A 57671-nucleotide genomic window follows, 5' to 3' on the forward strand; every position below is an offset into this window, starting at 1 on the left:
TGATGTGACCACAACGATGATCAACTGTGCAAATGGGGAGACGGTTTTGTTAAGTCATGATACGCATTTGCCAAGGCCATATTCCATTGGGTTTAGAGTACAGGGAACTGGTGGGATCTGGATGGATGTAAACAAATCTATTTACATCGAAAAGCAGGCTAAAAACCATGATGCATGGGAACCGGTAAATGCATGGTTTGAAAAATATGATCACCCGCTATGGAAAAAATATGAAAAAGAAGCTGTTGGTGCCGGACATGGCGGTATGGACTGGTTCGTATTTAATGGTTTTATACAGGCGGTAAAACAGAAAAAACAAACGCCTATTGATGTATATGATTCGGTAACGATGAGCGTAATTACACCGCTATCTACTAAATCTTTAAAAGAAGGCAACATGCCTCAGCAATTTCCTGATTTTACCAAAGGGAAATGGAAGGACAGAAAAAATAATTTTGCATTGGATGATAATGGACTTTAATAGAGAAATGAAATTTTGTAGATTCATGCTTCCGACCTTAGTCGGTGCTTTCTTTCTAGCGACAAGTGCTACTGCACAAGTTCCATCAAAACCCTTAAGGGTAAGTGGGGTTTATCCTCATCTGGCAACTTTTAATGAGGGGTGGCCTAAAACTGAATCAATAAAAGGAGGTTTCGGTCAGGGATTTGAGAACGGAATAGGTGCCATAACACCCTGGGCTGGTAAGCTCTGGATCGTGACTTACTCTCCGCACGAACCCAAAGGTAGCGCTGATAAACTGTATAGCATTGATGAAGATCTGAATCTTATCATACATCCAGAAAGTATTGGTGGTACACCCGCAAACCGGATGATCCATAAAGAATCCCACCAGTTAATTACGAGTAATTACTTTATTGATGATAAAGGAAATGTAAGGGTTATTCCGTTTTCGAAAATGGAAGGAAGAATGACGGCAAATGCCCGTCATTTAAAAGACCCGGCCAATATGGTTTATTTTTATGATATGGAGGGTAAGGTATATGAAGTAAATGTAAACACGTTGGCAGTGAATAAACTTTTTGAAAAACCAGTTCCCGGATGGCACGGAAAAGGCGCTTATACCTCACAGGGTTTATTGGTGATTGCTAATAATGGTGAAGATGATGTTTTTAAATTGACTAAGGATATGCTAAAGGCAGGCGATTTGCCAAAATCTCCTGACGAAAAGGGTGTTTTGGCTGCCTGGGATGGTAAGACCTGGAAAATAATCGAACGCAAACAATTTACAGATGTTACAGGACCTGGTGGTATTTACGGAGCTCCAAACGATAAGAGCCCTTTGTGGTCTATTGGTTGGGACAAACGTTCAGTAATTTTAAAGTTGCTTGATGGGGGTGAATGGTATACTTATCGTTTACCTAAAGCAGCACATACTTATGATGGTATAGGTGGTTGGTATACAGAATGGCCCCGCATACGTGAAGTTGGCAACGGCAAAATGCTGATGGACATGCATGGCATGATGTACGATTTTCCTAAGACTTTTTCGAGAAGCAACAGTGCCGGCATTTCTCCTTTAAATACCCATTTACGTTATATCCCTGATTTCTGTAACTGGAACAACCAATTGGTTATTGCAACTGATGAAACAACGGTGTTACAAAATCCATTAGCAGGCCGTTCGCAATCTAACCTTTGGTTTGGGCAATTTGCAGATTTAAAAACCTGGGGTGCTCCAACAGGTTGGGGTGGCCCCTGGGAAAATGATGATGTAAAAGCTAATGTGTCATCAGACGCTTTTTTGATAAATGGTTTCGATCAAAAGGTACTGCACCTTAAAGCTGATAAATCGGTTTCTTTAACCTTGCAAATTGATAGGAAGGGAAATAATAACTGGAAGGATTATAAAACCATCAAGCTTGGTGCTAATGCGTACCAGTATTTTATATTTCCAGCTGATTTTAAAGCAACCTGGATACGTTTTAAAACCAATGCTGATTGTAAAGCTACTGCATTTATCCATTTTTCCGGAAAGCCACAAGTAAGGCAAGAAACATTGTTTAAAGCATTAGCCAGCATAACTGATAAAGATGTTATTCAAGCAAACATCATCCGCCCTGCGAATTTTAATAAGAACTTACAGGTATTGAATACGAACAGTAATAAGTACTCGGAAATTGATGAGCACCTTATTGTAGCAACGAATACAGCAGATAGTACGAATCAAATGCTTCGTTTAGGCATGTTTAAAAAAGGATATTCGATTGATGATGCCTCAATAATCGTTAAAGACAAAACCGGAACTTTTCGTTTGCCAAAAGGATCGGCTGAATATGAAAACATGGCATACCGTGATAGGCGTGAGATAGAATCAGAAAGATTTATGTTGAACATTTCTGGAACTTTTTACGAAGTTGGTAGAGAAAGTGGTTTCATTGCATTACGTCCAATAACGACACACAATAAAAAAATAGTTGATTTTTGTACCTGGCGCGGCTTGCTGGTGTTAAGCGGGACTAAAAAAGAGGCCGGCCCTGATGGAAATTATTTTGGCAACCAGGCAAATGGTTTGTGGTACGGTGGTGTAGATGACTTATGGAAAATGGGTAAAGCTGTTGGAGAAGGAGGGGTTTGGAAAAATACAATTGTAAAAGCCAAGGAGCCATCACTTCCTTATTTAATGACTGGTTACGATCAAAAGAAGGTAGCCATTACAGCAGATAAAGATGTAGATATTACATTAGAGGTTGATTTCGATTTAACAGGTTTTCATCAATATAAAACCTTCTCTGTAAAAGCTGGACAAACTATTAATTATGAATTTCCCAAAGGATTTAGTGCGCATTGGGTAAGGGGCATATCAAACAAGGATTGTTCAGCTACTATTTTGTTTCGTTATTTTTAACCTATGTTCAATTCTATCGTTTATATTCAAAGAAGAACGATCCTTCGTTCAAAGTTTCAGTCTGGTATTTTATTATTTCTGGGGAATGGGGAGAGCCCAATGAATTATGCGCATAATCCCTACCATTTCCGGCAGGATAGCAACTTTCTCTATTATTTTGGGATAAATGATCCCGACCTTGCCGCAATTGTTGATCTCGATGAAGATAAGGATGTTTTGTTTGGTTCCGAGCTGTCTATTGACGACCTGGTATGGATGGGCAGGAAGGAGCCCTTAAAAGATAAATGCGCAAAAGCAGGAGTAACGCATTTGGTCGCTCCGGATAAACTTGCTGAATATCTGAGGCAAGCGAGATTGAAAGGTCGCATGATACATTTTCTTCCACCTTATCGTGCAGAGAATAGGATCAGGCTCGCTGGATGGTTAGATCTGAATGTACATCAGGTTGCAGATTTTGCCTCCGTGGACTTTATTAAAGCAGTAGTGGCACAGCGGGCCGTTAAATCTGTAGAGGAAATTGTCGAATTGGACAAGGCAGCGTCAATATCTGCCGATATACATCTGATGGTGATGAAAACTACTAAACCAGGGATGTATGAACGTGAAATTGCGGCAGCAATTCATGCAGAGGCATTGAGCTCGGGAGGAAACCTGGCTTACCCGGTAATTCTAACTATAAATGGAGAAATTCTTCATAACTACTACCGGGGAAATATACTCGAAGAAGGTAAGCTTGTCCTAAACGATTCTGGTGTGGAAACGGCCATGGGCTATGCGAGCGACCTGACCAGGACCTTTCCCGTAGCGAAGAAGTTTACTGCTGAGCAAAAGGACGTTTATGATATTGTACTAAATGCTTATCACCATTCTTCAAATATGCTCAGTCCAGGTGTACGCTATCTGGATGTCCACCTGGAATCCTGTAAACAGCTTGTTCTTGGGTTGAAGGACATGGGTTTAATGAAAGGAGATGTAGAAGCCGCGGTTGCTGCTGGTGCCCATACCTTATTTTTTCAATGTGGCACGGGACATATGATGGGACTAGACGTGCATGACATGGAAGATCTTGGTGAACAATATGTTGGCTATACCGACACGTTAAAAAAGAATACCACCCAATTCGGGTTGAAATCTTTACGGATGGGTAAAGCACTTGAGGCTGGTTATGTGATGACCGTGGAGCCCGGGATTTATTTTAATAAAGAATTGCTGGATAGTTATCAGGTAGAGGCCAAGTTCCTGGATTTTATCAATTATAAAGCAGTTGAACGGTTCCGTGATTTCGGAGGTATACGCGTTGAAGACGATTTCCTTGTTTTAGAAAAAGGTTCCAGAATGCTGGGTAAATACCTGGCCAATACCACAGCAGAAATAGAACAAATCAGGGCAGGAGCTTATTAAGCTTTACTTTTCCAAAGGCTCAATACCCAGGTGATCACTGCGCCACCAATTGCACCGTTTACTGTCATGGCAACCAGATCTACCAACAGATAGTTTACTTTTAGCATGGTAGTGGTTGCGTACATAGATAAATTCATAAATAAAGCTACCAGTAGTGAAATCAATGCACCGCGCATGGCACCTTCGGCAATACTTAAACCTGTGCTCCATTCACCTAATATAATGGCAAAGAGAAAGCCCCAGGCCAGGTTCGCTACTGCAAGTGGAATCATGTCTGGCATCTTTTTTTGCAGTTCCACTGGTATTCCTGAATTGGCCATCATAAAATCCATCAGGATAATGCCGTAAACCAGCCAGCCGAGTAGGAAAAATACCAGCCCACCGGCTATGGCGGTAATTAAGATTTTGTTCACACTGTTTGTTTTAGTTTAAATGAATGTTTGCTTAGGTGTCATTGATACTAAGATACTTACATTATTTTTATTAATGGTATGGTGCATATAAATAATGAATTTTATCAGTTTAATCAATCAATCTAAGTAGTAAATTGATACCGCTAAAGTTTAAGTGGAATTGTTTTCCTTTCTGGCGGGCATCCATCGATTACACCAAGTTGAAAATGAACACTGGAAAGCAGAAATTTTATTTTCTGTACAGCGGGCTCCTTTTGAGTAAATATTCCAATGGGCTGCTATAGGAACCGTCTGTATTGCTCAGGAAAGCCTTATGTGTCTGGTTATAGATGCTTGCATTGTTATCCATGTAAATATGTAAGCTTACTGACACATCGTACCGCTGAACGGCATTGCTGTTGCTGGAACCATAAGAGGAAACACCTTTGATCTTTTCGTTATCGTCACGCTTTACTTTACTGTTGGAAACGTCGCTGGTAGAGCTGGTTTGATAACCTTTATTCTGTGTTACCACCCCGTCTATCACATATTCTACACCAACGATATCGCAGATCTCTTTCATGGTAAAATTCATCATCTTATCTTTGGTAACACCACCTTTGGCCAGAAGTGCGTTTGTTGTTCTTGGATCAAGTATCGTATACCCGGCTGAATGCTGGGAAAGATATCCGTAAGTATCTTCCTGAGCTTTATAGCCAATCGCGTCCGCTCCTGGCTGATTGTCCATCAGGTAAGTGAATGGTAAAATGGCAATTTTATTGTGATGATCTGCAGGTGATGCCGACATGGCTACCTGATCGTTTTGCCTGTTTTGAGCAGGAGTGTCCTGCTGACTGATGATTTCTACCCTGCCGCTGGCGTGAACAATCTTAGCAATCTCTGATTTTTTAATAACATATTGAGCGGTTTCTCCTGTATAAATAAAAGTGACCTCACTATCAGTGACCTTAACTACCAGCCCTTTCATTTCCTCGCCGTTGGTTTTTTGAACAATGTCTACACCTGTATTCTTTACGCCCTGGGCGTAAAGATTTATAGAAATCAGGCTTAAAATAAGGAGTGTATAAAGCTTTTTCATAACTACTAGATTGTTATAAGTAAATATAATGGTTTTGCGGGATTTAAAGTATCGTATTTAAAAACCTTTCTAACCCACGTTTACTGATTTATTCGAAATTTAATAAGCTGCATCAGTTGCGGTAAATTTAAACCTGAAAAAATAGAAAAGCCACTATGGCAGAAGAAATTATACTTTTATAATGATCTTTTTTAGATATAGCCAATACATCGGTAACCAGCAAAGCAACACAAAGAGCAGTGAACCAGCCAGCGAGGCATTGTAAGGAGAGGAAAACAGTGTCGATATCAGCCGTGTTTGAATAAACTCCATACCGCCCATGCCACCAACCGGTACCATATTGAAAACTGCACGGATGATGTCACTTAAAATGTAGGCCGCAAGCGCATTCCTGCCAAATACGACGAATGGCCAGGTAAACCGTTTCCGGCCTTGTATATCAACTAACCAATAGATTAGTGCTAATGCAGCTATTGCCATACCGCCGGTGTATAAAACAAAAGAACTTGTCCAGAGTTTCTTGTTAATTGGAAAAAAAATGTCCCAGAACAAGCCTAAAACGATGGCAGTTATTCCATAAACAAACATCCAGCTTACTTTTGCTCCGGTGTCGATATCCTTGCGTTTTAGCCAGCTACCTGCCTGTACGCCTAAAAGGCAGGTAGCAATAGATGGTAAAGTACTGAGTAAGCCCTCTGGGTCCCAGGTTACTTTATATAAATGGCCGGTTCCCAAAATCAATTGGTCAAGCCAGGCGCCCCAGTTTGTTTCAGGTTCCAGACTTGGATACGTTAGCCCCGGTGCAGGAATAAAACAAAGGATGATATAATAACCCAATAAGATGATGATGAGCAGGTAGCTGCGAAATCTCTGATCGGTTTTCAGGTAAAGCAAACTCACTATAAAAAACACAACTGCAATGCGTTGCAGCACTCCAGGAATACGCAGATGTGCCGCCAGATAACTTATTTTTGCCTGATACGACTCGATATCGGCCGGAATATCATGTTTCAGGAATAACAAAATAGCCCAGGATATCAGTATCAGTAGTGTCATACGCCGAAATGCGTCAGCAATAATTTTTTTATGGTCGGTCAGAATTGCTTTTTTCTTGTCCAGTGCGAAAACAACGGACACACCGACCATGAAAAGAAAACATGGAAAAACGAGATCTGTAAGTGTAAAACCATGCCATTTGGAATGGTTAAGTTGCGGATATTTATGTTTACTGTCACCCGCGTTATTAACCAATATCATTAAGGCAACAGTTGCCCCTCTAAAAATGTCTAATGAGAGCAAGCGTGGCGAACTTTCGGTATTCATATTATAAAGGCAGCTGGATAATTCTGATGTTGTCATGATAGGCAATGCGGGTTAACACATTGTCGCTGGTAATCACGTTGCCATTGGCATCTTTTCCTGCTTCCCGATAAACGCCCCATTTGATATAGCCATGTTGGCCCGGAAGGGTGTCAGGGGTTCCGGTGTAAGTGGCATAATTGGCCCTGTCTAAAACAAGATTGTAAGTAGTTTGCCCCGGCAGTTTGGTGTAAATTTTTAAGTAGCCCGTGTTGGTAGTTGCCCATTTCACATCAATTCTAAAGTGGATCCATTGATTGATATAAGGTCTGAAATCAGTCACTAAATTATCCTGATTGGTCGTGTTTCTGGTAACGATGGCATTGCGTTTGGTAAGAATTCTTACCGGTACCAGCGCACCACCAGAAACTTTAAGCTGGAAAATATTGTCGCCGTAAGCCGGGTTGGCAGGATTCCACTCTTCCCAGTCTTTCAATAACAGCATAAACTCATACCTGCGTTCATCGCCAGGAATAAAACGTGCATTTGCAGCATAATCCGCATCACTTTCACTCCGGTATGCTTCGTTAGAGTAATAACCTGGCTGGCCTAATGTTACTTTATGGGCAACGCGGTAAGTGCCTGGCGAACCGATCATATAAGCAGCATCAGTTGCGGTTGCATTGGTAGGGTTTACACCTGTAATATCCGAATTGGTTGTACCCGATTCGTAAGTTACATTTAGCAAGGTATCGCCATTGGCGGTTAAGCCCTGTACACCCGACAGTCCTTTTACCGTGTCGTGCGGTGTGTCATTTTGATCGGTTGCGATGGCTTCTTTCTTAGTGCAGGCTGTTGCGAACAGCAAGGTGCTAAAGGCCAGACACCAGCCCAGTTTCATGGTTTTCATACTTGGTTGTTTAGGTTAGGGATGATTGGTTACTTATTTAGGTCATTTTTATGGATTAAGGCTGTTTTGATTTGTTGCTGCTTTCCGTCAATATTCAGCGTAAGGTCGATATTCCCTTTTTCAAAATCATTACCAGGGTTTTCTTTGATAATGATTTCCGGTGCATTCTGGTTGCTGTAAGGATAAACGATACTTATAAATGTCTGTGTGCTGTTATCCTTTTTAGCCTTTTCAAAGGTAAAAGCCGGTCTTTTCATCTCTTGGTTGTACACATAAGATACTTTTCCTTCTTCTTCTTTAAGGCTTACTTTATCTTTGTTTAATGATTGGATCAGTAAGTTATTACCATCTGTGTAAGTGGTATATACCCGGTTCTTTGCCTGGTCAAAAAGCGCCTTGCTGTCTTCTTTTAGTTGCCAGTGCACGCCAAGGTTTCCGGTAGCTTTACCTATAGCCTTATCTATGAATAGAAAGTATTGATGATTGATGAACAGCACACTGCGTTGATGGTTAAGTTCAGGATAGCTTGGGTTGGTGTAAGTGAGCAGATCCAGGTTTTTACCTGTTTGCCATTTGTTTTGTTGGGCCTTGGTGATCACCATGTTTTGATCGTCAAGCGTAAGTGTGCTGTGTATCCTGGTTTGGCGGTACCAGTTGCGTTGTTTCATGATCGCTTCATCTCCGCTGTATACAAATACACCTGCATCGGGTGTAAAATTTCTGCCTTTGATAAAAAGTTCGAAGGTTCCGTTATCAGGCTGGGCATGAAATTCTCCCGGAGGGCTGGCTTTTAATACCATAACCGTCGCATTTTTATCCCATCCGCTTCTGAATGTATAAAAACCTGCATTGCTCAATGCTTTGGATAATAAGCCTGGCGCCTTACCTTCTTTGCCATCTGTAGCGAAATATCTGATCACCTCATTTTTTGGGAAAACTTTATTCCAGCTGGCAAACTGGTTCATCCTGAATTTTTTATCGGTAAGCCAGGAATCGCCAAACATGGGGGTATTGTAATCTGGCAGGGTAATGCTTACCAATGCCATGATCATATTTTCTACGGTTTGTACGTAGGATTGAGGAAATTCTTTTTCGAGGTTAACCCGCTGTGCAGAGCGATAAGCTTTTAAGAAGATATCGATAGCGGCTACGTGATAAATGGGCGAAAGCTCAAACTGCATTCCATCAGCATATACCTGTTTTTTGATTTCGGTGTTCAGCACGGTTATCCCGCTTTGCCTCCATTTTGGTGCGTTTTTAAACTCTGGAAAAGATACGCCCGCAAATAAGGTGCGTTGAGCTTCAAATAAACGGTGGTTTCCCTGTTTGGCATAATTTTCAGGTAAGTAATCTGCCTGCTGGTGATAGCTGTTTAAAAACTCCATTAAAAAGGCAGGACTGAAATTAGGGGAGTTTACAAACAAACTAAAGGTTGGGGGCAGGCTTTGTACCCTGTCCGAAACTTCAAGCGGGCGCCATACAAACTTATCGTTGTCTGCCGATAGTCCCAATGGGTTTTTTCTGGCCCAATCGCTGTATTGCAGTACCCATTCTTTAGCATATTTTTCATCACCAGTGGCGTGATAAACCATGGCCATTGGCTGCCACCATTTTACACGGTGCAATTGCCAGCGCACCTCATTGTCTTTTACCGGCCACATTTGCCAGTTGATGTCCTTGCCATAATCAAAATAGCCGTATCCTTTGTGAGGCTGAAACTGGTGGCTTAAAGCCTTGTCGGCCATTTCCTGAGTAACCTTGTCAATGGGCTGGTTTATATCAGCCGGTTTTTCAGAATTGCTGAAATCTGGTGCTGCAGTCTTACTTTTTTTCTGATAGTATTCCAGTAAGGCTTTGGCGGCATCATCGTATTTGCCGGCTGTATAAAGCTGATTTGTTTTTTCCAGGCCCGGATAGGAGAGGTTGATTGGATCGAAGCTCTTTTTGCTGATCTGGATATCCTGGGCCCTGCTCAATACTGCACAAATGAGCAGGCTGCAAAGACTTATGGTTTTTTTGAGTTGCATTGCTTGATAGGTTTTTACGGGTTTAAATCTTGCTTAATGTGGTTGGTTTTTCCATTTACCGTTATCGTTATATCAATTTTACCAACGGCAGGATCATGACCCGTGTTTTCGGTAATTTTAATATTGGGCACTGAACTGCCCTGGTAAGGGTACAATAAGGAAACGAAGCTTTGTGTATTGTTGTCTGTTTTAGACTTTTCAAACACAAAGGCTGGCCTTGCTGTTTCTTTTTGGTATTGATACGATACGAAGCTTTCCTCTTCTTTTAAAGTTACTTTATCCTTGTTCAGTAATTGGATCAGCAGGTTGTTGCCATCGGCATAGTTGGTAGTAATGCTATTATTGTCCGCATTGCCAGTAGCTTTGCTGTCTTCTTTTAACGCATAATGAATGCCTAAATTTCCTTTGGCTGTTCCAATAGCCCTGTCTACGATCAGAAAATAGCTTTGAGCAATGAATAAAAATGTCCGCTGATGGGTCAAATTATCATAGCTCGGATTGGTATAGGAAAGCATTTCTGGGTTTTTACCGGTCTCCCATTTTTGGACAGCTGCTTTTGTGATGACCATATTCTGGTTGTCCAAAGTAAGTGTCTGGTGGGCTTTGGTTGACCTGTACCAGTCTCTTTTTGCGTTTTCCTGGTTGCCAACATTGGCATATACAAAACTACCTGCATCTGGAGTAAAATCCCGCCCTTTTACCCAAATTACAAAATTGCCATTATCCGGATGGGCATGAAAGGATGCGGGCGGCCCGGCCTTTATCTGCATTACGGTTGCTTTTGCATCCCAACCGTTTCTAAATGCATAGAAACCAGCATCAGGTAAGCTGCTGGATTGATAGTCAGGCTGTTTGCCGGAAGCACCATCAGTGGCGTAATATTCAATTACCTTATTGCCGGGAAAAACCTTTGCCCAACTTTTATAGCTTTTAAGCATGGTAGCTTTATTGGTTAAAAACGAATTGCCATATAACGGGAAGGTATAGTCTGGAAAAGAATATTTGCCAATGGCCATCACCATTTTTTCGACCAGATTGCGGTAGCTTACAGGAAATTCCTTCTCGGCGCCGTTCATTTGGGCAATTTGTAAGGCATCCATAAATATTTTTATGCTGCCTATATGATAAGAAGGAGAAAGCTCAAACTGTACACCATCGGGCAATACCTGTTTCGCAATTTCTTCATTTAAAACAGCAATGCCGCTTTTGCGCCAGGCAGCTGCCGCTTTCATTTCAGGAAATGTGCTGCCTGCATACATCAGGTGCAGGGCCTCATATAAGCGGTGGTTGCCAATATCGGTATAATTGGCCATAACGTAACTGGCCTGCTCGTTATACGAGCTTAAAAACTCCATTAAAAAAGCAGGTGTAAAATTGGATGAATTCTGGAACAGGTTGAAATAGCCGCTCCAATGGTTTAGCCTGAAGGAAACGACAAAGGCTTTCCATGCATAGTCCTTGTCATCAGGATAAGCACCCTGTTTATTTTTTTTGATCCAGTCGCGCAGTTCAAAAACCCATTCCCGGGCATACTGCTCATCGCCTGTACTGCGGTATACAATGCCCAGGGATTCCCAAAAAGCGGTGCGGTGCAAAAAAGTAGTCAGCAACTGGTCTTGTACCGGGCGGTACTGCCAGTTGATGTCTTTGCCGTAATCAAAAGCGGGATAGCCCTTGTGGGGCTTAAATTTGTGCTGCAGGATATCATTGGCCAGATTTAGCGTGTTCTGGTCTACTTTTTTGCCGGCAAACTTCTGTGCATCACCTGCATTAAAATCAAGATGTTTTACCCCGCTGCGATTGCGATAATATTTCAACAGCTCATTTGCTGCGCTTTTATAATTGCCCGCTAAAAAAAACTGATTTGTTTTTTCCAGGCCAGGGTAGCTGAGGTTGATGGGCTCAAAGTCTTTTTTAGTAATGACCGGCTCCTGTGCAAATGCATTTCCCCCGCAAAGGGCTAATGCAACAAAAACAAGGCTCCTCTTTATCAGGTTAAACATTTTTTAGTTTTTTAAAAGGTTTATTTTTTTGATGCCGGCATATCTTTTTAAGGCTTCAAGGTAATAATAGTCGGCGTAATCTATGGGGGTATCGATTTCAGAATTGTACAAAAAGGCACCCACGCTGTGTTTCAGGATGAAGAACTTGTTTTCGCCTGGTTTAGCGAGGTAAGCATCGGAAGATAGTGATTTGAGTACATCTTCTGCATAATCAACATATTTTTTTCCATCTTTTACTTGTGTGCTCAGCTCCAGCAAGGCTGAGGCGATAACAGCTGCTGCGGAGGCATCTCTTGGTGCACGTTCATCTGTATCAAGGGCATTGTGCACATCAAAATCCCATACCGGAACTTTGTCTTTTGGCATGCGGGGATGGTTCATGATAAAGGAGGCAATGCGTTGGGCCTGGTCTAAGAAAGCCTGGTTTTTGGTATTGGCGTAACACATGGCAAAGCCGTAAAGCCCCCAGGCTTGCCCGCGAGACCAGGCTGATTCGTCGGTAAGCCCCTGATGGGTTACTTTGCGCAGCACTTTTCCTGTTGCCGGGTCATAGTCTACTACATGGTATGAACTGTTGTCCTTTCTGTAATGGTTCTTTAGGGTGGTGCTGGCATGGGTATTGGCTGCCTGGGCGTATGCGGGCTTGTTAAAGGCTGTTGCTGCCCAGTACAAATACTCCAGGTTCATCATGTTATCAATAATAACCGGGTATTTCCAGGTGCCAAAATCCCAGGAGCGGATCACGCCAACTTTAGGGTTAAATCTTGCGTAAAGATGCTGGGCACCTTCAGTCAACACAGGCATATAGGTTTTATCGCCGGTAATGCGGTAGGCGTTGCCATAAGAACAGTATAACATAAAGCCTAAATCATGAGTGCTTTTAATGTGGCGGATAGAGTCAAGTGCCAGGGTAAAGCGTTTTGCCTTTTCTGCCAGTTTTTGATCTCCGGTAAGTTCATATCCGTACCAAAGCGAGCCTGGAAAAAATCCGGTAGTCCAGTCGGTAAGACCGGCCAGTCTTACTTTGCCATCTGAATTTATAGACCGGGGGTTTTTGCCGGGTTTGTAAGTGCCTGCTGCTTTGTTTAACTGATAGTCAATTGTTTTTGTCGCATTTTTAAACCAGTTAAATTGTGGATTATCCTGGTTGGGCTGGGCAAAGCAGGTTATTGTTAACGCAGAGGCAGCTAAAAGCATGCTTAAGGTTTTTTTCATATTTCAATATTTTAGAATTTGACGTATTTGGTTGCAGGAGTGAAGGTAGCAGAGAATATCAAGACGCTATTTCAATTTTCTCCATAAATCTTTTGAAATCGGTTAGTTGTTCTCTGAAGCTATTGATGTGAGGCTGTTTATTGGACTTCAGATTGACCATTCATCAAATTCATAACTATTTCGGACGAATTTAAAACATTGCTAACTGCCTGATATTTAAATTCGTTCTATCAATTCGGACCAAATATTAATTAAACCTGCAATCATGAATCTTAAGGTGTCATGATTAATTTTTGGAAGAGCTAAACTTTATACTAAAACCAAAATTTATGAAAAGAGGGAATTCTCAAACGGAAACCGGAAAAGAGGCTTTTTTCGGAACTAACATGCAGCGAAGGCAATTTATTCAGCTTTCCGGAGCATCGGCCTTAACCATAGGTGTAATCAGCTGTAAAAAGGATGAGGATACAAATGATGGCAAGCCTTATGTTAATACCGATAATACCATTGATTTTAAGGATGATAATGGATTGTTTAATTACATCTATGCATTGGAACAGTTGGAAGCCGCTTTCTATATTAAAGTCGCAGAAAAATTTCCAGCTGCTTTTACTCCTGCACAGCAATTATTGTTTAATGAGATAAAACTACATGAAATTACGCACCGTGAGTTTTTTAAGCGATTTTTAAATACGATAGGGATTGCCAATCTGGAAGTTGATTTTTCTTCTATTGATTTTAATGATGCTACAGCGGTACTAACGGCAGCAAAAACTTTTGAAGATCTGGGCGTTGCCGCTTACAACGATGCACTAACAAGGGCCAGGGCAGAATATAGCCTAACTATTCTAAGTCAACTGGTTTCAATAGAAGCCAGACATGCTGCATTTGTGGGCAGTCAGCTAAATGCAGCAGGATTTGCCAATTTAAATGAACTTAGTGCTTTAGGTGCTGATGTGAGCAATGGTTTGGATGTTAGCCTGGCGCCTGCTCAGGTTTTAGTTCAGGCCACTAAATACATCAAAACTAAATTAAATGTAATTAACCTTTAAATTATTTAAAATGAACATCTTAAACATACTAAGTGAAATTGAGAAGGTTGATGAAACTATCTATGACAGATTGAATCCCCGCCGCAGGGCCATAAAGGATTTCTATAACATGGGTAAAAAGATATCGGTAGCAGCATTACCATTTGCTTTAAGTACTATGTTGCAAAAGGCTTATGGTCAAACTACAGCCAATACAGCTGTGATTGAATCGCTGAATTTTGCCCTGGCATTGGAATATATGGAATTTCAATTCTATAACAATGCACTTACAGCTACACCAAACCTTATTCCTGTAGCCGATAAGCCTATCATAATTACCATACGTGACCATGAACAGGCGCATATCAGTTTATTGATCAAAACCATTACTGATTTGGGCGGAACGCCAAGGCCTGCAATGCCTTACGACGTTTTTGATTATACCAAGGTAGCTACAAATGTAACTACCAACTATGGTACTTTTTTGAGAACAGGTGTAGTTTTGGAGGATCTTGGTGTAAGGGCATATAAAGGCCAGGCCATTTCACTACTAGGTAACAACACAGTACTTGCTGCGGCAACCAGGATACATTCTTTAGAAGCGCGCCATTCAGCCCAGTTGCGTCAGATGGTAAATAAATTACAAATCACAAACCTGAAGGCGATGCGTCCATGGGTAGGGGTTAGGCGGGGGGATGACGGAAATATCTTGGATCCAATAACCAATAACGACTCGATGATTGGAACTCTTTCCCCTATATACGACAGAGATACTACTGTAGCCAATAGCGAAGTTAAAACGGTGCAGGCTGGAATGGACTTGGTTAGCATTAGTGGATTTAATGAGATAACGGCTGCAGTGGCAGCAGAGTCTTTTGATGAACTTTTATTAAGGGCATCGGTAATCGTTGCGGCCAATTTATTTATAAAAGGTGATGCAAGTAATCCAAATAAGTTAAAATAGCTGTATAACAAGAGGCTAAATTTTACTAAACCAATACAGAAATTCAAACAATATGAAAAGAATATTACTTTTAATTCTATTGCTATCCTCCTGGACATTTATTTATGCGCAGGAAACGATCACCGTTACCGGGATAGTTAGAGATGGGGAGAATCTGCCCATGCCAGGGGCAACCGTAACAGAGAAAGGTACAAACAACCGGGTAATTACGGCAAATAACGGCAAATATCAGATTAAGGTAAAGTCTAGTTCGACCCTGGTTTTTACGTATCTGGGCACGAAACCGGTTGAGCAGCCGGTAAACAAAAGAACATCAATTGATGTGAAACTTTTGGACGATAACAATAATTTAAATGAAGTGGTAGTAACCGGATATGGCCAGGCGGTACAGCGAAAAGACCTTACCGGAGCGATTTCCTCGGTAAAGGGAGAAGAACTGGCTAAAGTGCCGGTTCAAAACGTTGCGCAGGCACTGCAGGGCAGGCTGGCGGGTGTTCAGGTTGCTATGCCGGATGGTACGCCTGGTTCTACACCTTCCATTGTAATCAGGGGGGGGTCATCCATTACCCAAAGTAATGAGCCACTTTATGTGGTAGATGGGGTGCCGCAAACTGATGGATTAAGCTTTTTGGATCCTATGGATATTGAATCTGTTGATGTGTTAAAAGATGCGTCTGCAACAGCCATATATGGAGCAAGAGGTGCTAATGGGGTAATATTGGTGACTACTAAACAAATTAAAGAGGGTAAGGTAAAGATCAACTATGATGGGTATGTAGGTGCCAAAAACATTACCAATACCATTGATGTATTGGATCCTTACCAATATGCGCTTTTACAATACGAAAAGGCATTACCCAATGCACCTAGATTAGCCGCTTTCCTGAAAAACTATGGTTCCTACGATTCCTTACAGATTCGCTATGGCAACAGGCCGGGGATTAACTGGCAGGATGAGGTTTTTGGACAAACTGCCATGAGCCAGTATCATAAGATCAGTGTTAACGGTGGAGGTAAGGAAACAAAGTTTAACATGTTCTATTCCCTTAACAATGATGAAGGGATCATGTTGAAAAGTGGATCTACCAAAAATATTTTTAAGCTTACCGTTAACCATAATGTAAGTCAGAAGTTTAGCATTAACGGAATCGTAAACTATTCTCATCAGAAAATAACAGGATTGGGAACCCAGGAAGGGGGTAATGCCCGCTTAAGCATGTTGCAAACATTGCTGCAGTACAGGCCTATAAACGGTATTGGGAATATTGACGACGCATTGATCGATCAGGAAGTAGACCCCCTGGATCCTAATCCAAATTCACCTGCTTTTCAAAGCCCGCTGGTGAGTATAAATACACGCCCCCGCGAAAACCTCGTTAAAACATTAAATGCAAGTGTTTCTGCCCAATATACGCTAAATAAATATTTTACTTACCGGGGTTTAGCCAGCTATACCGATAAGAGCGACAAATTAAAACAATTTAACGAAGCCAGCTCTATTACGTCAATTCGTAGCGGAGGGCCATTTGGTAGCGTTAGCCATAATGTGGCCACGCGTTTTAATTATAACAACTCCCTAACCTATGCAAATGTGTTTAAGAAAGACCATAAATTAGATGTTTCGGTTGGACAGGAATACATCTATAATTATTCAGAAGGATTGGGCGCTGCTGCTGCCGCTTTTCCTGGCGTAAACTTAGGATGGGACAGGTTACAGCTTGGCTCGGTACCGGGTTTCCCAACCTCTTTTGCTGAAGACGATAAATTACTTTCTTTTTTTGGAAGAGCAAATTATTCCTATAAAGGGAAATATCTATTTAGCGCAACGTTAAGGGCAGATGGTTCTTCAAAATTTGGATCGGAAAACTTATGGGGTATCTTCCCTTCGGCTGCCTTTGCCTGGCGTATTGTTGAAGAAGAGTTCATGAAACAGTTACCGGTAGTATCTGACTTAAAACTGCGTCTAAGTTATGGACAGGCTGGAAATAACCGGATTGCAAATTATGCGGCATTGGGTATTTTTACCACTGCCGACTACCCTTTAAATAATCAGCTTGTTGTTGCGGCTTACCAGGATAACCTCCCAAATGCAGCCTTAAAATGGGAGGCTGTAAAATCTACTAACATTGGATTAGATGTTGGTCTTTTTAAACAAAGATTGAGTTTGACAGCTGAATATTATGACAACAGGTCACAAGACTTACTGTTTTATACCCGCATACCTGCCAGTTCTGGTTTCACCAGGCAGTTCCAGAATATTGGTACCACATCAAGCCGTGGTATTGAGTTTACGCTGAATACCACAAATGTCAGAAGTCAGGATTTTACCTGGAGCACCAATTTTAATATTGCATTTGGTAAAACCGAGGTGCTAAGCTTAAGTGATGGCGAAAACTCTTTGTTAACGAATAGCTACACCGATAAGAACGATTACATTTTACAGGTTGGCCGTCCCGTTGGAATCATGTACGGACTTCAGCAGGAAGGATTATACCAGGTAGATGACTTTACATATAATGCTACTACAGCAACGTATACCCTAAAACCAGGTGTAGTAAGGGATGGGATAACAGTTCAGCCGGGCTATATCAAGTTTAAAGACATCAGCGGCCCCAACGGTTTGCCAGATGGATTTATTAATGATTTTGACAGAACCGAAGTTGGAAATGCCAATCCGAAATTTGCGGGTGGTATAAACAATACCTTCAGTTATAAAGGAATTGATTTAAGCGTGTTTTTAAACTTTACCTCTGGTAATGATATTTATAATGCCAACAGGTTGAACAATTCCAGGCTTGATCTGGATTACCAGAATACATTAAGCTATTTTCAAAACCGGTGGACCACTATAAATTCGGCCGGGCAGGCAATTGTAAACCCAATTGAACTGGCGGCATTAAATGAGGGCAAAACGATTCCTTCTTATATTGGTGCACAGGGGCAGCGATTATACGATAAGATGATAGAAGATGGCTCTTTTTTGCGGATCAGTAATGTGAGCATCGGTTACACTTTGCCGAAAAAATGGTTAAATGCTGTAAAAGTTGCCAATGCCAGGGTTTACGTAACTGGTTATAATTTGTATGTTTTCAGCAAATATTCCGGATACGATCCTGAGGTGAGTGTGATACGTAATGCACTAACGCCAGGGGTAGATTTTAGTGCTTATCCCCGTTCCAGATCCTTTATTGCAGGAATTAACATATCCTTATAAATAAAATATAATTATGAAACACCTCATATATTCTACTCAAAAAATACTCTTGGCTTGCTCCGTTTTTGCGGCTGTAAGCGTTGTTTCCTGTAAAAAGGGATTACAAACAGAACCATATTCTTATTTCACAAGCTCCAATTTTTTCGCCAATGAAAATGAAGCCTACCTGGCTACATTGGGGGTTTATGAGATCATGTCAAACCAACCTACCTATGGGTTTAACATGCCCTTAATTTTTGACAATGATACCGATGTTGGCCAAACCGAAGGTGTAGATTTAACTACCGATTTCAGGGTAATTGCCCACTATAATGGTGTTCCGGAATCAACTGCTTTTTATACTACCTGGAGTGCTTTTTATGCCGGGATCGACCGGGCGAATGTTGTCATTGAAAAAATTCCAGCAATGGAACTTTTTACCAATGGTACCACCAGTCAGAAAGATCAGCTGAACAGAATGCTTGCTGAAGCAAAATTCCTGAGAGGATTTTATTATGCTGAACTGGTGCGTTTTTGGGGTGATGTGCCCTTTAAACTGAAATCATCGCAAACCGGAGATAATTTTAAGGTTTCAAGAACCGATCGCTACGAAATTTATGCGCAGATTATTAAAGATATGCAGGAAGCAATATTAGTATTGCCAACTGCTTTGCCTGTAGATGAGCGGATCAATAAGTGGGCAGCCAAAGCGATGCTGGCAAAGATAGCCTTGTTTGCTGGTGGTTATTCTTTACGCCAAAACGAGCAAATGGAACGCCCTGCCAATTTTAAAGAGTATTACACTTTGGCAAAACAGCAGATTGACGATATTATGGCTGTAAACCCCTATAGACTTAACCCAAATTATGCGCAGGTATTCAAAAATCAATGTCAGCATGTGTTGGAGCCGACTGAAAATATTTTTCAGGTAGCATTTCTCAATGCATCAGGTAGTAGTAACGGTGGAAATGCGCAAGGTAATATCTTTGGCTCGCCTGTAACAGCAGTGGGCGTTTACGCTGCAGCAGCCAATAGCAGAATTATTACGCTTAAATCCTTTTATGATGGTTTCAGGGCAGCTGATGTTAGAAGGGATTTCTCGATAGCAAATTATACGATAAATGCTAAAGGGGAGAAACTGCCCCAGATTACTGCCCGGCAGGATGAAACCTGGAGAGCTGCAAAATGGAGTCGGGAATATCAAACGGGGAATATTCTGGAGAATTCTTCAACGCATATTAATGCGGTACTGATGCGTTATTCGGATTTGTTGCTGATGCGTGCGGAAGTGGAAAACGAACTTAGCGAAGGACCTAATGCCACTGCGTATGATGCGATTAACCAGGTAAGGAGAAGAGGATTTGGTATCGATGTGCCAGGGACGAGAATAACGATCGATATTACAGCTGCTGGAACAGGTTATACTGCCCCCCCTGTAATAACCATTACAGGCGGAGGCGGAACTGGTGCGGCGGCGGCTGTAACTACGCTGTTGACTGGCGGGATCAGAACAATTTTTATGATGAGCGAGGGCGATGGTTATACTTCTCTGCCGACGGTAACTGTGACCAGTGCCAATGGTGTTGGTACTGGTGCTGTAGCTGTAGCAAGGTTTTTGCCTAAGCCTGTTACCAGCGATATATACATCCCAGCTGGTTTAAATAAAGCAGACTTTCTGAAAGCGGTGCAACAGGAACGTGCCTGGGAATTGGCTTTTGAAGGTACCCGCAGAGCCGATTTAATTCGCTGGAATATTTTAGGAACAACCATAAAAGAAACGGATGTCAAGTTACGGGCAATTCGCAGTAACTATAACTATACTTCGGCGGCAAATTTTATTGCCGGAAAGCATGAATTGTATCCAATTCCTCAAAATGAAAAAGATGTCAATCCAAACGTTGGCCAAAATCCTAAATACTAAAAATAAGTAACTATGTTTAAAAAAATCATTTTAATCTTATTGCTGGCTTTTCCTTTATTGGTAGATGCACAGGAAGATATCTACAACCCTTCTAAAGAATACGAATACCCAAGCGACCCTCTCGTAAGAGATAAACTGGAGCAATGGCAGGACCTTAAGTTTGGTGTGATTTTGCACTGGGGAATATATACCGTTCCCGGAATTCAGGAATCCTGGTTAATATGTGGCGAATCCTGGCCAAAGCGCGATACCACTATGACTTATGAAGCCTATAAAAAGTGGTATTGGGGATTGGCAGATCAATTTAATCCAACTAAATTCAACCCTGAAAAGTGGGCGGAGATTTCCAAAAATACCGGAATGAAATACCTGGTTTTTACCACCAAGCACCATGATGGGTTTAATATGTTCGATACTAAGCAGAGCGATTATAAAATTACCAATGGGCCGTTCAAAAATAATCCAAAGGCTGATGTAACCAAATATATTTTTGAAGCTTACCGCAAACAGGGAATGATGATTGGCGCTTATTTTTCTAAGCCCGATTGGCATTCACAAGATTTCTGGTGGGACCGTTTTCCTACACCATCCCGTAATATCAACTACGATATGGCCAAATATCCGCAAAAATGGCAAAAATTTAAAGATTTTACTTATAACCAAATTGGCGAAGTTTTGGGCAACTATGGCAAGGTAGATATTTTATGGCTGGATGGTGGCTGGGTACGCCCGGCATTGAAAACTGAGCTGGCACGCGAAGAATGGGGAATGAACAAAAGAGGCAGGGCAAATTATCCCAACTTTAACCAGGAGGTAGATATGCCACGCATAGCCAAAATGGCCCGGGAAAAACAGCCCGGCATATTGGTAGTTGACAGAACGGTACATGGTCCTTATGAGAATTACCGCACCCCAGAGCAAAGCATACCAAAAGAGCAGATTAAAACCCCTTGGGAAACCAATATCACAATTACCTCATCCTGGAGTTACCGACAAAAAGAAAAAGTCAAATCTAGCTACTGGGTAATACATATTATGGCAGAAATAGTGGCTAAAGGTGGTAATTTACTTTTAGGCTGGGGCCCTACACCAGAAGGCGAATTTCCAAAAGAAATAGAGCAACCTTTAAAAGAAGTAGGCGCCTGGATGAAGGAAAATGGCGAGGCCATATATGGTACGCGTATTCTTGATTTTTATAATGATGGTACAACCTGGTTCACCAGGTCAAAAGATGGAAAAAAGAAATATGCCATCGCTTGTATTACAGAAGGAGAAAGCATACCTGCTACCCTGAAATGGAAAGGAAATTTACCTGCTAAAGGCGGTAAAATCAGATTAATATCAACAGGTAAAAATGTAGATTGGAAGCAAGAAGGAGATGAGGTTGTGGTATCTCTTCCTAAAGATTTGATAGGAAAGAAATCCCAGGCTTTGGCTTTTTCTTTTAACTAAATATCAACTAAATTATTAAAGCGATGCTCATTGAAAAACTACAGCAGATTGGTGTAGCTATACTTGCAATACTGCTATTTGCAGGGAGTTCGATAGAGAAGTTGAGTGCACAAGCTACGTCAGCATTAACTGATAAAAAAATAGCCTCTATTTTTGCACTGGAAAAGAAATACCTGGAAGATACTTTTAAAACAGTAAAGGCCACAGGAAAAATGCCCCGTTCAACCATGAAAGGCTTTCAGCCCATATCAGACTGGACCAGTGGTTTTTATCCAGGCAATTTATGGCTCGTGTATGAATTTACCGGGGATAATGATATCCTTAAAAAAGCCGAATACGCTACGGCCCTGGTAGAAGACAATAAGTACTATACCCATGACCATGATATTGGTTTTATGATTTATAGCAGTTATGGCAATGGGTACCGCATTACAAAAAATGAAAAGTATAAACAGGTGATCATTGAGGCGGCTAAAACTGCAATTAAGAGATATGATCCGAAAGTTAAATCCATCCTGTCCTGGGCACCTAATGTGGCCAGAGACTGGAAGTTTCCTGTAATTATTGACAACATGATCAACCTGGAACTGTTGTTGAAGGCAACGCGCTTTACCGGTGACAGTACTTATTACAACATAGCGATCAATCATGCCAATACGACCATGAAAAATCAGTACAGAGCGGATTATAGCTGTTCGCATGTGGTGGATTATGATCCGGCTACCGGTAAAATGCGCAAACGTGACTGGAATAACGGTGACAGTAACCCTGAAACGGCATCCTGGAGCCGCGGTCAGAGCTGGGGTTTGTATGGCTTTGGCTTTATGTATAAATATACCGAAAAGAAGGAGTACCTGGCGCAGGCTGAAAATGTAGCGGCATATATCCTTAACAATCCGAATATGCCTGAAGATATGGTCCCTTACTGGGACTACCGGGCCCCAAAATATCCTACGATGAGGGATGCCTCGGCAGCGGCGCTGCTTGCATCGGGCTTAATGCAACTGGCCGAAGTATCACGAGAAAATGGCAAAAAATATTTTAAGGCAGGGGAAAAAATTCTGGAAAGCCTTTCTTCTGGAACTTATCTTAATGAGAGCGGGAAAGGGGATTATTTGCTTAAACACGCAACGGGTAATTTTTTAAGGAACTCTGAACTGGATGCAGGGCTGATCTATGCCGACTACTATTTTTTGGAAGCGTTGCTAAGATATCAGAAATTGAAGAAAACTTTTGGACATTAAAAACATAAAATGAATTATCGCAGCGCCATATTTGTACTTACACTGGGATTAATTACCAGTACACAGAGCCTGAAAGCACAAAAGGAATCAACGCCAACTTTTGTGAAAGATATTGTGACCAATTATCTCACATTTGAAACAGCCAGCGATATTGATAACTGGAAAACAAAGAATGGAAGTCTTTCCTTTTCCGATGTGCATTACAAAGATGGCAGGCAGTCGTTATTGTGGGATTATCAAAATGGCGCTACTTTAGCAGTAACCAATTTAAAGGGCCTAAAAGAGGCCGGGGATCTTTACCCTGGCGGTCAACCTGAAGTTTACGAGCCGTCCTTCTACAAAAAATCGCATTACGGGGGCATAAAAATTTGGTTATACCAGGAAAAAGCTTCAACCGGCAAAATCACTTTTCAGGTGGGCAGCAATTTGCAGATGGCAAATGCGGCTCCAAAATATCGCTTTGCGATAAACCTTAATTTTACCGGCTGGCGGGCTGTTTGGGTAAATTTTGAAGAAGATGCCAAAGTTAAAAATTACAAGGGAAGCGATGAAATGACCAGTTTGGTCGCATTTCCATCATCGGGGCAAAGCGGTAAAATATTTATCGACCATTTCACGTTGCTAAGCTTTGTGTCCAATAAACGCCATTCCGATCTGCAATTCGAAAACCATAAACTCAACCTCCGCTCGGGTGATGGCTACGAAATACTGGCACCCTACCAAATATTTTTAGCCAAACAATTTAACCAGCAGGTTGATGTTAAAAAACTAAGCGAGGAAAGTAAGGCCATAGCAGACCGTTTAGAATTTTTAATACTTGGCGATAAAACCAGCGATTGGAAAAAGCGCAATACCGGCATCGAAAAAACAATGGCTGGAAAAATTAAAAGTGCTTCTGCAACATTTGATAAACTCGAAATACGTAAAACAAGCAACTTCGTAAACGGAAGGCCCTTATTTAGCATCCGTGACGAACATATTGCTAAAGAAGGTTTAATTTACGATGACGCTATCCTGCCGATTGCCTTTCCCTTAGCAATGGATTACAGGCTAAATGGCAATAAGGCATCCAAAGAAAAGCTGATGCTTACTTTTGATTATTTGCAGGACCAGGGCTGGGCAGCGGGGAGTGCATTTGGCACGGTAGACCATGTGATAAAGCTTAATCCCATTGCTACGGCCCTGTTTTTGGTAAGAGATGACCTGAAAGCGCAGAATAAACTAAAAGCTGAGACCGATATGCTGATCTGGCATACCCGTTTGGGCAGTATGCTAACCATTGATTACACAAGGGGAGAGAATTCTGATAAAATCCGCGGAGGGGCCTTAGCTAAACTCATTACCATTTTGTTAATGGAAAACGATAGCAGTAAGCAGGAACTATTGCAGGATTTTAAAAACTATATGGATTATGTGGCCAGCATTTCGCCTGGCTATAGTGATACTTTTAAACCCGATTTTTCTATTTATCACCACCGGGGAACTTATTTAAATACGTATGGCACCAATGCGCTAAACACGATGGCACTTATCCATTGGCTGCTTAGCGGCACGCCTTATCAGCTTTCGCCACAAACTACCAGCAACCTTAAACAGGCATTAAAGCGACAGGCAGAAATTGCCTATGGGGTAGATATCCATTATGGAGCCGGTGGCCGTTTTCCGCTGGGCAACAGCTCGCTTGATGGGTTTACCTTTCCGGCACTGGCCTATATGAGTATGAACGGTGATACCGTTGTTGATCAGGAAATAGCTGAACTGTTTAACTATATCTACGATATTGCCGAACCTGATGTGGTAGCCAAAATGCTTACCCCTGTGCTTACCTATTCTGGCACTTTTGGTACTTTGAACCTCATTGAGCGCCTGCACAAACAAATGGGCAGACAAAAACATCAACCTGCTGATGGTGCCATTTCAATGCCTTATTCAGGCTTAATGGCTTACCGCCAGGGCGATGCCTTTGCAACTGTAAAAGGATACAACAAATACGTTTGGGATTTTGAAAGTGGCGGTAAAGGGGAAAATAACCTGGGCAGGTATCTTAGCCACGGTATGTTGGTAACGGCACAGGGCGATGAAAAGATGGGCTTTAAAAGTTTGGGCATGGGTTTGAATGAAGGGTTCGATTGGTCTATGTTGCCCGGAGCCACTACTAAAATGTTGCCGGCTGATAAAGTATTGTATTATACAAAAGGCGACCAAAAATATATAGAAGGCAAACACCGTAATTTTTCTGAAAGTGTAGTGGCCAGTGGCCTGCAACAGGGATCCAACGGATTGTTTGCCTTAGACCTTCGTGATGATGTTTTTCCAGATGAAGACAAATCTTTGTTCGACAACAGTTTCAGGGCCAAAAAAACCTATTTCTTTATTGGTAATGAAATCATTTGTCTGGGTTCTTCCATCCAAAATAACGATGCCAGATACCCAACGGTAACCACGCTGTTTCAGTACCGAAGTGATGAAAAGCGAAAAAACAGTTTTAATGGAAAGGAGATCGGCACTTCTTCGGCCCTTAACCAAAAAGCCGATGGAGGTTATTTTACCGATCAGAATGGCTTGCAATACATCATTCCCAAAGGGCAGCCTATTGTGCTGGCCCAGGATAAGCAAATTTCTTACAGGGCTGCTAATGTAGGTGATCAAAAATCGATCGCTTTAAATACGTCGGAACCTTACGAGAAAACACAAAAGGTTTATACAAAAGCCTGGTTCAACCACGGTACAAACCCTAAAGATAAAGGGTACGAATACGAGATTGTGCTGAACACGCCAACAGCTGAACTGAAACCGTATCTGCAAAATAAAACTTACGAAGTGATCCAAAAAAATGCATCGGCCCACATCATCAGGCATTCATCTTCGGGCATTACCGCTTACGCCATTTATAGTGGTTCGCAACCCTTAAAAGGAACGCTTATCAATGCCGATAGGCCTATGCTGGCAATGGTAAAAGAACAGCTGGGCAATTTATTGCTTACCCTTGCTGATCCTGATATCAGACAACCAAAATGGAACCACAATATGAGCCATATGCCCGATAGCATTACCAATGGCTGGGGCATAGGAAGCATAGCAACGCTTACGCTAAAAGGAGCATGGCATATGGCCAAGCAGGTGCAAGAGGTGGCAACCGTAAGTTACATTAATGGCAATACCATCTTAAAAGTTTTTTGTAAGGAAGGTAAAAGTATAAATATTCCATTACAGTATCGTACTACGGGCAACATAGATTCAGAATAAAAAACAAACAGATGAAAAACCTAGTGTTCCTATTTTTTATCACGTTATCTGGTTATGCACAAATGCCGGGAAAACTCCTGTTTAAATCAGATTTTTCCAACCCATTGGATTGTAAAAAATGGATAGCAGAAATAGATCAGATTCCCGGACATACATCAACTGTGTATACGCACAATAACGCCCTGGTGCTGGATACCTGGGGAGGGGTAACGGTCTGGCTAAATCAAAAACTGAGTGGCAACTTACAAATTGAATACGACAGGGTAGTGCGAATGGGCAAGGGTTGTAACGACCGTATTGGCGACATGAATCAGTTCTGGATGGCAACAGATCCCAAAAAAGCAAATTTGTTTGCACGAGACGGTAAATTTGAAGCATATGACGATCTCAATTTGTATTATGTAGGTGTTGGTGGTCATTTTAATACTTTTACCCGTTTTAGAAAATACCTTACACCTTTGTCAAAACCGGTCATAAAGGAGTATGCAGATAAAAAGCATTTACTGGAGGCTGAAAAAGTTTACCACATCAAAATAATTGTAAAAGAAGGCACTTCAAGTTTCTGGATCAATGGAGAATGCTGGTTCAACTATACAGACCCAAGCCCGTTAACATCAGGTTATTTCGGTTTCAGGAGCCTTCAATCCAGACAGGAAATTAAGAACCTGCGCATATATACACTTGACTAACGCAGCTGTGCATGATGAACTACAATTTGTATCTCAATCTGACATATAGACAGCAGAATATAAAATGAAACCAACAGTATTATGAAAAAGATATTAACCATAACCTTTACTTTTCTGGCATTAACCGCATTTGCCCGGCAACAGCCTGGGGTAGGTAAATTAACAGCAGAAAAATTGCATGCCCGTGTACGGGAATGGCCCTATCCGGCCAAGGGCATTACGGTACCTACCAATGCTCCGGCTTTGCAATGGCCTGCCAGCAATGGGGCCACCACGGTATTACCTATGGAGAGTGATAGCGAAGTGCCGGAAGACCCTAATATTGGAAATGTACGGTACCAGATTGTGCTGGCAAGTGACAAAAATTTTTCGAAAGATGTGATTAAAAGCGGCATCCAGGACTGGGCGGTATATCCTCTGCACCAGGCATTGAGACCGGGAAAATGGTATTGGAAGTATGCTTATTCGTTGAAGGGGAGTAAACAATGGAAATGGTCCGAAGTATATGATTTTGCGGTGGATGCCCGGTATGCCCACGCCAAAGTATCTCCACCTGTTGCTGAAGTGCTGAAACGCAATGTAGGTCCGCATCCGCGCTTGTGGAATATGAATGGTATTCAAAAGGAGTTTTATCAGAAAAACCTGGACAATCCGGAGGCAAAAGCATTGATAGTACTGGCAAAGAAACTGATGCGTGCTCCTTTACCGGTCGAAAAGCCCAGACGCGCATTAGATACTACAGGAAAAACAGCAGTTCAAAAGAAAGTAATGATGACCCGCATGTACCATGGGTTTGGCGATCAGGAAGGAACGCCGGTACGTAATCTTTGCATTGCCTATCAGCTTACAAAGGACAAACAATTTATTGAAGATGCCAAAAGACGGGTAATGGTACTTGCCCGGATGAACCCTGATGGATATGCCACCCGGGATGATTTTAACAGTGGAGCCATTTTAGAAGCTCTGGCCTGGTTTTATGACACTGGTTATGATATTTTAAGCAAAGAAGAAAGAACATTTTTACGAGAAGTAATTACCTTGCGGGCCAAACGCATTTATGATCATTTACCAAACCGTTTTGAAGTACATGTAAGCGAAAATCATATCTGGCAGATCACCATGCGTAACCTGGCTATCGGAACAGTGGCAGTGATGAATGAAGTACCGGAGGCTGCTCAATGGTTAACTTATTTATACGAAGTATGGTCTGCACGTTTTCCGGTGCTAGGCACTACTGATGGCGGCTGGCATGAAGGAAATGGCTATTTTAAGGTGAATTTCAGGTCTATTATTTATCTCTCTCAGCTTTTTGGTTATTTTAGTGGTGTAGATTATTTCAGGTTACCCTGGATGCAAAATCTGCCTTACTACCTGTTGTATACCCATCCTCCTGCGTCAGCTTCAATTGCGACGGGCGATGCCTGGGAAAGCATGCCGGACGTAACAAAAGCGGAAGCCTGGTTTGCAGAAGCCCTGAGTTTAAAAATTGACAACCCTTATCTCAACTGGTATGTGAACCAGATTAAAACCAGTAACCCTGACTTTTTTAAGGGAACAGACGATTATCTTTTTTTTCGTTTGTTAAATTATAATCCTGCCAGAAAAAAGCCGATGACATCACCCGCCAGGCTACCAAAAACAAGGGAGTTTAAAGATGTGGGTGTAGTGGCTATGCATCAGGACCTGGAAAATGCAGGTAAAGGATTGAGCAGTTATTTGTTAAGCAGCCCGTTTGGCTCATCAGGCCATGGTCATGCCTCACAAAATGCATTCACCCTGAACTATAAGGGAAAGACTATTTTTGGTGCTACAGGGTACTATAGTAACTTCAGTGATAAACACAATTTATTGTATTATCGTACTTCAAAAGCTTATTGCACCATTCTGGCAGATAGTTTAAACCAGAAGATTGGCGAAGAAGGGTATGGATGGACAGCACGTTCGATCAGTGGAAATCATATTCAATATGCGTTAGGCGATGCCAGTAATGCCTATGGCGATATTAAAAGCGAGTTTTGGTTAAACAGATTTGATCAGATCAAACTTAAACCCACACCTGCCAATGGTTACGGAGAAGCGGGCGTAACCCTGTACCGCAGGCACATGCTGCAACTGGATGGTGGGTATATTCTTTTGTACGATGAACTGGAAGCTAAAAAGCCGGTGAAATGGACTACGCAGTTCCATACGCCTTATTATACCATTGAGGCACAGGCGACGGACAATGCAAAACGACAAAACTTCAGCGTGAAAACTGATATAGGTAATGTGAATGCCAGTGTATTTGCCAATGCGCAATTGGGCATGACGGTGCACAATCAATTTTTCGAAAAACCTTTGAACTGGAATGGAATAACTGACGAAAATGGGCAGCTGGCAAAATTTGAAGACCAATGGCATGCTGGTATCAACTCTCAGCCTGCTCAGAAATTTCGGTTTTTAACCATTATCCGGGTTAATGAAGGCAAAGCAGAAGTGATCAGATCAACAACTGGCGTTGATGGAGTATTAAAACTGCAGACTGGGAACTGGAATATTGAGGCCCAATTGGATGGTGATAAGCCAGGTTTTTTACAGGTAAACAATGCAATTTTAAAATCAGCCTTTAATTACGGTAGTTTAGGTGTGGCCTTTAACGGTAAAATGTATAAAAATGAAATTAAAGGTAGTTCCATGTTGCTGGAAATACAGGATGGCAAATTGGATAGAAAAGAAGTGGTAGATGAGTTACCAGATGTGGTAAAGTATGATTCTGAATAGAATTTGTTAAATTTGATTGTGGCTCGTAAAATTTATATCTTATCCTGCTATTTATGGTTGCTTACCAGTGCACATTTAGCAAATGCACAAACAGGTGGTAAACAATTCAGAAATATTTCTGTAGACAAAGGTTTGTCCCAGAGTACCGTGTTTGCGATCAGGCAGGATACCCTGGGTTTTATCTGGGTTGGAACACAGGATGGGTTGAACCGGTATGACAGTAAGCATTTTAAGGTTTATCGTCCCGTAAAAGGAAAGAGCCGTACTTTACAGTCTTCCTATATTCGCAGTCTTTTTATCGATCATGCCGGGAGTTTATGGGTAGGTGGCAACCAGGGGGTCAGCCGTTACGATTATAAAACGGATAGCTTTACCAATTATAAACTGCCTCGCAGCGTAGGGGAATGGTACATCTGTTCTATGACCGAGGACGCCGGACGTAACATCTGGGTAGTGTCTATTGCTGGCGATATTTTCCGGCTGAAACCTGGTGAAAAAGCGTTTGTTCCTATGAACCTGAATACCCTGACTAAGGGTGTTAAAAATATTTCTTATATCGGGGTTTGGAAAAACACGATGCTTTTGGGAACAGATGTGGGGCTTTTTAAAATAAATGACAAGAGAAATGATATTTCCCAGATCAACCTTGGTATTGATAAGCCGGGAATCAATGATGTTTTTATAGATGATAATGAGCTGTGGATTGGAACTGAAGGTCATGGCTTGCTGCGCTACGATAGTGAAACCCGGGAAAATACAGCCTTTGTGCATACTGCATTAAAAAATAGCATTGCAGACGATAACGTCAGAAGTATAAACAAAGACGCGGATGGTAACATCTGGCTGGGAACTTTTAAAGGGCTTTCTATTTTAAACCCGGGAAACCTTACTTTCGAAAATTATCGCCATCAGATTTCCCAGCCCTTTACCATAGGTCAGAATTCGGTGCGCGGTATTTACCGTGACAGGCAAAAAGGGATGTGGCTAGGTACCTATTATGGAGGGGTGAGCTATTACCACAAGGATGATATTAAATTTAACCTGCTTAGTCAAAATACGGGTAAACCCTCATTAAATGATGAAGTGATCAGTGTGATCAAACAGGATAAATCTGGTAACTTTTGGATAGGTACCAACAATAAAGGTGTAAACTATTGGGATCCTGGTAAAAATACCATCAGCTATTATTCTTCTGATGAAAATAATCCAAACGGCTTGAGCTCAAACAACATCAAGGCCATTGATTTTGATGATGCAGGAAATGTGCTGATCGGAACGCATAAAGGAGGTTTAAATCTGCTTAATCCTTTAACTGGCAAAATAACGCGATACCTGCACCGCACCAATGATCCAAACAGTATTGCCGGTGATTTGGTTTACAGTATATTGAAGGACTATAAAGGCCGGATCTGGATAGGTACACGCTCTGGGTTAGACCAATTTCAGCCGGAATCGCAAAAATTTATACACATCTCTTTAGACCGGGCTGGAAAACGTTTGATCTCTGACGACATTACCTGTCTGTTTGAAGACAGCAGTCATCGAATCTGGATCGGTACTACCAATGGTGTTTCCCAGTTTTATCCGGATAATTTGCTTTTTGGAAATATTGGCGATGGAAAATTGAGCGAGGATATTGTAAATTGTATTACCGAAGATAGCAAGAAGAGAATATGGATGGGTACCAGGGATGGTCTGAGCTTGTACAATGAAGCAAAACGTTCTTTTTTACCGTTTAAAAATGAAAGTGATTTTCTGAAGGGGACCATTTATGGTATACAACCGGATGATGAGGGTAATTTATGGATCTCGACAAATAGCGGTCTGGTAAAATTCAACCCCGATCATCAGTCTTCACTTCAGGCTTTTGATGAAAGTGATGGTTTACAGAACAATCAGTTTAATGAATATTCTTTTTATAAAGCTAAGGATGGCATGTTGCTTTTTGGGGGAATTAAGGGGATTTCTTATTTCTACCCCTCAGCACTGAAACAAAGGCCACTTCCATTGAAACTTCATTTTACAGGGTTGGACGTTTTTAACAAGACCGTAAGTGCCGATGATGGGACAAACATTTTAACCGATCATATTGACCAGACGGAGGCATTGGAGCTTAGCCCTGAGTATAAACAATTCAGTATCCTTTTTAATACCTTCAATTTTATATCGGCTAATCGTACCCATTATCAGTATAAGCTGGAGGGAATTGATAAGGAATGGCAGGATACTGAAGCACTTAAAATAAGCTATAGTAACCTGCCATATGGTGATTATGAACTGTACATTAAGGCAATAGGGCCTAATGGAGAAACCAGCCCAGTAAGGAGCTTGAAGATATCAGTTTTACCGCCATGGTACAAAACTACCTGGTTTTATTTGCTGATGAGTCTATTGACAGCAGCAGCCGGCTACTTTGTTTACCGGGAGGCTTCTGAACGGGTAAGGACCTTGCACCAGTTAAAACTGGAGCGTTTGGATAAAGAAAAGGTACGCTACATTAACCAGGTGAAAATGGATTTTTTTACCAACGTATCCCATGAGCTTCGAACGCCGTTAACATTGATTCTGGCGCCTTTGGAAGAATTGATTAAAAATCCAACAGCCCATAAAGTTTCTAAAAAGCTTGATTTAATGTTGATCAATGCCAAAAGGTTGTATAATCTGGTTGATCAGCTTTTTGAGTTCAGAAAAACAGAAATGGGTACCCGTCAGCTTAAGGTAGCTAAAAGTGACATTGTAAGTTTTGTATTTGAAATTTATGAATCTTTCAAACCACTTTCCGAAAAAAGCAATATCCGCTATACTTATCATTCTACTGAAGCGAAACTTGCCTTTTACTTTGATAAAGATGCAATGGAAAAGATTCTCTTTAATCTTTTGTCTAATGCTTTTAAATATACAAGTCCGGATCATCAGGTAAGTATCGAATTGCTTACAAAAAATGAGGCTGTATTGATAAGAGTTTCAGATACCGGTGTGGGGATTAATGAGCAGGATTTAGCAAAAGTATTTGACAGGTTTTATCAGGTTAATAACAGAGAAATGAATCTGGGCTCTGGTGTTGGGCTGTCTTTTACCAAAAGTTTGGTAGAATTGCATCACGGCCATATTGCCGTAGCAAGTGAGCCTGGTAAGGGAAGTACTTTCACGGTAAGCATACCAATGGATGACGCACTTTATGATAAGGACTTACATGTGGAAAGCCCGGTTTATGAACTGTCGATTGTTCCGGAAAATGAGGGTATAACATCAGACAGCTCCGTTTGGGATGACAATGAGCTTTTAGCCAATGATCCTAATGAAAAAGATAAGGAAACGAGATTGCTCATTGTGGATGACAATAAAGAGATTTTGGATTACCTCCAGGATTTTTTTGGCCAAAGTTATCAGGTAGCTGTGGCCTTTGATGGTAAAATGGCGCTCGAAATGTTAGATAACCAGCAATTTGATCTGATTATCAGTGATGTAATGATGCCTGAACTGGATGGCCTGCATTTTTGTAAACGTGTTAAACAGAACATCAATACTTCTCATATTCCTTTGATACTTTTAACTGCTAAAACGGAAACTAGTCAGCAGGTCAAAGGGCTGGAAATGGGTGCAGATGATTATGTGACCAAACCTTTTTCGACCAGTTTGCTGGCTACCAAAATAACCAATTTGCTGCGCTCCCGTAAACGTTTGAAGGAGTACTATTCTACCAGTAAAGAAATTGTCCCTGAAAACATAGCGTTTAATGCAGTTGATGAAGAGTTTTTAAAAGAAGCAATTGCAATTATAGAACTACATCTGTCTGATGCTGAATTTTCTGTTGATAAGTTCAGTAAAGAGATCGGCATGAGCAGGTCTAATCTTTATTTAAAATTGAGAGCGATAACCGGCGAATCTGTTAAAGATTTTGTAAAACGTATACGATTTAAAAGAGCTGTAGAACTGATGCTGTCTAAACAATTTACCATTGCGCAGATCGCTTATACCTGCGGGTTTAATACACCTTCTTATTTTTCTACGGCATTTAAACAATACTATGGGGTAATGCCGAGTGAATATCTGAAAAAAATGGAAGCGGGTAAATGATCATCGTTTATCCGGATACTCGCCGAGTAGTTGCAGTAAATGCTTTTGTTCCCTGGCATACTTTGGATCATTGTATAAGTTGTAACGTTCTGTAGGGTCCCAGCCCAGATGGAACATTTCTTCTACATTTTTATCATCTTGCTTAGTTATCCTTAGCTTCCAGTCTCCGTCTTTTACACCTTCCAGTACGTAGTTAAAGTAATAGATGGGTTTGTGTGGGATTTGATAGTCTTTCTGCGACAATAGCTTAACAACAGATTCTCCATCCAGTACCCGTTTAGGTAAGGCAGTTCCGGTCCAATCTGCAATAGTTGGTAAAATGTCCAGGTTGGATATAGGAGTCCGCACTACTTGGGCAGCCGTACGGTTTTTATAGTAGACGATAAAAGGTACCCGGTGTCCACCTTCGTAGGAAGTCGCTTTTGATCCTCGGAAAATACCTGCAGTGCCTACATGATAAGGTTTGGTAATTCCGTCGTCATACATGCGTTGGGGGGCATTTAACCAGGGGCCGTTGTCACTGGTAAATATAAAAATGGTGTTGTCTGCTTCCCCGTTATCTTCCAGGGTTTTCCAGAGCTTGGCCATTTCCGTGTCCATTTCTTCAATCACACTGCCCAGCTCGCCTCCGGCAGATTTACTGCTGTCTTTTCTAACTGCGCTGGCCACTGGCAAATGAGGCATATTGTAAGCCAGGTATAAAAAGAAAGGTTGTTTTTTTGCGCTCGATTCTTTCACAAATTTTATGGCTTCTCCCGTATAGGCCTTAGTGAGTATGGTATCATTGGGACGGTATATTTCCGGGCTTTGGTTCCGGAATATTTTGATAACCGTATCAGTTTTTACATAAGGTGCTCTGAAATCATGGCTGTACAGCATGCCGTAAAATAAGTCGAAACCTTGTTTGTTGGGCAATCCTGTACCATAATCGCCAATATGCCATTTACCTATACAAGCGGTACGGTAAGCTGAGGTTTTCAGCATTTCGGCAATGGTAATTTCTTCATCAGGAATTGCAGTCTTGGCTCCAGGCCCGATAACACGTGGCATGTTAGACCGGCTGCAATACCGCCCGGTAAGGGTTGATACCCTGGATGGGGAACAGGTAGGAGAGGTGGTTACAAAATTAGTGGCCAATACCCCCTTACTCGCCATTTTATCCAGAAAGGGTGTTTTGAAAAGGGGATTGCCGTAACAAGCCAGATCACCATAACCCATATCGTCTGTGAGTACAATAATTACATTGGGCTTTTTTTGCCCAAATGAAGATTGAACTGCCAGTAGGAATGCCACAAGTAGGAAAGCTGTTTTTTTCATCAAAATTAATTAAAAGCTTGTCTGGATTTCTTGTTTTTTCCCGTCAATGCTCAGTGTAAGGTTGAGGGTCCCCTTTTCAAAATCATTTCCGGCATTTTCTTTTAGGCTGATTTCCGGTGCATTCTGGCTGCTGTAAGGATAAATAATGCTCACAAATGTTTGCGTGCTGTTGTCTTTTTTAGCTTTTTCAAATGCAAATGCCGGCCGGTTTAGTTCTTTGTTGTACACATAAGATACCTTGCCTTCTTCTTCTTTAAGGCTTACCTTATCTTTGTTTAGGGATTGTATCAATAAGTTGTTGCCATCTCCGTAAGTGGTATAGACCTGGTTCTTTGCCTGGTTAAAAATGGCTTTACTGTCTTCTTTTAGTTGCCAGTGTACGCCAAGGTTTCCCGTAGCTTTACCTACGGCCTTATCAATGACCAGAAAGTACTGTTGATTGATGAACAGCACGCTGCGCTGATGGTTCAGCTCCGGATAGCTGGGGTTAGTGTAAGTAAGTACATCCAGGTTTTTACCCGTTTGCCATTTATCTTGCCGTGCATTGGTGATCACCATGTTTTGATTGTCAAGTGTCAATGTGCTGTGTATCCTGGTTTGACGGTACCAGTTGCGCAGTTTCATGATGGCTTCGTCTCCACTATAAACAAATACACCAGCATCCGGCGTAAAGTTTCTGCCTTTAATAAAAAGCTCAAAGGTTCCGTTATCTGGCTGGGCATGAAATTTTCCCGGAGGACTGGCCTTTAGTACCATAACGGTTGCGTTTTTATCCCATCCGCTTCTGAATGTGTAAAAACCTGCATTACTCAGTGCTTTTGATAAAAAGCCCGGCGCCTTACCTTCTTTACCATCTGTGGCAAAATATCTAATCACTTCATTTTTTGGGAAAATTTTATTCCAGCTGGCAAACTGTTTCATCCTGAAGCTTTTATCAGTAAGCCAGGAATCGCCAAACATAGGGGTGTTATAATCAGGCAGGGTAATACTGATTAGTGCCATGATCATATTTTCTATGGTTTGTACATAGGATTGCGGAAATTCTTTTTCCAGGTTAACCCGTTGTGCAGAACCATAAGCTTTTAAGAATATATCGATGGCGGCTACGTGGTAAACCGGCGAAAGCTCAAACTGCATCCCATCAGCGAATACTTGTTTTTTGATCTCAGTGTTTAACACGGTTATGCCACTTTGCCTCCATTTGGGGGAGTTTTTAAATTCGGGAAATGATACTCCGGCAAATAACGTGCGTTGTGCTTCAAATAAACGATGATTTCCCTCTTTGGCGTAGTTTGCTGGTAAATAATCTGCCTGCTGCTGATAGCTGTTTAAAAACTCCATTAAAAAAGCCGGACTGAAATTAGGTGAATTTACAAACAGGCTAAAGGTTGGGGGCAGGCTTTGTACCCTGTCAGAAACTTCGAGTGGACGCCAGACAAATTTATCATTATCCTGTGATAGTCCTAGTGGGTTTTTCCGGGCCCAGTCGCTGTATTGGTAAATCCATTCTTTAGCATATTTTTCATTGGCTGTGGCATGATAAACCAGGGCCATTGGCTGCCACCATTTTACACGGTGCAGCTGCCAGCGTACTTCGTTGTCTTTTACCGGCCACATTTGCCAGTTGATGTCCTTGCCATAATCAAAATAGCCGTATCCCTTATGAGGTTGAAACTGGTGGAGTAAAGCTTTGTCGGCCATTTCCTGTGTAACCTTGTCAATAGGTTGGTGGATATCCGCTGGTTTTTCGGCATTGCTGAAGTCTGGTTCTTTAACCTTGCTTTTTTTTCTATAATAGTCCAATAGTGCTTTAGCGGCATCGTCATATTTTCCTGCAGTAAAAAGCTGGTTTGTTTTTTTCAGACCAGGATAGCTGAGATTGATCGCTTCAAAGTCCTTTTTGTTGATGGACGTGCTTTGTGCGAGCGCATTTTCGCAGTAAACTACTAATGAAGCGAATACAATGATTCTTTTCAGGACCATCAGTTTGAATATGGGTCTAGATCTTAAAATCGGGTTAAAAATCTTGGTCGTCATACTTTTTTGGAATTGGTGTGCATGGTTTGTATTGGTGAAGGTAAGTACAAATGCGAAAACGGGCTTTCGATTTCTGCCAGAAATAATTCAGTTTTGTTGAATTTTCGTTAAGCTGATCTTTCTGATTCCTGGTATTTTGTAAAGTCGCAGGATGTAATTAACTTCAGACGCTATTATTAACAGAAAAAGAATTTGGAAGACGAGATAAAAGGTTTGGTACCCCATGTATTGAGTTTTATTGTAAGTGAATATTGCAAGTATGGTTTTTTATTGGCTTACGAAAAGGAATTGTCTGATCTGAAGGGTTTGATTGAGCCGGATTCCATTGCTGCAGAGGATTTTGAGCTGTTAGAGGCTGTGGATGATGAAGTGGTGCAATTGTTACTGAATTCGATAGATAGGGTGATCACCTGTTCAAAAACTTTTTTCATGATCAATAACCTGGACGAGTTTGAGGTGATGGATAATGAAGCGTATAACCAGCTCGCTTCTGACAATTATTACATTTACATTATCGATTGGGAAAATAAGGACTATGACGATGTGCTGGTGAATTTAAATGCAGTTTATTTTACCATAGCCCGCTTGTTGTACCATACTGCAAGTCAGTTAAGGCTCCAAAAAATTGAACTGCCTGATGAGTTTTATGATGATGAGTTTCTGGATAAGTATTCAGACCTGCTGGATCATAAGGTAGATACGGATGATAAAAATGTAGCGTTATTGTATGATCTGATTGCGGATTTGAATGCCGACCTGCTGGATATTGACCGTTTATCCTAATTTTTTTTCAATTGTATTCTTAAATGCTTGAGCATTTTATCTAAGTTTGAGGATTATAAATACCGAAGATAAATGTCAGATCAGAAAAAAGAAATATTCGACAGTGTAGCACAGCGTTTAAAAATTGAAGGTTTTAATGTTGTTAACCGTGATGAGACCCGTCCATGGGGTGGTTTTTTTGTAATCGATGAAGAACAGGCACAACAGTTTGCCAATGTGTACTTTGATAAACTTAATGTTGATGACTTAAAAATTTCAGGTAAGCTGAGCCCTAAAATATTAATCGTTGCCCCAAATACCAGGCTTTCCTGGCAGTACCATCACCGCCGTGCAGAAATATGGAGAGTGGTGAACGGAACGGTTGGGGTAAGTACCAGTGATACTGATGAGCAAGGTGAAGTGCAACAGCTTTCGCCGGGTCAAACCATTAAATTAAAGCAAGGCGAACGTCACCGTTTAATTGGATTGGACGACTGGGGCATTGTTTCGGAGATATGGCAGCATACCGATCTGGAAAATCCTTCGGATGAGAACGATATTGTCAGGGTTCAGGATGATTTTGGAAGGTAAGGCATCTGGGCGTCATTTTCACAGATATTTACAACTAAATAAACACCATATCCGTTAGAGTCTTATATGATCATCTTATTTTTTTTTCTTGCACACTGGTTTCTCTCCCTCTTTTCCCAAACTTTTTTCCTTCATCGCTATGCTTCGCATAAGATGTTTAAGATGAATACTTTCTGGGAGAAGTTTTTTTACCTCATTACTTTTTTATCGCAGGGTTCTTCTTTTTTGAATCCGCGTGCATATGCCATTTTGCACCGCATGCATCATGCCTTTAGTGATACCGAAAAAGATCCGCACTCCCCTCATTTTGTAAAAGATGTTTGGGGGATGATGATCCAGACCAAAAATATTTACCTGAATTATTCAAAGTATAATGTGGAACCGGAAGAGCAGTTCAGGGATAACTATCCTTCCTGGCCATTGATTGATAAGATCGGTGATTCCTGGATTACACGTATCCTCTTTATCAGTTTTTACATTTGGTTCTACGTAACTTTTGCGACTTACTGGTGGATGTTTTTATTGCTTCCTATCCATTTTTTAATGGGGCCGATACATGGGGCAATTGTAAACTGGTGCGGACATAAATATGGTTATGCTAACCATGATAATAATGACCATAGCAAGAACTCTTTACCACTTGATTTTTTAATGCTGGGGGAGTTGTTCCAGAATAATCATCATAAAAAGCCCAACAGCCCGAACTTTGCTTCGCGATGGTTTGAGTTTGATCCCACTTATCCGGTCATGAAGGTGATGCACTGGCTGAGGATTATAAAAATCAGGAAGACAAATTAAGTGATCTGAATTTGTTGTAAAAAAATAGCGCCTGCGATCAAAAATCGCAGGCGCTATTTAGAGCATTGTTGCTAAGTTAGTGGTGTGAGGTATTGCGTATAAGAATATCCTTCTTCGCCCTGATCTGTTTTAATCTGCCACCACTGGTCGTTGGCTTTGCTTACCAGGGTCACTACTTCATTTCTGGCTGCTTTTCCAACAATATCATCATTGGTACTGGGTCCTTTACGGATGTTTAAATTAGAACTGTTGGTAGTTACTTTTAGCTTGCTGCCTTCTGTAACCCCGGCAACACTGTTGATGTTCATAACCAGATCGCCTGAAGCATAATTTGGATCAAGGCGTTCGTAAGTGTCCCATAGCTGTTGTTTCACAGCGCCGCTGGTTGCTCCGTCAATATAGAGTACACCATCTTGTTCCCGTACATTTAAATTGTTTACACCGGCAGTATTGGCGGTATCTATAAGTTCTTTGTATTTATCTTGTAAAGCCATTTTGTTTCCTCCTGTTATTATTTAATTACCAATTGACTATTGTCTACCTTTTTAGGTTTTAGGGCCTGTAGTGCCATCATCAGTTTTTGAAGATTTGCTTTCTGGATTTCTCCTGTTAAGGTAATTACACCCGCTGATACAGTTGCACTAACGGTAGGGAAGTCTTTGGTTGCATCTTTAACTGCAGCAGTCAGCGGATCATCCATAGCAATATCTACCGGCGCTGCAGGAGTAAGGTTATTTACCACTGATTTTACACCAGCGATTGCTGCGGTAGTTTTACCAAGCTCATCTTTTGCTGCCTCATTCGGAACCTGTCCGCTAAGCGTGGCCACGCCATCGTCTACAATTACTGTTGCGGCAGAGGCATTTGGGTTTGCCTGTAGCGCAGTTTCGATGGCAGCTTTCAGATCTGCATCTTTTGGTTTGCTTTTGCAGCCGGTAAAAGCTGTACCCGCAATGGCGAATACCATTACGACAATCGTCAATTTGTTCATTAAATTTTTCATAGGATATATTAATTTATATTGGTTTGCTTGCTCTTTGTGGTATTTGTTTGTTGGTCAGTTGTTTGTAATAAGATGTTAAAAGGAGATAACAACCGGAGTTTAAAAAAGTTTAGAAAAATCACGCCTGCTTTTCGTGGCCTTAAATTTGTTAGTGTTATGCTGCTTTCATTAATGTTTATTAAATAAATAAAGTATGAAATTTTCAATGTTGACAACTGCAGTAGCCCTGGCCATTTTATTTCAGGGTTGTGTAAGTAATAAAAAGTACAATGAGCTGCAATCAAAATATGACAATTTGCAACAACGGAGCCGGGAGCTGAACCAAAAGTTCCAGGGTAGCCAGCAAGACCTTTCCGGTTCTTCAACACGGGTTAAAAGCCTGGAAGAGCAGATTGCTGCTGAAAGAAAAAATGCAGCGGGTTTACAGGCTGCGCTAAACAAGTGTTTAACCTCTTCAAACCAGGGAAATGTAAACATTTCAAAATTGGTTGATGAGATCAACTCTTCCAACAAATACATTCAGCATCTGGTAAATACCAAAAACAAAAGCGACTCGCTGAACATGGTACTGACCAATAACCTTACCCGCTCGTTGAGCCGGGAAGAACTTAGGGATGTTGATGTTCAGGTATTAAAAGGTGTGGTGTATATCTCGCTTTCTGATAATATGCTGTATAAATCGGGCAGTTACGAGATTTTGCCTAAAGCAGGTGAGACCCTGAGTAAAATTGCCAAGATCATTAAGGATTACCGGGATTACGATGTATTGATTGAAGGTAACACGGATAACGTGCCGATCTCGATGGTCAATATCCGTAACAACTGGGACTTAAGTGCACTGAGGGCTTCATCGGTGGTTCAGGCCTTGCAAAACACCTATGGAGTTGATCCGAAACGTTTAACAGCCGGAGGAAGAGGTGAGTATAATCCACTGGCCGCTAATGATACGGAAGCCGGGAAAGCCAAGAACAGGCGTACGCAGATTATCATTACACCAAAACTGGACCAGTTTATGGAACTGATCGGAAAAGCACCGGATACAACGAAAGAATAAAAATGGATAATAAAAAAAAAGCCTGCTTCCATGAAGCAGGCTTTTTTTTATTTCTTCCACCATCGGCGGTTGCCAGCGGCTGCGGGCGTTTTTTTCGCGCCGCTCAAATTCGGTTCACGTTCTTTCTTTTCAGGACGGGCGCCTCTTTCCGGACGTTGTCCTCTGGAAGGTTTTGCCTTACCCTTAGCTTTAGCCGCTGCAGCACCAGACATCAGGCTCTGCCAGCTCATGGCAAAAGGATGATCTTCCGTTACAGGAAGTTTCAGGCCAATCAGTTTCTCAATATCATCTAAAAATTCTTTCTCTTCTGCATCACAAAACGAAAGGGCAGTGCCGCTTAAGCCAGCACGGCCAGTACGGCCGATGCGGTGTACATAAGTTTCGGGAATATTTGGCAATTCGTAATTGATCACATGGGTAAGCTCATCCACGTCAATACCGCGTGCGGCAATATCGGTAGCCACAAGGATGCGGGTTGTTTTGGCTTTGAAATTTGTCAAAGCCCTTTGCCTTGCATTTTGTGATTTGTTACCATGGATCGCTTCTGCTTTTACCCCAATTTTAACCAGGTCTTTAACAATACGGTCTGCACCATGTTTTGTACGCGCAAATACCAGGGCTGTTTCGATGGTTTTGTCTTCCAGAATGTGCATCAGCAATCCTTTTTTGTCGTTTTTCTCTACATAAAAGATCGCTTGCTGTATTTTTTCTGCCGTTGAGGAAACCGGCGTAACTTCTACTTTTACTGGATTGGTAAGTATGGTGTTGGCGAGGGTCTGTATTTCTTTAGGCATGGTGGCCGAGAAAAACAAGGTCTGTCTTTTAGCCGGCAATTTGGCAATCACTTTCTTTACGTCATGTATAAAGCCCATATCCAGCATCCTGTCAGCCTCATCCAATACAAAAATTTCTATATCACGCAAATTGATGAAGCCCTGGTTCATGAGGTCTAACAGGCGGCCAGGCGTGGCAACAAGAATGTCTACACCTCTGTGTAAAGCATCGGTTTGTGACTTCTGACCTACTCCGCCAAATATTACCAGGTGTTTGATGGGAAGGTTTTTGCCATAAGCTTTAAAACTTTCTTCAATTTGTATGGCCAGTTCACGCGTTGGTGTTAACACCAGGGCTTTGATGGTCTTGTGGATCTTGGTATTGGTATGCGGTTTACTTAGCAGCTGCAGCATAGGAATGGCAAATGCAGCAGTTTTTCCGGTTCCTGTTTGTGCGCAGCCCAATAAATCTCTGCTTTGTAATATAGATGGAATGGATTGTTCTTGTATAGGGGTAGGTTGTGTATAACCTTCTGTTTGCAGCGCGTTTAAGATGGGCTCAATCAGATTTAATTCTTTGAATAACAATGTGTTTGTATTTTAATGTATAATATTTAGCAACAATAGAATATTGTTTCGCCTCAAAGGTACACATTAATTCGGGCTTTTGCTTATGCCGCATTTTTATAGGAAAAATGTGCATTTGTTAATACTTTGTGGTTGATTGAAACGCATATTACGTTAAATTTGTAATTCTACTCATTTTACATCATGGCAGAACCGAATTATAATGAAGATAGTATACGCTCTCTTGACTGGAAGGAACACATCAGGTTGCGTCCCGGTATGTATATTGGCAAGCTGGGCGATGGCTCGGCCCAGGATGACGGGATCTATGTTTTGCTGAAAGAGATTGTGGATAATTCTATTGATGAGTTTGTGATGGGTTCGGGCCGGACCATAGAAATCACTGTTTCTGACCAGAAAGTAAATGTAAGGGATTATGGCCGTGGTATTCCATTAGGGAAGGTCATCGATTGTGTTTCTAAAATTAATACTGGTGGTAAATACGACAGCAAGGCCTTTCAAAAATCAGTAGGACTAAACGGGGTAGGTACAAAAGCTGTAAATGCTTTGTCTACCAATTTTGTGGTGCAGTCTTATCGCGACAACAAAACCAAGAAAGTCGAATTCTCTAAGGGTGAGATCGTAACTGATCATCCTATAATTGATACTACACAGCGTAATGGTACTTCGATAACTTTTTATCCGGATGAAACCATTTTCAGAAACTACCATTATATCCCTGATTTTGTAGAAAGTATGATCTGGAACTATGTGTTTCTGAACGCGGGGCTGACGATTAACTTTAACAATCAAAAATATTTTTCGGAGCGGGGGCTGTACGACCTGCTGCATAAACATGCAGATGTAGAAAGTATACGTTATCCCATTATCCACCTGGTTGGAAACGACATCGAAATTGCGATGACACATGGACAGCAGTATGGCGAAGATTACCATTCTTTTGTGAACGGGCAGCATACCACACAGGGTGGAACGCACCAGGCTGCATTCAGGGAGGCGGTAGTAAAGACCATCCGGGAGTTTTACAAAAAAGAATATGATGCTTCGGACGTCAGGTCTTCCATCATTGCAGCCATATCGGTACGTGTACAGGAGCCGGTTTTTGAATCACAGACCAAAACAAAACTGGGCTCACAGAATATGGGCCCGGATGGCCCATCCGTAAGAACCTTTATCAATGATTTCGTAAAAAAGGAACTGGATGATTACCTGCATAAACATTCGGATGTTGCCGATGCACTGTTAAAAAGGATATTGCAATCGGAACGTGAGCGCAAAGACATTGCGGGGATAAAAAAACTAGCCAATGACAGGGCTAAAAAAGCTTCGCTGCACAATAAAAAACTGAGGGACTGTAAAGTTCATTTCAACAGTACCCACGATAAAAGATATGAAACAACCCTATTTATTACCGAGGGTGACTCCGCGTCAGGATCGATCACCAAATCCAGGGATGTGGATTGTCAGGCTGTTTTTAGCTTAAAAGGAAAACCCTTAAACTGTTATGAACTCACCAAAAAGGTAGTATACGAAAACGAGGAGTTTAACCTTTTGCAGCATGCTTTAAATATTGAAGACGGGCTGGACGGCTTGCATTACAACAACATCGTTATTGCTACTGACGCGGATGTGGATGGCATGCACATCAGGTTACTGATGATGACGTTTTTTCTGCAGTTCTTCCCCGATCTGGTACGTGCTGGACACGTGTACATCCTTCAGACACCTTTGTTCAGGGTAAGAAATAAAAAGGAGACCATTTATTGTTACAGTGATGATGAGCGCAAAAGGGCCATTGAAAAGCTGGGCAATAAACCAGAAATAACACGTTTTAAAGGTTTGGGAGAGATATCTCCTGATGAATTCGGATTGTTTATTGGTAAAGACATCAGGCTGGATCCTGTAATTCTGAAAGACCAGACCATTAAGAACCTGCTGGAATATTATATGGGTAAAAACACGCCCGACAGGCAGCAGCATATCATCAGAAATCTGCGTATAGAGAAAGATGAAGTGACTGAAGATGAAATAAAGGCGGAGCCGGTAACTGCTGATGAGGATGTAGAAAATAACCTGGATGTTGCTTAATATTTAGGTTGTTATAGGCGATTTATAAAATTTTTGATTTATACTTGTATTCTGATCGAATCCCTCTTGATAGAATAATTTAATAAGTTCTTCAGTTAATCACTGTAGTCAATTAAAAGTTTTTATGCCCCTCAACGCCACGAAAAGATCGCCTATACGGTATTATTTGGTTGTATTTTTAATACTCGTACTCTTCCTTTTTGCATTTTTTTTGTACCTGAGGTATGATAAAATGAATGCGCTAAAGCGTAATGCTGCTGAATTGATCAAATTACATGAAGATTATTCGAAGGTAGACAGCTGCATTTATATTCTTTACCAGGCCGAGAACAACTCCCGTTTGTATGCTGTAACTGCTGACAGAGAATACATCAGGAAGTTTTCTGTGCAGATTCAAAAGGTCTCTACTTATTTAAGTGAGCTGAACATCAATGTTGATGATAATGTACTGACGCCCGATATTAAAAGGCTGATGAAGCAAAAAAAGCAAAAAACAGAAAGTTATTTAAAACTTAGAAAACTGACTGATAGTTTAGTAATTGGCTTTTCGCAACTGGGCTTGGTAGAAAGGGAGGCAGAGGCCGAAATCGCTTTACCTAAGGCCAAAAAACAGATAAAAACCATTACCAGTTTTGATACAATAAAACACCAGCCGGTACCCGGAAAGAAGTTCTTTGGTCGGCTTGCTGACGCCTTTTCTGGTAAAAATAAAAATATTGATACTTCGCTTACCATTATTAAAACAGAAAAAAATGTTGTTTTAAACCAGGATGTGAGGAGTTTTAATAAGCAACAGCTCAAAAAAATAGAAGCCTATTACAAGCAGCTGTATGCGAATGCGAATAAACTGAGAAGTGATGAAAAGGCCATTTTACTGCTCAATAATAAACTGGTAACCGAGATCATTTCCATTTTACAGACTTTTAAAAAGGAGGAAATAACTTATATTGTTGAGGGTAGGGCCCTGATAGGAAATGAATTGCTGGAAGACATTAAAGCCCTGGACGGAATTACCATCATCAATGTATTGTTACTGGTAAGCCTGGTAGTCATTATATTGTATAACATCATTAAGCTCTACAAAAACGAAAAGGTATTGATTGGCCTCGGCAAAAGGGCTGCTCAGGATTCACATTCCAAGAGCCGTTTTCTGGCCAATATGAGCCATGAAATACGGACTCCCCTGAATTCGGTGGTGGGCTTTTCAGAACAATTGAGCCAAAGTACGCTGACAGCCGAACAAAAGGACCAGGTGGATGCCATCCGCAATTCATCGGAGATGCTGTTGTCGCTGGTCAATGAAATCCTGGATTTTTCAAAATATGAAGTAGGAAAAATAAACCTGGAAAGTGTTCCGTTTATTCCTGAAGATGAGATCATGGAGGTCTTTAACAGTATGAATGTGCTGGCTATCAATAAAAACATCTTGCTCGAAAATAAAGTCTCGCTGGAAAAGGGTAGCTGTTTATTGGGTGATCGTCTCCGGCTAAAACAACTGGTGATGAATTTACTGACCAACGCCATTAAATTTACTGCCCGTGGTAAAGTGACTTTAAAAGTTAACCTGGTTGTCCAGGGGAAAAAGCAGGCGCTGTTAAAAGTACAGGTTGAGGATACAGGTATTGGAATCGCCGACGAAGATCAGGGATTTATATTTGATGAATTTGCCCAGGTGTATTCTTCCGGCAAGTCCATGCAACAGGGCACGGGCTTAGGTTTAGCCATCTGCAAGAAAATAGTGGAATTGCAGGGCGGTAAAATTAGCGTAAACAGTGTTGTAGGTAAAGGTTCCATATTCAGTTTTGAGATCCCCTACGAAATCAGCAAATTGAAAGAAGAGCAAATTACAAAGGAGGAGCCCGGGTCGGCTGGTCCGCACAAGCTTGCAGGAAAACGCATTTTGCTGGTGGACGATAATAAAATGAATGTATTGCTTGCCCAAACGGTATTGAAAAAATGGGAGATGAAATACGATTGTGCATACGACGGCAAAGAAGCACTGGAACTCTATAAAAAGAACAACTACGATCTCATTCTTACGGATATCCAGATGCCTGTAATGGGTGGGGTAGAGCTGACCCACGAAATCAGGTATAATGGGGATTTCGAAAAATCAACCATCCCGATTTTAGGCATTACGGCCCATGTTTTACAGGAAGACAGGGATGTTTATTTAAAGGCAGGTATGAATGACCTGGTTCTGAAGCCTTTTCTGGAACAGGAGCTGATTGATAAGATCACCCGGTACGTGTAACTATATTTTAGTGTCCTCCGGATGCTGAGGAGGTAATACATCCACCTTTTTTTCAATAACCACGGTTTTTGTATGCACAGCGTATTTGCTGGGCATAATCCCTTTGGCATATCTTTCGGCATAAGCCTGGGTAAACTCTGCACCAAAATAAAGGATGATGGAAGTATAATATACCCATAGCAGGATGACTATAAGCGAGCTTGCTGCGCCAAAGGCTGAGCCTGGATTGCCTTTTTCTATGTAGATGCCAATAAGGTATTTGCCCAAACTGAAAAGAAGGGCAGTAAACAGGGCGCCCACAATGGCCGGTTTCCATTTCAGCATAACATCAGGCAATACCTTGAATATAATGGTAAATACAGCGGTAACAGCAGCCAGTGTAATGGCATTGTTTAAAATAGTGATCAGTAAGGTGGTCGTGTCGCCAGCGACCGGTATGTATTCTCCTAATTTACTGGAAGTGATAAGGTAGCCCAGTTTATCGCCAATGGCAACAACCACGCTATTGATAACAAGCGAAACCAGCAGCAGGAAACCCAGGGACACGATGAGCGAAAAGGACAACAATCTGTTGGTGATCAGTTTTTTCCATCCCTTTTTAGGTACTGCTTTTACCTTCCAGATGAGGTTGATGCTGTCCTGGATTTCTATAAAAATGGCTGTTGCACCTATTACTAAGGTCACAATTCCTATGATGAGGCCTATAGTGCTTTTTCCGGTGGTGTTGGCATTGTTTACAAAGGTTTGTAGCTGGGTAGCAGCATCAGCACCTACCAGATCACTGATTTCAGAGAAAAGCTCTTCCTGCGGATTCAGTTCAGCGCTTCCGGGATCCGGACTACCCAAAAATAAACTTGCTGCAGAAATGACAATGATGATCAATGGTGTGAGCGAAAAAATGGTGTAATAGGCGAGTGCAGCACTCAATTTCATGACACGGTCTTCCATAAAGCCCTTTCCTGCGGCGATGAACAGATGGGCTGTTGCTTTAACAAAATGTTTGGCTTTTCTTAAAAATGTCATGGTTAAAAAGGATATCCTATGCCAATGTTATAAATTAAATTCTCTTTACGCCAGGTTTTACTGCCGAAATCGACCTGGTCAAATACCCAGCGCTGTCCTTCAGGTAGGTAAGGCTTGCGGACAGGAAAGGCCACATCCAGCCGGATCACAAAAATGGTGGCATCAATGCGAAGGCCTGCCCCGGTACCCACTGCCATTTCGCTTAACGCATTTTTAAACTTGAAACCTGAACCTGGCTTACCTGGAATTTCATCACTGGTTGCTGTTGCTGGTGTGCCGAGGTCTTCTTTTCTTAGCCATACGTTGCCGGCATCCGCAAATAAGGCGCCATGTAATATGCTCACTAGTTTAAAACGCAGTTCGGTATTCAGCATAGCCTTAATGTCGCCGCTCTGATCGGTATAAGTCCCATTATCACCCGGTGGTAGGTGATCTCTGTAATTATAGGTTCCCGGGCCTAAAGAGCGCGCCGCAAAGGCCCGGATGTCATTACTTCCCCCAGCAAAAAATTGGCGCACGAATGGCAATGAACTGCTGTTGCCGTAAGCATAGCCGTAACCCAGGTTCAGGCGGTTGGCCCAGATGATGGTTTTTGTGATTTTATAATAATCCCTGAGATCCAGTTCTACCCTCACAAACTGGTTAATTGGAATTCCAAATACAGATTTTTTACCGGCATCATTTTTAGAGGTAAACATGCCCCATACATTTCCACCGGTTTCTAATCCCCCGTTAAAATAGATGTTGTTCCTTTTGGATTCAATCATCTGATTGGTATAGGTAAAATTGTAATTGCTACCGATAATGAACTGGTCTTCCAGGTTCTTTTTCAAACCAGGGTTGGCATCAAACAGACTGTCAGGATTATTTGCTGTTACCTTAGAGGTGACAAAATTTACAGAAATTGGGTTGAATGTATGTTCTTTGTACAAGTTCTCTTTCCAGTTGTATCCGAATTCAGTTTTGAAAGAATTGAGGTTATACGATGAACCCCGGCTCAGCAATTGGTAAGAAATGGAGGCAATGGTTTTCGGAATAAAATTATTGGTGCTGTTTATGCTACCGAACGGCGTAATAAACCTTGGAAAGGTCAATTTTGCTTCAGTAGTAAAAGAATAGGAATTCAGGCCTTTGGATATCCCGCTAACCTGGGTTTCAAAGCCGCCACTGGCACTGATATCCAATTGCTCTGCCCCTCTGAACAGGTTTCGCGTAGTCTGGGTCAATTTCAGTTCTGAGCCAACAAAATTGTTTGATTTACTGGTTCCCGTAACGGAAAACGTCAGTGAGTTTTTCTTTAAGGGTGTTAAATATATGTTCAGGTTTAACTGGTTGTTTCTTAGGCTGTCTACCGGTAAAAATTCCGCTTTAACAGCCTGGAAAACACCAATGTTTACCATACGGTTCAGCGATTTGTTGTGGTCGGTACGATTGTAATCCTCTCCCTTCTTAAAAAAGACCAGCCGGTCGAACAAGCCAGGTTTAAAAGTATGTCTGGGGTCGTAGATGTTAAAATCATTATATACTTCAGGGGGAGTTCTGCGCAGTATACTGTCTCTTCTTAAGGTATAGTTCGGATAAATGTTGATGTCTTTTATGGTATAAGGTTTTAGCCCGGCATCAGGTGCAATGTCTTTTACTTTTAACCTGATGTCAACCTTGTTTTTTCCGATGGTACTGTCTACCTGTAAAATGAGGTAATCGGGACTAAAATAGAAATAGCCTTTTTCTTTCAGGTCATTGTCTATCCTGATGCGTTCATTTTTGAAAACATCCAGGTCATAATTGTTGCCGGGTTTCAGCAGTGTTTTATCTTTGGTTTCATTCACTACCGCAGTAACGCCTGTGCTGTCTTGTGGAAAGGTAACGGTGTTGATTTTATATCTTGTACCGGTGTTTGCGGTATAGACCGCTTTGCCTTTTTTCCCTTTGATTACGGTATCTCCGTTAACTTCTGCCTGCAGGTAGCCCTGGCTGATGAGATAGCTTTTTAATACCGCATTGTTATAAGGGATTTTTACTTCACTTAGTAATACTGGTGGTTCTCCGATTTTGCGGAGCCAGTTCCTTAATCCCCCTTTGGGTTTTTTGGGTTCACCTGCAAGGTTGTATAAACCCAGTTTAAATTTTATCCCCAGTAAAGATTTATTGGGCCTTGGCCGGGTTTTTTCTTCCAGTGTTGTCTTTACTTCTTTTTGATCGTCTATTCTGGCCGAAGAGTCCGGATTGATATTAATGTCCGCACCAGTATATAAGATCTGGCCAGGCTTAAGACTTTTCGTTGTACTGCAGCCCGCCCAGATTATACAGGTAAGTATAAATATGCCGTATTTAGTTAGTTGTCTCATTGTTGTCGCGCTGTTCTTGTCTTAATCTTTTCTTTTTAGAGAATTTCTGAAATACTTCCCTGAATTTATTATAATCTACAACCAGTGCAAATCCCAACCCGGTTTCGATGATCTGGCCTTCTATAACCCCTTCATTCTGGTTGCGGCGGTAGGCCCTTAACCGGTACCGGCCGTCTCTTGAAAGCAGGTATTCGATGTTCACATTACCTGCAATATTGGTCGAGCTTTGTCCCTGCTGCTGTGGCCCTTCCAGTCCAAATGAGCTGCCTACGGTAACAATGAGCCGGTCGCTCAGTAGCTTTTTAGATAAGCCAATTTCCAGGTCTGTTTTTTGTTCCAGTTTACCTGTAGAATAATCTTCAGATGAGTTGACGCCAAAATTGATGTCGACCCCTTTAATCAGGTCGGATGCCAGGTTGTTCAGCTGCTCGGTCAGCAATTTGCTTACACTGGACCGGGCTATACTGGAAATGCCCCCTCCACCGCCTGCCAGACTTTGGAAAGGGTTGTCGGCAATAAAGCGTTCCAGCACCAGCAGGGCAAATACCTGTTTGTTGAGTTCACCTTCATCGGTGTTGATCTGCTGTACCTTGGTGTAAACTATTCCGCTTAGTGCTCCACGTTCATTTTCAGGCAGGTCAATTTTAAATTTAATGATGGGTTTCAACAATTCGCCGGTCATGATCAGGTATACCTGGAAGGGCAGTTTTGTTTTAGCCTGCACATTGCTCGGGTCATTCAGTAAATCTATCGGGGCCGCATTTACCTCGTATAAGGCGGTCAGGTTCACATTGGCTTCGGTAGGTTCACCGGTCCAGACAATATTGCTACCCTGCTGTAGTTTAAAAGCACGCTTTACCGGGCCAACCGTTAAATTGTAACTGCCATCAGAGATTTCATAACGCCCGGTTAAGCTGGTTTTTCCACTTTGGTCCATCGTGGCGGCCAGTGTAGCCTGCCCCTTCACTTTTAAGGCATCACCATTTGTCGGATCAACTACTACATTCAGTTCTGCACCTTCGTCTATATTGATGGTCGCACTCAGGTTAAGCCCCTTTATCGGTGATTTACTAATAGAATCGGCTACCGAGAGGGCCTTTTTTCCATTGAACGGAGGCGCGTCGAAATCAATATATTGTACAATACCTTCCTGATCAATTACTGAAGGATCATCGGGAGGCATGGCAAAAAAGAATTTAGTCTTGTCTTCTACCCGGATATTCATGTCCACATTAGGCTGGTTAAGGTCGCCACGCACTTTAATGGTGCTGGTTAAATACACCGTTCCATAGATCAGCTCATTGTCTTCAGCGGTAGAATTCAACGCCCGGAAGTTATTGGTGCGGATGTCCATGTTAAACTTAATGTCTTTGTAATCCTTAGTCAGAATCCCGCCTGTAATTACCGCTTTTTGATTCAGGGAATCCAGGATGGTAAACTTGTTAAACACGACCCCATTATCCGTAAAGCTGATGCTTTCATTCGGCATCCTGAAAAATGAGTTTACATAAGCCACGTTAAAGCCTGCCTGGTTAAACTTCAGATCACCCAGAACCTTAGGCGCATCCAGGCTGCCTTTGATAGAAAGCTGTCCGTTTACGGTTCCTGTGCCTTTCCTGATCTGGCCCATAGAAAGACTTTCTACAGCTTTTAAATCTATTTTATCAATATTTAAAGTAAGGTCTAATGCGCTTTGAGGGGCAGTATAATAAAAACCACTCGCCCTCAGTTCATGTACACCAGAGAGTGCGATATTGGTTTCATAAGCATTTTCGGTATTGTTGTTTACTGCAATACGTAAAGTGCCCAGCATATCTTTCTGGTAGCGGAGCTGGTCTATCGTCAGGTTTGCCTCAAATTTAGGCGTGCCCACCAGGTCTTTTACATTCACGGTACCATTAATTAAGCCACCGGCCATTGCGCTGTCAGCTTCGGCAAAGCGGGTCAGTGTTTCTATCTGGAAATCTTTAAATTCTAGTTTAAGCGGAGCATTGGGTGTATTACTTTCACTGTTAATGCTCAGCAATTGCTTGCCCTGGCTCAGGTTAAACTGATTGGCCAGTATACCTGAAGCACCAAACTGCAGGTAGTTTTCGGGGGCTACCGTCCATTTTTCATAATTCAACAACAATTTTTGCGGGTCAAAGCTAAACTGGTAATCCTTATTGATGGATTTAAATGTGCCGCCCAGCATATACTTTTCCCTGCGTTTGCTGTCCCTTAAAAATACATTCAGGTCAAGGTTATTGTTAACTGCAGTACCACTGATCTCATTACTAAAAAAGGACAGTGCAGGGCTTTGCAGGCTCTTGATGGTGAGTTTGTAATTCAGTTTCTGGTCTGTATTGTTGATGTTTAAACGGGTGCTGTCTACCCGGTAGCTTCCATAAACCAGTTGAGGGAATACGGCATTCATAACCAGGCTGTCTTTTTGGGTGTCCAGTAAGCCCCACATACGTGAAGGTGCAAAGGTGGTCAGTTCAGCTACAAAGTTTTTCAGGATCTTGGGATTGTAAAAGTTTAGGTAAAATCTGAACCGCTGATCAGGTATTTTGGTTACTGTGCCAAACTGGTAATATTTGTTGATTTGGTTAATCATGGCAGCAGCCAGATTGGTCAACTGGTACTTGCCATCTATTTTAGCCCTTAAAAATTCTGATTTTAAGGTGAGCAGGTTGTGGTCTGCAGTGGCTTCGGAATGAACAATGATGGTGTCTACATTAAAGCGTTGACCATCTTTGACTACCTGAAGGCCATTTGCCATAATGTCGCCATTCAGGTAATCCGGATCAGCAGTTTTTACATCGGCTTTAATTGTCCCGGCCAGTTTAAACTCCGTTGGACTAAAGTTCAGCTTTTGCAGATCAACCTGTTTCAGGTCTGCATTGGCCTTTATGGCAGGATATTTACCGGAGATATCTACCTGGGCAGTAAGTGCAAAATTTGCATTGGTATCGGCCATGCTGCTCTTCAAATCCAATCGTTGCTGCTTATAAGTGCCGCTTAATATCAGGTTGCGGTAGGTATACTTATTGTAATCAGCACTCAGTACCTGCCCGCTCAGGGTGGCCGAAGCTTTTTTTGCATCCAGGCCGGTTCCTTTAACATTGGCTTTTACCGTGATGCGGCCCAGTTGCGGCTCCATTTTTAACAAGCGCCCAACATTAAAATTGTTCAGGTTGATGTTGGCGGTATAACTTTCCCGGCCTTTAGGCCCTTTCATACTGGCCAGCAGGTTTGCAGTGCCCATATCGGTTTTGATATTAAAACCTGTGTTGAAATTGGTCATTGAACCTTTAAACTTACCTGTAGCACTAATGGTATTTGGTAGCGTAAGGTTTGCCGGCAATGATTTTTTAGGGATGAGTACCAGTAAATCACTCTTGTTGAGTGCAAATCTCTTAATGTTAAGGTCTAATATAGTTTTGTTTACATCCGGTAAGCCTTTTGCTGTGCCACTGATATCAATATGTGTGCTTTTTAAGCCATCTGCCTGTAATTTAGGGATCACCAGGTTATTCATATAACCATGGGCAAGGGCGTTCAGCTTAATTTTTTCATTGCGGTAGTTTACCGGAACAGCATCACTGAAATAAGCGGCATCTTTTAATCCAATGGTTGTGTTTTTGACCTGCATGTATATTTTTACCCGTTCAGGATGTTTGGTCAGGTCTTCCATGGCCGTATAGTCCAGCTGTGCATTGCTCTCGATATTGGTGTTGGGCGTTTGAAGTATAAGATTGTTGATCTTTGTTTGTTTTTCGGAGTAAGCTACGTCTCCCTTTAATTTGCGAAGTTCAAAACCACTCTTTTCTTTCATCGAGCCCGATTTTACATTCACTTTAATCCCGGCATCACTATAAGTCAGTTTTTCTGCCTGTAAGCCAAGTTGGTTGATCAGCAGGTGGTTAAAGTCCATTCCCTTGGCAGGCTTTTCTGCATAATTGTCAAATTTAACCTGATTTTGGGCCAGGTTAAGTGAATTTACCATCAGGGCAATTCCTGGAGTTTTAGCTATAGTATCCATTTTTGAGGCGCCTTGCTTAACCGATACTGGTTTAAATGAAAAAGCCACATTTGACCTGTTTAACGCTACATCTCCCAATTGGTATTTGCTGTGCTGTACATCTGCAATCAGTTTATTGAAAGATAATTCTTTTAGGTCGGCATTTGCCTTCATGTCCGATTCACCGGAGTTAAAATTTACTTTGCTGTTGTTTAGCTTCGCCTCTTCAACCTGGTATTTGCTGTTGGTCAGATCAACAAGAAGTTTGGTAATGGCAAGACTGTTTAAATCTACATCAGCACTTGTTTTTGAGAGCCTGTCGTCAAAGCCTATTTTAATGTTGTTGAAGATGAAGTCTTGAATCTCTACCAACGGCAGTTTTCCTGATGTTGTTTTAGCCGTATCAATGCTGTTTTCCAGGTGGGCCTGCAATTGGGTGAGTGGTTTTTGTTGCAGGTATTTAACGGACGTGTTCTTTAAGGAGAGCGTTTTGATCACATAATGCTGGTTGTCCAGGTCAAAATCTTTAATATTGGCTTTAAACTCCCCAAGATTGAGCTTCATGTCGTTGCCAGCAACATCATCACGGTAAACAATGCCAATGTCTTCCAGGTTGATTTTACTGACCGAAAACCTAAGGGTAGAGGTGCTGTCCTTTTGTACTTCTTCTTCAGGCTTGGTCTGGTCGGACATAAAGGCGTCTACCAAAAAGGAAAAATTAAAGGAAGTGTCGGGATTTATGCGGGTTACATTTGCCCTTATTTTCTGCAAAGTGATGTTGTTCACCTCCACTTTATTATTTAGCAGTTTAAACAGGCTGATGTCGACTGCCAGCCTCTGCGCGTAAAGCAGGGTATCACCTTTTTTGTCTTCAATATAAAATTTGTTCAGTATGATATCTTTGGGAAGACCGATTTTTATGCTTTCCAGGCTGATTTCCGTCTTGGTTTTGTCTTTCAGGTAACCAATTGCCTTGTCTTTTACAAAATTCTGGACAAAAGGAATATTTAAAGAAAGGGCAATAAGGATAACCAGCAGGATAACGCTTGCGATGATCCAAAGCAGAATTTTAAGGCTTTTGCGTATATATTTATTCAAACTAATCTAAATTGAAATGCTCAGAGTCTCATTAATAACCAAAATCATGCCACCAGAAGCAAAAATCCGGGGTTCCATATATCTACAATCTAAATAATTAAATTGTTTAAAACAATGTTAAAATAGTTGAATACTTTGGATGATGGATGTCCCTCCTGATTAAGGATAATCTTATTGCAGGGAACTGTTAAAAACTCTGTTCTTAAATTTCATTTTCAAGCCTTATATTTACAGCAAACAATCCTTTTTGATGAGCGAAGAAATAGAAAACAACATAAACGAAGAAAACAAACATACGGTAATTCCAATAAACGGGCTTTACGAAAACTGGTTCCTCGACTATGCTTCCTATGTAATTCTTGATCGCGCAGTGCCACACATCAATGATGGCTTGAAACCAGTGCAGCGACGCATTATGCATTCTTTGAAAGAGATGGATGACGGGCGTTTTAATAAGGCTGCCAATGTGATCGGAAATACGATGAAGTACCATCCGCATGGCGATGCTTCTATCGGCGATGCCATGGTACAGATTGGGCAGAAAGACTTGCTGATTGATTGTCAGGGTAACTGGGGAGACCCGATTACCGGTGATAATGCTGCAGCCCCGCGTTACATTGAGGCCCGCCTGTCTAAGTTTGCCAATGAAGTGGTGTTTAACGGAGATACCACCATCTGGCAACTGAGCTATGATGGACGTAACAACGAGCCGGTAACCTTACCTGTTAAATTTCCTTTATTGCTGGCCCAGGGGGCCGAAGGGATTGCCGTTGGTCTGGCTACCAAGGTAATGCCACATAATTTTATCGAATTACTGGATGCTTCCATTGAAGCTTTGCAGGGACAAAGGCCTAATATTTTACCCGATTTCTTTACTGGTGGTATGGCAGATTTTTCTGCTTATAACGAGGGTATGCGTGGTGGCCGGATCCGGGTAAGGGCAAAGATTACCGAAAAAGACAAAAAAACACTGGTCATTACCGAAATTCCCTATAGCACCACTACCGGATCGGTGATCGATAGTATCTTGTCTGCCAATGATAAGGGCAAGATCAAAATCAAAAAGATAGAGGACAATACTGCTGCTCATGTCGAGATTGTTATACAGCTGGCACCAGGGATTTCTCCTGATGTGACCATAGATGCCTTGTACGCTTTTACTTCCTGCGAGGTTTCTATTTCTCCAAACACCTGTATCATTAAAGACGAAAAGCCTCAGTTTTTAAGTGTCAATGATATCCTGACCGAGAATTCGCTGAATACAAAAGCACTATTGAAAAAGGAACTGGAGATTAAGCTGCATGAACTGCAGGAAAAGATCTTCTTCAGCTCCCTGCTCAAGATTTTCATCCAGGAAGGGATGTATAAAAATGCTGAATATGAGAATTCAGTTAATTTTGATATGGTAGTAGAGGTGTTAAACCGCTTATTTGAGCCGTTTAAACCAAGCCTTTACCGGGAAATATTACCTGAAGATTTTAAGAAACTGATTGATAAACCAATGAGCAGCATCACCCGCTTTGATGTTAAAAAAGCGGACGAACAGATGAAAGCGCTTGCTGATGAGATCAAGGTAGTTAAAAATCATTTAAGGCACTTAACAGAATATGCCATTGCCTGGTTCCAGAAATTAAAAGACAAGTATGGCAAGGGCAGGGAACGTAAAACAGAGATCCGTTTGTTTGACCGGGTGGAAGCTTCAAAAGTTGCCCTGGCCAATGTTAAACTCTATATGAACCGTGAAGATGGATTTATCGGAACCGGATTGCGCAAGGATCAACATGTTGCAGATTGTTCAGATATTGACGAAATCATTGTTTTCAGAGAGGATGGTAAATGCATCATCACGAAGGTGGCCGATAAGACCTTTGTTGGTAAAGGCATCCTGCATGCCCAGGTATTTAAAAAGGGGGATGAACGTACCATTTACAACCTGATCTATAAAGATGGTTCGAGCGGTGTCTCTTATATCAAACGCTTCGCCGTGGTGGGTGTTACCCGTGATAAGGAATATGACCTGACCAAAGGCAGTAAAGGTTCTAAAATATTATATTTTACGGCTAATCCCAATGGCGAGGCAGAGATTGTAACTGTACAGCTTAAACCACATACCAAATTAAAGAAGCTTCAGTTCGACCTGG

At 41.6% G+C, this 57671-nt stretch carries 34 protein-coding genes and 1 pseudogene (1 of these 35 running past the window's edge); 20 read left to right on the forward strand and 15 right to left on the reverse strand.

Features of this window, described 5'->3' with window-relative positions; all coding sequences use genetic code 11:
- The 3 genes and pseudogenes from R2Q85_RS12015 to R2Q85_RS12025 form a co-directional block, all read left to right on the forward strand.
- A pseudogene (locus tag R2Q85_RS12015) lies at window positions 1-481 on the forward strand (gfo/Idh/MocA family oxidoreductase); the annotation flags it as partial.
- A gap of 25 nt (window positions 482-506) precedes the next feature.
- A complete protein-coding gene (locus R2Q85_RS12020; RefSeq protein WP_316812031.1) occupies window positions 507-2867 on the forward strand; it encodes a hypothetical protein in 2361 nt (786 codons plus the stop codon).
- A 3-nt stretch (window positions 2868-2870) separates the two neighbouring features.
- Complete coding sequence (locus tag R2Q85_RS12025) at window positions 2871-4268, forward strand: Xaa-Pro aminopeptidase (RefSeq protein ID WP_316812032.1); 1398 nt, start codon at window positions 2871-2873, stop codon at window positions 4266-4268.
- Here R2Q85_RS12025 and R2Q85_RS12030 read toward each other — a convergent pair.
- The 7 genes from R2Q85_RS12030 to R2Q85_RS12060 all read right to left on the reverse strand — a co-directional run bounded on the left by R2Q85_RS12030 (window position 4265) and on the right by R2Q85_RS12060 (window position 13213).
- Window positions 4265-4681, reverse strand: coding sequence for a hypothetical protein (locus R2Q85_RS12030; protein ID WP_316812033.1), 417 nt, complete (start codon window positions 4679-4681; stop codon window positions 4265-4267). The genes R2Q85_RS12025 and R2Q85_RS12030 overlap by 4 nt on opposite strands.
- 229 nt (window positions 4682-4910) lie before the next feature.
- Window positions 4911-5759 (reverse strand): hypothetical protein, encoded by an 849-nt coding sequence (locus tag R2Q85_RS12035; RefSeq protein WP_316812034.1) that lies wholly within the window; start codon window positions 5757-5759, stop codon window positions 4911-4913.
- A 168-nt stretch (window positions 5760-5927) separates the two neighbouring features.
- Window positions 5928-7118 (reverse strand): DUF5009 domain-containing protein, encoded by a 1191-nt coding sequence (locus R2Q85_RS12040; RefSeq protein ID WP_316812035.1) that lies wholly within the window; start codon window positions 7116-7118, stop codon window positions 5928-5930.
- Window positions 7084-7968, reverse strand: a complete 885-nt coding sequence (locus R2Q85_RS12045) for a heparin lyase I family protein (protein ID WP_316812036.1) — start codon at window positions 7966-7968, stop codon at window positions 7084-7086. The genes R2Q85_RS12040 and R2Q85_RS12045 overlap by 35 nt, the downstream gene beginning before the upstream one ends.
- 29 nt (window positions 7969-7997) lie before the next feature.
- The gene (hepC, locus tag R2Q85_RS12050) at window positions 7998-9995 is read right to left on the reverse strand and encodes a heparin-sulfate lyase HepC (protein WP_316812037.1); all 1998 of its coding nucleotides are present in this window, start codon (window positions 9993-9995) and stop codon (window positions 7998-8000) included.
- 14 nt (window positions 9996-10009) lie between these two features.
- The gene (hepC, locus tag R2Q85_RS12055) at window positions 10010-11998 is read right to left on the reverse strand and encodes a heparin-sulfate lyase HepC (protein ID WP_316812038.1); all 1989 of its coding nucleotides are present in this window, start codon (window positions 11996-11998) and stop codon (window positions 10010-10012) included.
- A gap of 3 nt (window positions 11999-12001) precedes the next feature.
- A complete protein-coding gene (locus R2Q85_RS12060) occupies window positions 12002-13213 on the reverse strand; it encodes a glycoside hydrolase family 88 protein (RefSeq protein WP_316812039.1) in 1212 nt (403 codons plus the stop codon).
- A gap of 329 nt (window positions 13214-13542) precedes the next feature.
- Here R2Q85_RS12060 and R2Q85_RS12065 point away from each other — a divergent pair, with 329 nt between their 5' ends.
- From R2Q85_RS12065 to R2Q85_RS12110, 10 genes are all read left to right on the forward strand, one after another.
- Window positions 13543-14265: a ferritin-like domain-containing protein gene (locus R2Q85_RS12065; RefSeq protein ID WP_316812040.1), complete on the forward strand. Its 723-nt coding sequence runs from the start codon at window positions 13543-13545 to the stop codon at window positions 14263-14265.
- Between the two features lie 10 nt (window positions 14266-14275).
- Window positions 14276-15208 carry a ferritin-like domain-containing protein gene (locus R2Q85_RS12070; protein ID WP_316812041.1) on the forward strand — a complete coding sequence of 311 codons (933 nt, stop codon included), beginning with the start codon at window positions 14276-14278 and terminating at the stop codon, window positions 15206-15208.
- A 52-nt stretch (window positions 15209-15260) separates the two neighbouring features.
- Entirely contained in the window at window positions 15261-18422 is a 3162-nt protein-coding gene (locus tag R2Q85_RS12075; RefSeq protein ID WP_316812042.1) for a TonB-dependent receptor, read from the forward strand.
- A gap of 13 nt (window positions 18423-18435) precedes the next feature.
- Complete coding sequence (locus R2Q85_RS12080; RefSeq protein WP_316812043.1) at window positions 18436-20322, forward strand: RagB/SusD family nutrient uptake outer membrane protein; 1887 nt, start codon at window positions 18436-18438, stop codon at window positions 20320-20322.
- A 12-nt stretch (window positions 20323-20334) separates the two neighbouring features.
- Window positions 20335-21774 carry an alpha-L-fucosidase gene (locus R2Q85_RS12085; protein ID WP_316812044.1) on the forward strand — a complete coding sequence of 480 codons (1440 nt, stop codon included), beginning with the start codon at window positions 20335-20337 and terminating at the stop codon, window positions 21772-21774.
- Window positions 21775-21797: 23 nt separating this feature from the next.
- Entirely contained in the window at window positions 21798-23018 is a 1221-nt protein-coding gene (locus tag R2Q85_RS12090; RefSeq protein WP_316812045.1) for a glycoside hydrolase family 88 protein, read from the forward strand.
- 9 nt (window positions 23019-23027) lie between these two features.
- On the forward strand, window positions 23028-26264 hold the full coding sequence (locus tag R2Q85_RS12095) for a chondroitinase family polysaccharide lyase (protein WP_316812046.1): 3237 nt from the start codon (window positions 23028-23030) through the stop codon (window positions 26262-26264).
- 11 nt (window positions 26265-26275) lie between these two features.
- A complete protein-coding gene (locus R2Q85_RS12100) occupies window positions 26276-26953 on the forward strand; it encodes a DUF6250 domain-containing protein (RefSeq protein ID WP_316812047.1) in 678 nt (225 codons plus the stop codon).
- An 81-nt stretch (window positions 26954-27034) separates the two neighbouring features.
- On the forward strand, window positions 27035-29713 hold the full coding sequence (locus R2Q85_RS12105) for a DUF4962 domain-containing protein (RefSeq protein ID WP_316812048.1): 2679 nt from the start codon (window positions 27035-27037) through the stop codon (window positions 29711-29713).
- A gap of 18 nt (window positions 29714-29731) precedes the next feature.
- Window positions 29732-33790 carry a two-component regulator propeller domain-containing protein gene (locus tag R2Q85_RS12110; RefSeq protein WP_316812049.1) on the forward strand — a complete coding sequence of 1353 codons (4059 nt, stop codon included), beginning with the start codon at window positions 29732-29734 and terminating at the stop codon, window positions 33788-33790.
- On the opposite strand, the gene R2Q85_RS12115 is transcribed toward R2Q85_RS12110, so the two are convergent.
- Both R2Q85_RS12115 and hepC (R2Q85_RS12120) read right to left on the reverse strand, forming a co-directional pair.
- Window positions 33791-35107: a sulfatase-like hydrolase/transferase gene (locus R2Q85_RS12115; protein ID WP_316812050.1), complete on the reverse strand. Its 1317-nt coding sequence runs from the start codon at window positions 35105-35107 to the stop codon at window positions 33791-33793.
- Between the two features lie 9 nt (window positions 35108-35116).
- Window positions 35117-37090 (reverse strand): heparin-sulfate lyase HepC, encoded by a 1974-nt coding sequence (hepC, locus tag R2Q85_RS12120; protein WP_316812051.1) that lies wholly within the window; start codon window positions 37088-37090, stop codon window positions 35117-35119.
- Window positions 37091-37336: 246 nt separating this feature from the next.
- Between hepC (R2Q85_RS12120) and R2Q85_RS12125 the strand changes: the two genes are divergently transcribed.
- From R2Q85_RS12125 to R2Q85_RS12135, 3 genes are all read left to right on the forward strand, one after another.
- Window positions 37337-37927, forward strand: coding sequence for a hypothetical protein (locus R2Q85_RS12125; RefSeq protein ID WP_316812052.1), 591 nt, complete (start codon window positions 37337-37339; stop codon window positions 37925-37927).
- Between the two features lie 72 nt (window positions 37928-37999).
- Window positions 38000-38497, forward strand: coding sequence for a phosphoheptose isomerase (locus tag R2Q85_RS12130; protein WP_316812053.1), 498 nt, complete (start codon window positions 38000-38002; stop codon window positions 38495-38497).
- Window positions 38498-38563: 66 nt separating this feature from the next.
- Window positions 38564-39295, forward strand: coding sequence for an acyl-CoA desaturase (locus R2Q85_RS12135; RefSeq protein WP_316812054.1), 732 nt, complete (start codon window positions 38564-38566; stop codon window positions 39293-39295).
- 71 nt (window positions 39296-39366) lie between these two features.
- Here R2Q85_RS12135 and R2Q85_RS12140 read toward each other — a convergent pair whose 3' ends face one another.
- Both R2Q85_RS12140 and R2Q85_RS12145 read right to left on the reverse strand, forming a co-directional pair.
- Window positions 39367-39789 (reverse strand): SH3 domain-containing protein, encoded by a 423-nt coding sequence (locus R2Q85_RS12140; protein WP_316812055.1) that lies wholly within the window; start codon window positions 39787-39789, stop codon window positions 39367-39369.
- Window positions 39790-39806: 17 nt separating this feature from the next.
- Window positions 39807-40298 (reverse strand): BON domain-containing protein, encoded by a 492-nt coding sequence (locus R2Q85_RS12145; RefSeq protein ID WP_316812056.1) that lies wholly within the window; start codon window positions 40296-40298, stop codon window positions 39807-39809.
- Between the two features lie 193 nt (window positions 40299-40491).
- Here R2Q85_RS12145 and R2Q85_RS12150 point away from each other — a divergent pair, with 193 nt between their 5' ends.
- Window positions 40492-41352 carry a flagellar motor protein MotB gene (locus R2Q85_RS12150; RefSeq protein ID WP_316812057.1) on the forward strand — a complete coding sequence of 287 codons (861 nt, stop codon included), beginning with the start codon at window positions 40492-40494 and terminating at the stop codon, window positions 41350-41352.
- 47 nt (window positions 41353-41399) lie between these two features.
- Here the strand turns inward: R2Q85_RS12150 and R2Q85_RS12155 are convergent, their stop codons facing one another.
- On the reverse strand, window positions 41400-42713 hold the full coding sequence (locus R2Q85_RS12155) for a DEAD/DEAH box helicase (RefSeq protein ID WP_316812058.1): 1314 nt from the start codon (window positions 42711-42713) through the stop codon (window positions 41400-41402).
- Window positions 42714-42896: 183 nt separating this feature from the next.
- Between R2Q85_RS12155 and R2Q85_RS12160 the strand changes: the two genes are divergently transcribed.
- Entirely contained in the window at window positions 42897-44801 is a 1905-nt protein-coding gene (locus R2Q85_RS12160; RefSeq protein ID WP_316812059.1) for a DNA topoisomerase IV subunit B, read from the forward strand.
- 232 nt (window positions 44802-45033) lie between these two features.
- Window positions 45034-47055 (forward strand): ATP-binding protein, encoded by a 2022-nt coding sequence (locus tag R2Q85_RS12165; RefSeq protein ID WP_316812060.1) that lies wholly within the window; start codon window positions 45034-45036, stop codon window positions 47053-47055.
- Here R2Q85_RS12165 and R2Q85_RS12170 read toward each other — a convergent pair whose 3' ends face one another.
- From R2Q85_RS12170 to R2Q85_RS12180, 3 genes are read right to left on the reverse strand one after another with little or no spacing between them, the layout of a single operon-like run.
- Entirely contained in the window at window positions 47056-48078 is a 1023-nt protein-coding gene (locus R2Q85_RS12170; RefSeq protein ID WP_316812061.1) for a YihY/virulence factor BrkB family protein, read from the reverse strand. It lies immediately after the preceding gene.
- A 2-nt stretch (window positions 48079-48080) separates the two neighbouring features.
- The gene (locus tag R2Q85_RS12175; RefSeq protein ID WP_316812062.1) at window positions 48081-50426 is read right to left on the reverse strand and encodes a BamA/TamA family outer membrane protein; all 2346 of its coding nucleotides are present in this window, start codon (window positions 50424-50426) and stop codon (window positions 48081-48083) included.
- Window positions 50410-55530, reverse strand: a complete 5121-nt coding sequence (locus R2Q85_RS12180) for a translocation/assembly module TamB domain-containing protein (protein ID WP_316812063.1) — start codon at window positions 55528-55530, stop codon at window positions 50410-50412. Before R2Q85_RS12180 ends, R2Q85_RS12175 begins: the two co-directional genes overlap by 17 nt.
- 250 nt (window positions 55531-55780) lie before the next feature.
- On the opposite strand from R2Q85_RS12180, the gene R2Q85_RS12185 reads away from it, so the two are divergent.
- Window positions 55781-57671, forward strand: the 5' portion of a protein-coding gene (locus R2Q85_RS12185) for a DNA gyrase/topoisomerase IV subunit A (protein WP_316812064.1). 1115 nt of this gene lie beyond the right edge of the window; only the first 1891 of its 3006 coding nucleotides appear in the window; its start codon is at window positions 55781-55783; the stop codon falls past the right edge of the window.

The organism is Pedobacter heparinus, from assembly GCF_032678725.1.
In the GTDB taxonomy this organism is placed as follows: Bacteria; Bacteroidota; Bacteroidia; order Sphingobacteriales; family Sphingobacteriaceae; genus Pedobacter; species Pedobacter heparinus_A.

Coding starts and splice junctions, on each gene's coding strand:
- R2Q85_RS12100 (WP_316812047.1), top strand. CDS start 26,276: ATGAAAAACCTAGTGTTCCTATTTTTTATCACGTTATCTGGTTATGCA.
- R2Q85_RS12105 (WP_316812048.1), top strand. CDS start 27,035: ATGAAAAAGATATTAACCATAACCTTTACTTTTCTGGCATTAACCGCA.
- R2Q85_RS12075 (WP_316812042.1), top strand. CDS start 15,261: ATGAAAAGAATATTACTTTTAATTCTATTGCTATCCTCCTGGACATTT.
- R2Q85_RS12115 (WP_316812050.1), bottom strand. CDS start 35,107: ATGAAAAAAACAGCTTTCCTACTTGTGGCATTCCTACTGGCAGTTCAA.
- hepC (WP_316812037.1), bottom strand. CDS start 9,995: ATGCAACTCAAAAAAACCATAAGTCTTTGCAGCCTGCTCATTTGTGCA.
- R2Q85_RS12150 (WP_316812057.1), top strand. CDS start 40,492: ATGAAATTTTCAATGTTGACAACTGCAGTAGCCCTGGCCATTTTATTT.
- R2Q85_RS12080 (WP_316812043.1), top strand. CDS start 18,436: ATGAAACACCTCATATATTCTACTCAAAAAATACTCTTGGCTTGCTCC.
- R2Q85_RS12095 (WP_316812046.1), top strand. CDS start 23,028: ATGAATTATCGCAGCGCCATATTTGTACTTACACTGGGATTAATTACC.
- R2Q85_RS12165 (WP_316812060.1), top strand. CDS start 45,034: ATGAATGCGCTAAAGCGTAATGCTGCTGAATTGATCAAATTACATGAA.
- R2Q85_RS12145 (WP_316812056.1), bottom strand. CDS start 40,298: ATGAAAAATTTAATGAACAAATTGACGATTGTCGTAATGGTATTCGCC.
- R2Q85_RS12130 (WP_316812053.1), top strand. CDS start 38,000: ATGTCAGATCAGAAAAAAGAAATATTCGACAGTGTAGCACAGCGTTTA.
- R2Q85_RS12090 (WP_316812045.1), top strand. CDS start 21,798: ATGCTCATTGAAAAACTACAGCAGATTGGTGTAGCTATACTTGCAATA.
- R2Q85_RS12170 (WP_316812061.1), bottom strand. CDS start 48,078: ATGACATTTTTAAGAAAAGCCAAACATTTTGTTAAAGCAACAGCCCAT.
- R2Q85_RS12160 (WP_316812059.1), top strand. CDS start 42,897: ATGGCAGAACCGAATTATAATGAAGATAGTATACGCTCTCTTGACTGG.
- R2Q85_RS12140 (WP_316812055.1), bottom strand. CDS start 39,789: ATGGCTTTACAAGATAAATACAAAGAACTTATAGATACCGCCAATACT.
- R2Q85_RS12135 (WP_316812054.1), top strand. CDS start 38,564: ATGATCATCTTATTTTTTTTTCTTGCACACTGGTTTCTCTCCCTCTTT.
- R2Q85_RS12025 (WP_316812032.1), top strand. CDS start 2,871: ATGTTCAATTCTATCGTTTATATTCAAAGAAGAACGATCCTTCGTTCA.
- R2Q85_RS12085 (WP_316812044.1), top strand. CDS start 20,335: ATGTTTAAAAAAATCATTTTAATCTTATTGCTGGCTTTTCCTTTATTG.
- R2Q85_RS12175 (WP_316812062.1), bottom strand. CDS start 50,426: ATGAGACAACTAACTAAATACGGCATATTTATACTTACCTGTATAATC.
- R2Q85_RS12065 (WP_316812040.1), top strand. CDS start 13,543: ATGAAAAGAGGGAATTCTCAAACGGAAACCGGAAAAGAGGCTTTTTTC.
- hepC (WP_316812051.1), bottom strand. CDS start 37,090: ATGGTCCTGAAAAGAATCATTGTATTCGCTTCATTAGTAGTTTACTGC.
- R2Q85_RS12020 (WP_316812031.1), top strand. CDS start 507: ATGCTTCCGACCTTAGTCGGTGCTTTCTTTCTAGCGACAAGTGCTACT.
- R2Q85_RS12035 (WP_316812034.1), bottom strand. CDS start 5,759: ATGAAAAAGCTTTATACACTCCTTATTTTAAGCCTGATTTCTATAAAT.
- R2Q85_RS12045 (WP_316812036.1), bottom strand. CDS start 7,968: ATGAAAACCATGAAACTGGGCTGGTGTCTGGCCTTTAGCACCTTGCTG.
- R2Q85_RS12040 (WP_316812035.1), bottom strand. CDS start 7,118: ATGACAACATCAGAATTATCCAGCTGCCTTTATAATATGAATACCGAA.
- R2Q85_RS12060 (WP_316812039.1), bottom strand. CDS start 13,213: ATGAAAAAAACCTTAAGCATGCTTTTAGCTGCCTCTGCGTTAACAATA.
- hepC (WP_316812038.1), bottom strand. CDS start 11,998: ATGTTTAACCTGATAAAGAGGAGCCTTGTTTTTGTTGCATTAGCCCTT.
- R2Q85_RS12070 (WP_316812041.1), top strand. CDS start 14,276: ATGAACATCTTAAACATACTAAGTGAAATTGAGAAGGTTGATGAAACT.